53 protein-coding genes, 2 tRNA genes and 1 pseudogene (1 of these 56 running past the window's edge) are annotated in these 56893 nt (G+C 69.5%); 26 read left to right on the forward strand and 30 right to left on the reverse strand.

Features of this window, described 5'->3' with window-relative positions:
• Positions 1–356, reverse strand: partial view of a protein kinase gene (locus tag ACF08M_RS22155; protein ID WP_392186971.1) — the 5' portion only. 1273 nt of this gene lie to the left of the window's left edge; 356 of the gene's 1629 nt are visible here — the first part of the coding sequence; its start codon is at positions 354–356; its stop codon lies off the left edge, out of view.
• A gap of 295 nt (positions 357–651) precedes the next feature.
• Here ACF08M_RS22155 and ACF08M_RS22160 point away from each other — a divergent pair, with 295 nt between their 5' ends.
• From ACF08M_RS22160 to ACF08M_RS22185, 6 genes are all read left to right on the forward strand, one after another.
• Positions 652–2295 (forward strand): protein kinase, encoded by a 1644-nt coding sequence (locus ACF08M_RS22160; RefSeq protein ID WP_392186972.1) that lies wholly within the window; start codon positions 652–654, stop codon positions 2293–2295.
• Between the two features lie 256 nt (positions 2296–2551).
• The gene (locus ACF08M_RS22165; protein WP_392186973.1) at positions 2552–3376 is read left to right on the forward strand and encodes a hypothetical protein; all 825 of its coding nucleotides are present in this window, start codon (positions 2552–2554) and stop codon (positions 3374–3376) included.
• 94 nt (positions 3377–3470) lie between these two features.
• On the forward strand, positions 3471–4100 hold the full coding sequence (locus ACF08M_RS22170) for a PadR family transcriptional regulator (protein ID WP_392186974.1): 630 nt from the start codon (positions 3471–3473) through the stop codon (positions 4098–4100).
• Between the two features lie 136 nt (positions 4101–4236).
• Positions 4237–5010 carry an ABC transporter ATP-binding protein gene (locus ACF08M_RS22175; RefSeq protein ID WP_392186975.1) on the forward strand — a complete coding sequence of 258 codons (774 nt, stop codon included), beginning with the start codon at positions 4237–4239 and terminating at the stop codon, positions 5008–5010.
• Positions 5007–7856, forward strand: a complete 2850-nt coding sequence (locus tag ACF08M_RS22180) for an FtsX-like permease family protein (protein ID WP_392186976.1) — start codon at positions 5007–5009, stop codon at positions 7854–7856. The genes ACF08M_RS22175 and ACF08M_RS22180 overlap by 4 nt, the downstream gene beginning before the upstream one ends.
• A 128-nt stretch (positions 7857–7984) precedes the next feature.
• Positions 7985–8533 carry a bacterial proteasome activator family protein gene (locus tag ACF08M_RS22185; protein WP_392186977.1) on the forward strand — a complete coding sequence of 183 codons (549 nt, stop codon included), beginning with the start codon at positions 7985–7987 and terminating at the stop codon, positions 8531–8533.
• Positions 8534–8677: 144 nt separating this feature from the next.
• Here the strand turns inward: ACF08M_RS22185 and ACF08M_RS22190 are convergent, their stop codons facing one another.
• From ACF08M_RS22190 to pdhA, 7 genes are all read right to left on the reverse strand, one after another.
• Entirely contained in the window at positions 8678–9664 is a 987-nt protein-coding gene (locus ACF08M_RS22190) for an NAD(P)H-quinone oxidoreductase (RefSeq protein WP_392186978.1), read from the reverse strand.
• Between the two features lie 270 nt (positions 9665–9934).
• Positions 9935–11071, reverse strand: a complete 1137-nt coding sequence (locus ACF08M_RS22195; RefSeq protein ID WP_392186979.1) for a potassium channel family protein — start codon at positions 11069–11071, stop codon at positions 9935–9937.
• Complete coding sequence (locus ACF08M_RS22200) at positions 11029–12684, reverse strand: molybdopterin molybdotransferase MoeA (RefSeq protein WP_392187026.1); 1656 nt, start codon at positions 12682–12684, stop codon at positions 11029–11031. The genes ACF08M_RS22195 and ACF08M_RS22200 overlap by 43 nt, the downstream gene beginning before the upstream one ends.
• A gap of 479 nt (positions 12685–13163) precedes the next feature.
• On the reverse strand, positions 13164–14012 hold the full coding sequence (locus tag ACF08M_RS22205; RefSeq protein WP_392186980.1) for an NTP transferase domain-containing protein: 849 nt from the start codon (positions 14010–14012) through the stop codon (positions 13164–13166).
• 101 nt (positions 14013–14113) lie between these two features.
• A complete protein-coding gene (locus ACF08M_RS22210; RefSeq protein WP_392186981.1) occupies positions 14114–15664 on the reverse strand; it encodes a dihydrolipoamide acetyltransferase family protein in 1551 nt (516 codons plus the stop codon).
• A complete protein-coding gene (locus tag ACF08M_RS22215; protein ID WP_392186982.1) occupies positions 15664–16695 on the reverse strand; it encodes an alpha-ketoacid dehydrogenase subunit beta in 1032 nt (343 codons plus the stop codon). The genes ACF08M_RS22210 and ACF08M_RS22215 overlap by 1 nt, the downstream gene beginning before the upstream one ends.
• Complete coding sequence (gene pdhA, locus ACF08M_RS22220) at positions 16692–17852, reverse strand: pyruvate dehydrogenase (acetyl-transferring) E1 component subunit alpha (protein ID WP_392186983.1); 1161 nt, start codon at positions 17850–17852, stop codon at positions 16692–16694. Before pdhA ends, ACF08M_RS22215 begins: the two co-directional genes overlap by 4 nt.
• Positions 17853–18114: 262 nt before the next feature.
• On the opposite strand from pdhA, the gene ACF08M_RS22225 reads away from it, so the two are divergent.
• On the forward strand, positions 18115–18621 hold the full coding sequence (locus ACF08M_RS22225) for an Lrp/AsnC family transcriptional regulator (protein WP_392187027.1): 507 nt from the start codon (positions 18115–18117) through the stop codon (positions 18619–18621).
• A 51-nt stretch (positions 18622–18672) separates the two neighbouring features.
• On the opposite strand, the gene ACF08M_RS22230 is transcribed toward ACF08M_RS22225, so the two are convergent.
• Positions 18673–19266: a TetR/AcrR family transcriptional regulator gene (locus ACF08M_RS22230; RefSeq protein WP_392186984.1), complete on the reverse strand. Its 594-nt coding sequence runs from the start codon at positions 19264–19266 to the stop codon at positions 18673–18675.
• A gap of 123 nt (positions 19267–19389) precedes the next feature.
• On the opposite strand from ACF08M_RS22230, the gene paaN reads away from it, so the two are divergent.
• Complete coding sequence (gene paaN / locus ACF08M_RS22235; protein ID WP_392186985.1) at positions 19390–21090, forward strand: phenylacetic acid degradation protein PaaN; 1701 nt, start codon at positions 19390–19392, stop codon at positions 21088–21090.
• 142 nt (positions 21091–21232) lie between these two features.
• Here paaN and ACF08M_RS22240 read toward each other — a convergent pair whose 3' ends face one another.
• The 3 genes from ACF08M_RS22240 to ACF08M_RS22250 all read right to left on the reverse strand — a co-directional run bounded on the left by ACF08M_RS22240 (position 21233) and on the right by ACF08M_RS22250 (position 24065).
• Positions 21233–21871, reverse strand: coding sequence for a TrmH family RNA methyltransferase (locus ACF08M_RS22240; RefSeq protein ID WP_392187028.1), 639 nt, complete (start codon positions 21869–21871; stop codon positions 21233–21235).
• A gap of 140 nt (positions 21872–22011) precedes the next feature.
• Positions 22012–23313 (reverse strand): HTTM domain-containing protein, encoded by a 1302-nt coding sequence (locus ACF08M_RS22245; protein WP_392186986.1) that lies wholly within the window; start codon positions 23311–23313, stop codon positions 22012–22014.
• Positions 23310–24065, reverse strand: a complete 756-nt coding sequence (locus tag ACF08M_RS22250) for a DUF5819 family protein (RefSeq protein WP_392186987.1) — start codon at positions 24063–24065, stop codon at positions 23310–23312. Before ACF08M_RS22250 ends, ACF08M_RS22245 begins: the two co-directional genes overlap by 4 nt.
• Positions 24066–24184: 119 nt before the next feature.
• On the opposite strand from ACF08M_RS22250, the gene paaA reads away from it, so the two are divergent.
• The 6 genes from paaA to ACF08M_RS22280 all read left to right on the forward strand — a co-directional run bounded on the left by paaA (position 24185) and on the right by ACF08M_RS22280 (position 29129).
• Positions 24185–25189: a 1,2-phenylacetyl-CoA epoxidase subunit PaaA gene (gene paaA, locus ACF08M_RS22255; RefSeq protein WP_392186988.1), complete on the forward strand. Its 1005-nt coding sequence runs from the start codon at positions 24185–24187 to the stop codon at positions 25187–25189.
• Complete coding sequence (gene paaB / locus ACF08M_RS22260; RefSeq protein ID WP_392186989.1) at positions 25186–25476, forward strand: 1,2-phenylacetyl-CoA epoxidase subunit PaaB; 291 nt, start codon at positions 25186–25188, stop codon at positions 25474–25476. The genes paaA and paaB overlap by 4 nt, the downstream gene beginning before the upstream one ends.
• Complete coding sequence (gene paaC, locus ACF08M_RS22265) at positions 25473–26174, forward strand: 1,2-phenylacetyl-CoA epoxidase subunit PaaC (protein ID WP_392186990.1); 702 nt, start codon at positions 25473–25475, stop codon at positions 26172–26174. Before paaB ends, paaC begins: the two co-directional genes overlap by 4 nt.
• Positions 26168–26674 (forward strand): 1,2-phenylacetyl-CoA epoxidase subunit PaaD, encoded by a 507-nt coding sequence (gene paaD, locus ACF08M_RS22270; protein WP_392186991.1) that lies wholly within the window; start codon positions 26168–26170, stop codon positions 26672–26674. Before paaC ends, paaD begins: the two co-directional genes overlap by 7 nt.
• Positions 26675–27733 (forward strand): 2Fe-2S iron-sulfur cluster-binding protein, encoded by a 1059-nt coding sequence (locus ACF08M_RS22275; RefSeq protein ID WP_392186992.1) that lies wholly within the window; start codon positions 26675–26677, stop codon positions 27731–27733.
• Positions 27734–27905: 172 nt separating this feature from the next.
• Entirely contained in the window at positions 27906–29129 is a 1224-nt protein-coding gene (locus ACF08M_RS22280) for an acyl-CoA dehydrogenase family protein (RefSeq protein ID WP_392186993.1), read from the forward strand.
• Positions 29130–29260: 131 nt separating this feature from the next.
• Here the strand turns inward: ACF08M_RS22280 and ACF08M_RS22285 are convergent, their stop codons facing one another.
• The 3 genes from ACF08M_RS22285 to ACF08M_RS22295 are packed head-to-tail and all read right to left on the reverse strand — an operon-like array spanning position 29261 to position 32145.
• Complete coding sequence (locus ACF08M_RS22285) at positions 29261–29605, reverse strand: rhodanese-like domain-containing protein (protein WP_392186994.1); 345 nt, start codon at positions 29603–29605, stop codon at positions 29261–29263.
• A gap of 46 nt (positions 29606–29651) precedes the next feature.
• Positions 29652–30614: a hypothetical protein gene (locus ACF08M_RS22290; protein WP_392186995.1), complete on the reverse strand. Its 963-nt coding sequence runs from the start codon at positions 30612–30614 to the stop codon at positions 29652–29654.
• A 58-nt stretch (positions 30615–30672) separates the two neighbouring features.
• Entirely contained in the window at positions 30673–32145 is a 1473-nt protein-coding gene (locus tag ACF08M_RS22295; protein WP_392186996.1) for a DUF2252 domain-containing protein, read from the reverse strand.
• A 179-nt stretch (positions 32146–32324) separates the two neighbouring features.
• On the opposite strand from ACF08M_RS22295, the gene ACF08M_RS22300 reads away from it, so the two are divergent.
• Positions 32325–32516: a hypothetical protein gene (locus ACF08M_RS22300; protein ID WP_392186997.1), complete on the forward strand. Its 192-nt coding sequence runs from the start codon at positions 32325–32327 to the stop codon at positions 32514–32516.
• A gap of 73 nt (positions 32517–32589) precedes the next feature.
• Positions 32590–33053: pseudogene (locus tag ACF08M_RS22305) on the forward strand (MarR family winged helix-turn-helix transcriptional regulator).
• A 132-nt stretch (positions 33054–33185) separates the two neighbouring features.
• Here ACF08M_RS22305 and ACF08M_RS22310 read toward each other — a convergent pair.
• From ACF08M_RS22310 to ACF08M_RS22325, 4 genes are all read right to left on the reverse strand, one after another.
• The gene (locus ACF08M_RS22310; protein WP_392186998.1) at positions 33186–33845 is read right to left on the reverse strand and encodes a response regulator; all 660 of its coding nucleotides are present in this window, start codon (positions 33843–33845) and stop codon (positions 33186–33188) included.
• Between the two features lie 28 nt (positions 33846–33873).
• Complete coding sequence (locus tag ACF08M_RS22315) at positions 33874–34131, reverse strand: hypothetical protein (protein WP_392186999.1); 258 nt, start codon at positions 34129–34131, stop codon at positions 33874–33876.
• Between the two features lie 42 nt (positions 34132–34173).
• The gene (locus ACF08M_RS22320; protein ID WP_392187000.1) at positions 34174–35595 is read right to left on the reverse strand and encodes a sensor histidine kinase; all 1422 of its coding nucleotides are present in this window, start codon (positions 35593–35595) and stop codon (positions 34174–34176) included.
• 240 nt (positions 35596–35835) lie between these two features.
• Positions 35836–35918, reverse strand: a tRNA-Leu gene (locus ACF08M_RS22325).
• A 315-nt stretch (positions 35919–36233) separates the two neighbouring features.
• On the opposite strand from ACF08M_RS22325, the gene ACF08M_RS22330 reads away from it, so the two are divergent.
• The 6 genes from ACF08M_RS22330 to pknB all read left to right on the forward strand — a co-directional run bounded on the left by ACF08M_RS22330 (position 36234) and on the right by pknB (position 44274).
• Positions 36234–37106, forward strand: a complete 873-nt coding sequence (locus ACF08M_RS22330) for an FhaA domain-containing protein (RefSeq protein WP_392187001.1) — start codon at positions 36234–36236, stop codon at positions 37104–37106.
• Positions 37107–37116: 10 nt separating this feature from the next.
• The gene (locus ACF08M_RS22335) at positions 37117–37635 is read left to right on the forward strand and encodes an FHA domain-containing protein (protein ID WP_392187002.1); all 519 of its coding nucleotides are present in this window, start codon (positions 37117–37119) and stop codon (positions 37633–37635) included.
• Between the two features lie 129 nt (positions 37636–37764).
• Entirely contained in the window at positions 37765–39255 is a 1491-nt protein-coding gene (locus tag ACF08M_RS22340; protein WP_392187003.1) for a PP2C family protein-serine/threonine phosphatase, read from the forward strand.
• Between the two features lie 23 nt (positions 39256–39278).
• Positions 39279–40691, forward strand: a complete 1413-nt coding sequence (locus ACF08M_RS22345; protein WP_392187004.1) for an FtsW/RodA/SpoVE family cell cycle protein — start codon at positions 39279–39281, stop codon at positions 40689–40691.
• Positions 40688–42145: a peptidoglycan D,D-transpeptidase FtsI family protein gene (locus tag ACF08M_RS22350; RefSeq protein WP_392187005.1), complete on the forward strand. Its 1458-nt coding sequence runs from the start codon at positions 40688–40690 to the stop codon at positions 42143–42145. Before ACF08M_RS22345 ends, ACF08M_RS22350 begins: the two co-directional genes overlap by 4 nt.
• Before the next feature lie 167 nt (positions 42146–42312).
• Complete coding sequence (gene pknB / locus ACF08M_RS22355; protein ID WP_392187006.1) at positions 42313–44274, forward strand: Stk1 family PASTA domain-containing Ser/Thr kinase; 1962 nt, start codon at positions 42313–42315, stop codon at positions 44272–44274.
• Positions 44275–44719: 445 nt separating this feature from the next.
• Here the strand turns inward: pknB and ACF08M_RS22360 are convergent, their stop codons facing one another.
• Genes ACF08M_RS22360 through ACF08M_RS22385 form a run of 6 tightly spaced genes read right to left on the reverse strand, consistent with a single transcriptional unit; the run spans position 44720 to position 49330 of the window.
• Positions 44720–45448: a class E sortase gene (locus tag ACF08M_RS22360; RefSeq protein WP_392187007.1), complete on the reverse strand. Its 729-nt coding sequence runs from the start codon at positions 45446–45448 to the stop codon at positions 44720–44722.
• Positions 45449–45475: 27 nt separating this feature from the next.
• Positions 45476–46966 carry a class E sortase gene (locus ACF08M_RS22365; protein ID WP_392187008.1) on the reverse strand — a complete coding sequence of 497 codons (1491 nt, stop codon included), beginning with the start codon at positions 46964–46966 and terminating at the stop codon, positions 45476–45478.
• Positions 46963–47601, reverse strand: coding sequence for an aminodeoxychorismate/anthranilate synthase component II (locus ACF08M_RS22370; RefSeq protein ID WP_392187009.1), 639 nt, complete (start codon positions 47599–47601; stop codon positions 46963–46965). The genes ACF08M_RS22365 and ACF08M_RS22370 overlap by 4 nt, the downstream gene beginning before the upstream one ends.
• On the reverse strand, positions 47598–47780 hold the full coding sequence (locus ACF08M_RS22375) for a hypothetical protein (protein ID WP_351072028.1): 183 nt from the start codon (positions 47778–47780) through the stop codon (positions 47598–47600). The genes ACF08M_RS22370 and ACF08M_RS22375 overlap by 4 nt, the downstream gene beginning before the upstream one ends.
• Positions 47781–47837: 57 nt before the next feature.
• Positions 47838–48536, reverse strand: a complete 699-nt coding sequence (locus ACF08M_RS22380) for a class E sortase (protein ID WP_392187010.1) — start codon at positions 48534–48536, stop codon at positions 47838–47840.
• A gap of 26 nt (positions 48537–48562) precedes the next feature.
• Complete coding sequence (locus tag ACF08M_RS22385; protein ID WP_392187011.1) at positions 48563–49330, reverse strand: DUF881 domain-containing protein; 768 nt, start codon at positions 49328–49330, stop codon at positions 48563–48565.
• 141 nt (positions 49331–49471) lie between these two features.
• Between ACF08M_RS22385 and crgA the strand changes: the two genes are divergently transcribed.
• A complete protein-coding gene (crgA, locus tag ACF08M_RS22390; RefSeq protein ID WP_392187012.1) occupies positions 49472–49726 on the forward strand; it encodes a cell division protein CrgA in 255 nt (84 codons plus the stop codon).
• A 407-nt stretch (positions 49727–50133) separates the two neighbouring features.
• On the opposite strand, the gene ACF08M_RS22395 is transcribed toward crgA, so the two are convergent.
• The gene (locus ACF08M_RS22395) at positions 50134–51033 is read right to left on the reverse strand and encodes a rhomboid family intramembrane serine protease (protein ID WP_392187029.1); all 900 of its coding nucleotides are present in this window, start codon (positions 51031–51033) and stop codon (positions 50134–50136) included.
• Between the two features lie 154 nt (positions 51034–51187).
• Positions 51188–51715 carry a peptidylprolyl isomerase gene (locus ACF08M_RS22400; RefSeq protein ID WP_392187013.1) on the reverse strand — a complete coding sequence of 176 codons (528 nt, stop codon included), beginning with the start codon at positions 51713–51715 and terminating at the stop codon, positions 51188–51190.
• A 448-nt stretch (positions 51716–52163) separates the two neighbouring features.
• Here ACF08M_RS22400 and ACF08M_RS22405 point away from each other — a divergent pair, with 448 nt between their 5' ends.
• Positions 52164–52898 (forward strand): DUF5324 family protein, encoded by a 735-nt coding sequence (locus ACF08M_RS22405; RefSeq protein WP_392187014.1) that lies wholly within the window; start codon positions 52164–52166, stop codon positions 52896–52898.
• Between the two features lie 69 nt (positions 52899–52967).
• Here the strand turns inward: ACF08M_RS22405 and ACF08M_RS22410 are convergent.
• Positions 52968–53040: transfer RNA gene (locus ACF08M_RS22410), tRNA-Ala, on the reverse strand.
• 170 nt (positions 53041–53210) lie between these two features.
• On the opposite strand from ACF08M_RS22410, the gene ACF08M_RS22415 reads away from it, so the two are divergent.
• Entirely contained in the window at positions 53211–53759 is a 549-nt protein-coding gene (locus ACF08M_RS22415) for a helix-turn-helix domain-containing protein (RefSeq protein WP_392187015.1), read from the forward strand.
• A gap of 80 nt (positions 53760–53839) precedes the next feature.
• Complete coding sequence (locus ACF08M_RS22420) at positions 53840–55171, forward strand: serine/threonine-protein kinase (RefSeq protein ID WP_392187016.1); 1332 nt, start codon at positions 53840–53842, stop codon at positions 55169–55171.
• A 48-nt stretch (positions 55172–55219) separates the two neighbouring features.
• Here ACF08M_RS22420 and ACF08M_RS22425 read toward each other — a convergent pair whose 3' ends face one another.
• Together ACF08M_RS22425 and ACF08M_RS22430 are read right to left on the reverse strand one after the other, a co-directional pair.
• On the reverse strand, positions 55220–56629 hold the full coding sequence (locus ACF08M_RS22425) for a hypothetical protein (protein WP_392187017.1): 1410 nt from the start codon (positions 56627–56629) through the stop codon (positions 55220–55222).
• Positions 56629–56817 carry a hypothetical protein gene (locus ACF08M_RS22430; RefSeq protein WP_392187018.1) on the reverse strand — a complete coding sequence of 63 codons (189 nt, stop codon included), beginning with the start codon at positions 56815–56817 and terminating at the stop codon, positions 56629–56631. The genes ACF08M_RS22425 and ACF08M_RS22430 overlap by 1 nt, the downstream gene beginning before the upstream one ends.
• Positions 56818–56893 lie beyond the last annotated feature (76 nt).

Genomic DNA, 56893 nt, shown 5'->3' on the forward strand with positions numbered 1-56893 from the left:
ATGGTGTGGCCCTCGACGAGCTCCATCACGATGTAGGGAACGGTCTGGCCGCCCACGATGTCCTCGCCGGAGTCGTACACGGCGACGATCGCGTGGTGGTTGAGGCCCGCGACCGACTGCGCCTCGCGCGTGAACCGGGCCTTGGAGACCGGGTCCTCCGCGAGGTCGGCACGCAGGAGCTTCACCGCGACCGTACGCCCCAGTCTGACGTCCTCGGCCGCGAAGACCTCCGCCATGCCGCCCCGGCCGAGCCGGTGGGTCATCCGGTAGCGTCCGTCACCGACGACACCATCGATGCCCCAGGAGTCGGTGCCATCCGAAACTCCGCCGCCGTTTGCTTCGGAATCGGGTGCCATCAGTCCTCGCCGTCGTATCTGTCCGCGCGTCCGCGGGTTCTCACGGTGTCTAGCTGCATTGCCACGTCACGCTACAGCCTCTGCCGGACCCCCCGTTTCCGAGAGGGACCGTTCGTCCCACCGCCCGGCGCGCCGGGCGGGCAGATTCCATGAGCTTCCTGTAACGCTTCCGAGACGCTTCCTGTGCGGAGGATCACGGAACGGGCACCTGGCTTGACGTGTCGTACCCCTCGGGCAGACTTGGCGCGTACACAGAGATCACCGCGTGAGTCGCGCGCCAAGGGGGAAACAAGCCATGAGCCAGGACGGCGCACACGGCGCACACAGCGCTCAGGGGCGCTACGCGGGCGGTTCGGTCGCCGGTGGCCGGTACCAGCTTCGCGACCTGCTCGGCGAAGGCGGGATGGCGTCCGTATATCTGGCGTACGACTCCGCCCTGGACCGCCAGGTCGCGATCAAGACACTGCACACGGAGCTGGGCCGCGAGCAGTCGTTCCGCGAGCGGTTCCGGCGCGAGGCGCAGGCCGTTGCCAAATTGCAGCACACCAACATCGTTTCCGTCTTCGACACCGGCGAGGACGAGCTCGGCGGCGCGCTGATGCCGTACATCGTCATGGAGTATGTGGAGGGGCAGCCGCTCGGCTCCGTGCTCCAGGCGGACATCCAGAGCCACGGCGCGATGCCGGCCGACAAGGCGCTCAAGGTGACGTCCGACGTGCTGGCCGCGCTGGACACCAGCCACGAGATGGGACTGGTCCACCGCGACATCAAGCCCGGCAACGTGATGGTGACCAGGCGCGGTGTCGTGAAGGTCATGGACTTCGGCATCGCCCGCGCCATGCAGTCGGGCGTCACCTCGATGACACAGACCGGCATGGTCGTCGGCACCCCTCAGTACCTCTCCCCCGAACAGGCCCTGGGCCGCGGAGTGGACGCGCGCTCCGACCTGTACTCGGTCGGCATCATGCTGTTCCAGTTGCTGACCGGACGCATCCCGTTCGACGCGGACTCGCCGCTCGCCATCGCGTACGCGCATGTCCAGGAGGAGCCGGTCGCGCCCTCCACCATCAACCGGTCGGTCACCCCGGCGATGGACGCGCTCGTCGCCCGCGCGCTGAAGAAGAACCCGAACGAGCGCTTCCCGAGCGCCGCGGCGATGCAGGACGAGATCGCGCGCGTGCTGAGCGCGGGCGGGCAGACGGGCGCCCCGGTGATCGTCGCGGGCGGCGGCGCACCGTCGAACAGCGGTTCGGGCGTCGGATCGGCGGTCTTCCCGCCGGTCGACCAGTCCACTCCGGCACCGCAGAACGTCCAGATGCCGTACCAGCCGGGCCCGTACCAGTCGGGCCCGTACGGCGCACCGACACCGGCGCCCACCCCGGCCCCGTCGTACGGCTATCCGCAGTCGGGCCCGGCGTACCAGGGCCAGGCGCCGATGTCCCCGATGCAGCAGCAGACCCCGCCGTACTCGATCGCGCCGCAGACGCAGGCCGGCTCCGGCGGGGGCGGCTCCAGGCGGAACATGCCGGTGATCGTCGGCTCGATCGTGGTCGCGCTGATCGCGGTCGGCGGGCTGATCACGGTGGTCTCGCTGAAGGACCGGGGTACGGTCGACGACCCCTCCGCGAACGGCTCGTCGACCGCGAGCGAGCACAAGGACCCGGAGCGGAACCGGACCATGAGGACCGAGGCCTGCACGGACGCCCTGGAGAACAACGACGACCCGAACAAGGTCGACGCACCGAGCTTCCTCTACAAGGACATCCTCTCGGCGAAGGCGTGCGCGGAAGCGGCGGGCTGGACCATCAAGGAGATCAAGGTCCCCGGGAACGCCTACGCGGAGGACCAGGTCATCGACCAGTTCCCGACCTCCGGAGCGGCCGTGGCCAAGACCGGCGCCCACTTCGAACTGCGCATCGCGACGGGCGACCCCGCCTGAGCGGACGCGCGGGCGGGCACGGAACGCGGGCGGGCGGCGTACGGATACGCGGGCAGGCACGGATACGCGGGCGCGCGGCGTACGGATACGCGGGCAGGCACGGATACGCGGGCGCGCGGCGTACGCGTAGAGGCGGCTCCCGGGGGCCGATCCAACCCTCAAGGGGTCCCTACACGCCCGAGATGCCGGACATATCGCCACATGTGACGCTTCCCTCATGGCTCCAGGACTTCTCCCTTCGCGATCCACGAGGTGCGTGGTCTGCCTCATACTCTCGGCGGGCGCGGCGATGGGTGCCGCGACGGGCGAGGCACACGCGGAACGGCGCACCTCCGGCGGGACACCGGAGGCGGTCAGCGTCCCGGTGACGCCGGCCTCGGCCACGTCGTCCGCACCTCCCGCCCACCCGTCCACCGCCCCCGGTGGAGAACCGCCGGACGAGGCTCCGGCCACCCCCTCGGCCACTCCTTCGGCCGAACCCCCGGCGATGCCCACGACCACTCCCCCGGACGGCACCTCGGCCACCCCCGCACCCGCGACGCCCTCGCCGCCCTCCTCCGCAGCACCCTCGCCATCCTCCACCGCGACACCCTCGCCATCCTCCGCTGCGGCGCCCTCGCCATCCTCCTCCGCGACACCCTCGCCGTCCTCCGCCGCAGCGCCCTCGCCGTCCTCCGCCGCGCCGGACGGCGCCCCTCCGGCCCCGCCCTCCACCGGCCCCTCCTCCACTGCTGCGGCCGACGGGTCACCGCCCCCCGAAACGCAGTCCCCGCTCGCCGGGCGCGAGGCCGGGGAGGGACGGCTGCGGCCCGGACGGCCGCTCTCACCGGGGGAGCTCACCCATGCGGACAGTTCCAGTTCCCTCGACGAGCTCGACGAGCGGCCCACGGCGACCGATCCGGGGCTTGTGCCCGCGGCGATACCGGCGACGAGCGCGTCCCCCGCGCCGGGCCGACCCGCACCACAGGCCCTCGGCGGGCCGTCCGTGGAGCGGATGCAGCGGGTGTCCCTGGGAGCGGGAATCGCGCTGATAGGAACGGGTCTGGGCTTCCTGGCATTCCGCATGCGCCGCCCGAACTGAGGCGGGCCACGACCCCACCATGCTCCTCCCCTCAACCCCCATACGCCCCGGACGGAACTTGCACCACGGAACATACTCGGTATACATACTCAGTATGTCGATCCGTCACGGGCTGCTGGCCCTGCTGGAGCGTGGGCCCAGATACGGCTCCCAGCTCCGTACCGAATTCGAGTCGCGCACCGGCTCCACCTGGCCGCTCAACGTCGGCCAGGTGTACACGACACTGAGCCGGCTGGAGCGCGACGGCCTGGTCGTCCAGGACGACGAGGACGACCAGGGGCACGCCCTCTACGCCATCACCGACGACGGCCGCACGGAACTGCGGAACTGGTTCGAGACCCCCGTCGACCGCAGCAGCCCGCCCCGCGACGAGCTGGCCATCAAACTCGCCATGGCGGTCGGCGCGCCCGGTGTGGACATCCGGGCCGTCATCCAGGCCCAGCGCCACCACACGGTGAAGGCGATGCAGGACTACACCCGGCTCAAGGCGCAGGCCCTCGCCGATGTCCCGGCCAACCGCGACGAGGTGGCCTGGCTGCTCGTACTCGAACAGCTGATCTTCCAGGCGGAGGCCGAGGCCCGCTGGCTGGACCACTGCGAGTCCCGGCTGGTCCGCCTCGCCGAGGCCGCCGCCACGGAGCCGGAGCCCGAGGTACGCAGGACCGGCCGCACCCCGGCCGCCGGCACTCCGGCCCGCGCCGCCCGCCCGCGCGGCCGGCGCTGACCACGGACCACCGCGCGTACGCATCCCGGCTTCCGCCACCACGACGCACCACCGCGTACGTGCCCTGTCCGACGTCGGACCGCCTCGGCGCCCCGGCGTCGGCCCCACAACCCGTTCCAAGGGGGGAACCACCACCATGTCCTCGCACGCCCCGTCCCGATCCGCGTCCGGCTCACCGCCGGCCGCGGACACACCGGTGCTCGAACTCCGGGCACTCACCCGTACCCACGGCACCGGCATCGCCGAGGTGCACGCCCTTCGCGGCATCGACCTCTCTGTCCACGCCGGTGAACTCGTCGCGGTGATGGGGCCCTCGGGCTCCGGAAAATCCACCCTGCTGACCATCGCGGGCGGTCTCGACACCGCGACCAGCGGCCAGGTCATGATCGAGGGGCAGGACATATCCGGTCTCGGCCGCAAGGGCGTCGCCGCCCTGCGCCGCCGAAGCGTCGGCTATGTCTTCCAGGACTACAACCTGATCCCGGCACTCACCGCCGCCGAGAACATCGCCCTGCCGCGCGAACTCGACGGGTTCTCCGTGCGCAAGGCCCGCAAGGAGGCGCGGGCGGCACTGGAGGAGTTGAAGCTCCTGGAGATCGCCGACCGGTTCCCGGACGAGATGTCCGGCGGCCAGCAGCAGCGCGTCGCGATCGCCCGTGCGCTGGTGGGGGACCGGCGCCTCGTGCTCGCCGACGAACCCACCGGGGCACTCGACTCCGAGACCGGCGAGGCCGTGCTCGCGCTGCTGCGCAACCGCTGCGACCAGGGCGCGGCCGGTGTGATGGTGACACACGAACCGCGGTACGCCGCCTGGGCGGACCGGGTCGTGTTCCTCCGGGACGGTTCGGTCGTCGACCAGGCACTCGCCATCGACGCCGACTCGCTGCTGGCCGCCGAGGACGCCAAGTGAGCGTCTTCACGGGCTGGCGCGCCTCCCTCCGCATAGCCAGGCGCGACGCCATGCGCGCCAAGGGCCGCAGCGCACTGGTGGTCGCGATGATCGCCGTGCCGGTACTCGGCGTCACGGCCCTCGATGTGACGTACCGCAGCATGACGCAGACCGTCGCCGAGCAGCTGACCAGCACGATGGGCTCCGCCGACGCACTGTTCAGCGACGAGATGATGGGGCCCATCGAGCAACTCCCCGATGGGGCGCTGAGCAACATCTACATGGGCCTGGACGACGCACCGCCCGTGGAGAACCGCGAACCGGTCGACATCAGAACGACGTTCCCCAAGGGTTCGCGGGCGATCAGCATCCAGTCCGTCCCGGCGAGTGTCACCACCCGGTACGGCGTCAGGAACACCGAAGTCGTCGAGTTCCGGACGTCGGACGCGATGGCCCGCGGCAAGATCGACCTCGTGCGCGGCGCCTACCCGCACGGCAACGGCGAGATGGCCGCCACCGAGCCGTTCCTGAAGGCGACCGGGCTGGACGTCGGCTCGACCACCACCGTGCGCAACTCCGGCCGGACGTACACCATCACCGGCGCGGTCGAGCTGCCCTTCGATCTGAAGGCCGAGGCCCTCTACGCCGATCCCGGTGCGGTCATCGCTCCGTGGAAGGCCGCGGCCGACCACGACAAGAAGGTGCTGCCGCCGAACTCCGGCTTCACGGAATGGCTGGTCAAAGGCCCCGCAGGGGTCGGCGTGACCTGGCCGCACATCATGGAGGCGAATAAGTCGGGCGTGCTCGTCACATCCCGGCAGGTCGCCCTCGACCCGCCGCCCGACTCCGAGGTCCCGCTGACCTCCAGGAACCCCCGCATCGCCGACCACGGCGGCTCCGGAGAGCTCAGCGCAGCACTCGTCACCGTGATCGCCATGGCGGTGCTGGAGATCGTGCTGCTCGCCGGTCCGGCCTTCGCGGTCGGTGCGCGCCGCTCCCGCCGCCAGCTCGGCCTTCTCGGCACCTGCGGCGGAGACAGGCGCCATGTCCGGGCCGTGGTGCTCGGTGGCGGTCTGGTGCTCGGTGGCATCGGAGCGGTGGCGGGTGTCGCGGTCGGCGTCGGGCTCACCGCGGCCCTCCGGCCCGTGCTGGAGAACTGGGCCGGACACCGGTTCGGATCGCTCTCGATGCCGCCGCTGGAATTGCTGCTCATCGCCGCGATAGGCCTGATCACCGGGCTGCTGGCGGCGTTCGCCCCGGCGATCGTGGCGAGTCGGCAGTCCGTACTGGAGTCGCTCACCGGACGACGCGGCGTCCGCCGCTCCTCACGGGTGCTGCCCGTCCTGGGCGCCTGCGTGCTGGCGCTCGGTGCCGCGGCCGCCTTCTACGGGGGCACCAGCGGGAATTCGGCACTGGTCGCCGGCGGCTCGATGGTCGCCGAACTCGGGCTGCTCGCCTGCGTCCCGATGATCGTCGGCTTCCTCGGGCGGCTCGGCACAAGGCTGCCCCTCTCCCCTCGGATGGCGCTGCGCGACGCGGCCCGCAACCGCGGGCGTACCGCTCCCGCCGTCGCCGCGGTGATGGCCGCGGTCGCGGGTTCGGTGGCCATCGCCACGTACATGTCCAGCCATTCCGCCGAGATCGAGTACAACCGCATCCCTTCGGTCGCCGAGGGGACCATCGTCGTCTCGTCCTTCGACGAGAAGGCGGCCGAGCGCCTCCCGTCGGCACGGACGGCGGTGGAGCGGAACATGGCCGTCACCAGCGGGCACGCGGACTTCCGACGGGTCTGGGCAGGAAGTGACTGCAACAACTACGAGGAGAACCACTGCGGCTCGCTGGAACTGGTCAAGCCCACCGGCAAGGCCCACAGCTGTCCGCTCACCCGCAAGGGAGCCAAGGAACTCGCCGCACGGCTCTCCGACGACGAGCACAAGAAGCTGATGCGTTCCCCCGCGTGCCTCACCGACGTGATGGCTTCGGGTCTCTTCAACAACGATGAGAGCAACATCGTCGTCGCGGACGCGGCCCTGCTCGCCACGTATGTGAAACTCGACGACCCCGCAGCCGCCAGGGCACTGGCCGCTGGCACACCGGTGCTGCTCAACCCGGTGTACGCGGAGAACGGCGAGGTCACCGTCAAGGCGGTCCACCGGTACAGCGAGAAGGACAAGAAGTACGGGAAGCAGCACCCGGGCAAGGCGCGGACCACCGTGGACAGGCTGAAGGTGTACGTGGCCCCGGCGAAGTACGCCGCCACCCCGGGAATCCGCATGATCCTTCCGGAGCGGACCGCGGAACGGCTCGGCCTGCACACCAGGGCGTCCGGGAGCGTGTATGCCGTCGCCCATGCGCCGACGGCCGCAGAGGACCAGCGGGTTTCCGGTGCCATCGAGCAGGCCGGCGGCGGCATCTGGGTGCAGTCCGATTACGGTCTCGGCCGGGAGCCGGACATCATCCTGCTGATCCTGACCCTGTTCGCCGGCGTGGTGACCCTGGGCGCGGCCGCGATCACCACGGGCCTGGCCAAGGCGGACGCGGAGGCCGATCTCAACACCCTCAGCGCGGTGGGCGCGCCTCCGGGCGTCCGGCGGAAGCTGTCCGGCTTCCAGTGCCTGGTGGTGGCGCTCACAGGTGTGGTGCTCGGCACACTGGCCGGCCTGGTGCCCGCGGTGGCGCTGCGCCTCGTCGACCTGCGGGAAGCCTTGGCGGCGATGCGGTCCGATCCCACACAGTCGGCGTACACGCCGATCGTGCTGCCCTGGGCGACCATCGGTCTGCTCGTCGTGTGCATTCCGCTGCTGGCCGGGCTGCTCGCGGCGGCGTTCACACGGTCGCGCCTGAAGCTGGCCCGGCGGGCCGGATGACGACGCGGTCGGTGCGGTCGGTGCGGTCAGTGGCCTGACCGGCTGAATTGGTGCCCCCGTCAACGGTGGATCAACCGTTGACGGGGGCACCACCGTGTTGGACGGCAGGTGTGCGAGACAATGACGCCATGGAGATGCCGAGGAATGAACGGTCGCAGGAGCACCCCCAAGTCCTCGTGGTGGGGCAGGACGGCATGGCGATCGGCGGCGGTGGCACTGACGACGAGTCGCGTGAGGTCCCGGTGACGGAGATGGTCGAACAGCCCGCGAAGGTCATGCGCATCGGCAGCATGATCAAGCAGCTCCTGGAGGAGGTCAGGGCTGCTCCTCTCGACGAGGCGAGCCGGGTCCGGCTCAAGGAGATCCACGCGAGCTCCGTGAAGGAGCTGGAGGACGGCCTCGCGCCGGAGCTGGTGGAGGAACTGGAGCGGCTCTCCCTGCCGTTCAACGAGGAGTCGGTGCCCTCGGAGGCAGAACTCCGGATCGCGCAGGCCCAGTTGGTGGGCTGGCTGGAGGGCCTCTTCCACGGCATCCAGACGGCGCTGTTCGCGCAGCAGATGGCGGCGCGGGCCCAGTTGGAGCAGATGCGTCGCGCCCTTCCGCCGGGAAGCGGACACGAGGACGAGGTCGGCAGCGGGGACCAGCACGGAGCCATCCGGTCGGGCCCGTACCTCTAGTCGGTACGCCCGTACCTCTAGTCGGTACGCCCCCTCCGGCCCGTGCCTCTCAAGGGCGGAGCAACACCACCAAGGCCCGGCGCACATGGTCGACGACCTGTGTGCCGGGCCCTGTGGTGTGTGGGTGCCGCTCGGGGGCGGGGGTCAGCCCGCGGGTGTCTGCAGAAGCACCTTCCCGATGTGCGCGCTGGACTCCAGTACCCGGTGGGCCTCGGCAGCTTCGGGCATCGGCAGCGTGCGGTCCACGACCGGCCGTACGATGCCGGCGGCGATCAGCGGCCAGACGTGTTCGCGTACGGCGGCGACGATGGCGGCCTTCTCGGCGAGCGGGCGGCCGCGCAGCGAAGTCGCGGTGATGGCGGCCCGCTTGTTCAGCAGGGCGCTCAGATTCAGCTCACCCTTGACGCCGCCCTGGAGGCCGATGACGGCCAGTCGGCCGTTGACGGCGAGCGCCTTCACGTTCCGGTCGAGGTACTTCGCGCCGACGATGTCGAGGATGACGTCCGCACCGGCCCCGTCCGTCGCCTTGCGCAGCTCCTCGACGAAGTCCTGCTCCCGGTAGTCGATCAGGATGTCGGCACCGAGCTCCGCGCAGCGCGCCAGCTTCTCCGGTCCGCCCGCGGTCACGGCGACCCGTGCGCCCACGGCCTTGGCGAGCTGGATCGCCATCGTGCCGATGCCACTGGACCCGCCGTGCACCAACAGCGTCTCGCCGGGGCGGAGATGGGCCACCATGAACACGTTCGACCAGACCGTGGCCGTCACCTCGGGCAGCGCCGCAGCCAGTGTCAGGTCGACTCCGTCCGGTACGGGCAGCAGCTGGCCGATGGGTACGGCGACCTTCTCCGCGTAGCCGCCTCCGGCGAGCAGCGCACACACCTCGTCACCGACCGACCAGCCGCTGACCCCGGGCCCGACCGCCGAGATACGGCCCGCGCACTCCAGACCCGGGTACGGGGACGCGCCGGGCGGCGGGTTGTAGAAGCCCTGCCGCTGGAGCACATCGGCACGATTGACCGCGCTGGACACGACATCGACGAGGACCTCGCCCTCGCCGACTACCGGATCGGGCACCTCGGCCCATACGAGCGCCTCGGGGCCACCGGGTTCGGGGATCGTGATCGCATACATGGCGGCGAGGCTACTCCGTGGCCCGACCCGGCCGGGGCCGTCGGACGCCCCGGACGATGCCGGGGCGCGGGCCGGACGATGCCGGGGCGCGGGCCGGACGATGCCGGGGCGCCAGCTGTACGACGGCATGGCGCGGTCCGTGCGACGAACGCGACGCGGCCCGTGCGACGAGTACGACGCGATCCGTGCGACGAGTACGACGCGGCCCGTGCGACGAGTGCGACGCCAGAACAGTGCCCGGCATCGAGCGCGACGCCAGAACGATGCCGGCTACAGGCGCGGCGTGCCCGTAGCCGGGTTGCTCAGCGGCGGTTCGTTCGAGACACGCACGATGGTGATCAAACGGTCCGTCAGCTGCAAAGGACTGGCCGCCGGATCGTCGTATCCGAGCAGTCGGTGCCCCCGCAGGACACTGACGACGAGATCCTCGGTCTCCCGGACGCTCTTGCCCACCTCGGCCTTTATCACCGGCCGTTCGACGAGGTCGAGGCCGCTGCCCTGCTGGATCAGGTCCTCCATCACCGTGCCCGCACTGGGGCTGAGAACGGAGAGACCGAGCAGTCGGCCCGCCGCGCTGGCGCTGGTGATCACGGCGTCGGCCCCGGACTGCCGGAGCAGCGGGGCGTTCTCCTCCTCGCGCACCGCGGCCACGATCTTCGCCCCGCGGTTGAGCTGCCGCGCCGTCAACGCCACCAGCACCGCCGTGTCGTCGCGCTGGGTGGCGATGATGACCTGCCGTGCCTTCTGGAGCTCGGCGCGCAGCAGCACCTCGCTGCGCGTCGCGTCTCCGACCACACCCACGAACCCTTCGGCGTTGGCGATCTCGATCACCTTGCTCGCCGGATCGACAATGACGATCTGCTCTTTTCTCAGGCCGGTGGCGCACAGGGTCTGGATGGCCGAACGGCCCTTCGTGCCGAAGCCGACGACAACGGTGTGGTCACGCAAGTTGGCTCTCCAACGCTTCAGCCGAAAGTCCTCCCGGGTCCGTTCCGTAAGGACCTCAAGAGTGGTGCCGACCAGGATGATCAGGAACAGCACCCGCAGTGGTGTCACCAGCAACACATTCGTGAGCCGGGCGGCGTCTCCGTACGGGGTGATGTCTCCGTAGCCGGTGGTGGAGAGGGTGACCGTCGCGTAGTACACGGAGTCGAGCAGGTCGACCTTGCCATCGGCTGCATCGTGATATCCACCACGGTCGAGCCAGACGATCAGCACGGTGACCGCAAGCACCAGCAACGCCATCATCAGCCGCTTGACGACCTGCCGCGCTGGTCCGTACACGACCCTGCGCGGGAGCTGCACCCGTGTGGGCACGACATGCTCGTCGGCGCGCCTGGCCATCGCATCGTGGCCGGGAAGTTTCACGTGAAACACCCTTCCGTCCACGGCATCGCCGAGGCCCACGGTAGACCGAGGATCTCCACCTCGGTGCCGGACCGTACCCCGCCCGGAGGTACGACGGCCAGCCCGTCAGCCGCGGCAATTCCTCGGAGCATCGCCGGACCGTTGTAATGCAGCGGTACGACGTGCTCGGCGCCGCCGCCGGTTCCCGTGGTGCCGAGGCTACGTGCGCTCCCGCCGGTGCTGCCGAGCTTGCGTGCGCTGCCGCCCGTGCTGCCGAGCTTGCGTGCGCTGCCGCCCGTGCTGCCGAGATTGCGTGCGCTGCCGCCGGTGCCACCCATGCGGTGGACGACGGGCACCAGACGGGTGTCGTGCGGGTGCCCGTGCACCTCGTCACGCACGACGACCCGGTACGGCGCCGCCGGCCCACGGCCGGCCAGCCCTCGGAGCAGTGGCTCGGCAAGCGTGAGGAGCCCGGAGACGGCGGCCAGCGGATTGCCGGGCAGCCCGACGAGATACGGGCCCGCCCCCGGGCCCTCCGGCTTGAGCCCGGCCAGCAGCATGGGGTGGCCGGGGCGGACGGCGACACCGTCCACCAGCAGCTCGGCCCCGATCTCGGCAAGGACCGGGTGGACGTGATCGACTGGCCCCGAGGCCGTACCGCCGGTGGTGATGACCAGATCGGCGTCGGAGGTGGTGAGGGCGTGCCGTAGGGCCGCGGCGTCGTCGCCGAGGCGCCGCGGTGCGGCGACCTCGGCGCCCAGCGCGCGCAGCCAGGGCCCGATCATCGGGCCGAGAGCGTCGCGGATCAGCCCGTCGTGCGGCAGTCCGCCGGTCAGCAGTTCGTCACCGAGGACGAGGACATCGACACGGGGGCGGGGGACGGCGATCAGCTCGTCGTACCCGGCGGCGGCGGCCAGACCGAGGACTGCGGGTGTCACCAGGGCCCCGGCAGGGAGGAGCTGATCTCCGGAACGGCATTCCTGACCGCGGGGCCTGATGTCCTGGCCGGGATGCACTTGGTACTTCGCGTGGAGCAGCCCTTTGGCCTCGTCCACGCGAGCGTGTTCGCTACGGATCACGGCGTTGGCGTCCGCCGGGATGCGTGCCCCGGTGGCGATCCGTACGGCATCGCCGTCGGGGAGCGCGGCGGGGACGCGGTGCCCGGCAAGGATGCCCAGTCCCCGGCTCGGGCGCGGGCCCGCGCCGGCGCCCCCGTCTCCGTCTCCGGAGCCCTCCTCGCTTCCGTTCCCCTCGACCTCGCGAATGGTCCATGGCCCCGGTCCGGTGACGACCCAGCCATCCATGGCGGAGGTGTCGAAGGACGGCAGATCGGTGAGCGCGACGAGCGGTTCGGCGAGTACGTGTCCGAGCGCCCGGTCGAGGGGGAGCCGCCGGGTACGGACGGGAACGTCACGGCCCGAGCGCGCGGCGAGGGCACGCGCCTCCCGCCAGGAGAGCGCTCGGCCGGGCGCTCGGACACGCCCACGCGGCCGGACCGCGCCCTGGGGCGGGGGCGGGTTCGGAGGCACGGTCGGGTTTGGGTCCGGGGTCGGGTTCAGGGGCGCGGTCGGGTTCAGGGGCGCGGTCGGGTTTGGGTTCGAGGTCGGGTTCGGAGGCGCGGTCGGGTTCGAGGTCGGGTTCGGAGGCGGGGGTGAAGACGAGATTGGCGACAGGGCCGGGGGCCGGGATGCGGACGCGCGCTCTTCCGTGGGGCGGGCCCGGTCCGTGGAATTCGACGGTTCCGGGGAGCAGGAGCCCATGGAATGGGGCGGGTCCGCGGTATGGGGGCGATCCGCGGTGTGGGGGCGTCCCACGGAGTGCGGGCGATCGTCGGGCTGAGGCAGGTCCGCGGTGTGGGGCCGGTCCGCGTGCCGAGGCCGATATGACCGGTGGGGCTCACCCGAAGACCGGCGCCCGACCAGGGCGAGGGCCTGTTCAACTGCCCGGTCCTCCTCGGCGGCCAGCAGTTCCTCCCGGGTCGGTCCCCGGTCGCCCGACGACGGACGGTCACGCGCCGAGGGCCCGCCGTCCACCGGGACCCCCACACCCGCCGAGGGCCCGCCGTCCGTCGGCACAGTGCCCATCGACACGGCATCGCCCATCGACGCGGCATCGGCCGCCGGGGACGGGTCGGGCCCGCTGTGGCGGGCCGTCATTGCGTCTCGTTCTCGTCCGCCCACCGAAGGGCCAGCGCGGCAGCCTTGCGGGCGGCCTCGACCACCGCCTCCGGGCCGTCGCCGTCTCTGCTCGCCTTCGCCGCCGCGTACCCGACGAGGAACGTCGTCAGGGGCGCGGCGGGGCGGGCGACGCCGTGGGCGGCGTCACGGGCGAGATCGAGCAGGACGTCGGTGTCGACGTCGAGTTCGATACCCAGTTCGTTCTTGACTGCGGTGATCCATTCGTCCAGCACGGTGCCATGCTCTCTGATGCAGGCCCGGGCCGACACGATGTCCTCCCAGGTGTCGCAGTCGAAGGAAGCCAGGGGACCTGCCTCCACCCGGGCAAGATCGAGTTCATTTGTCAGCAACCGCAGGGGAAGCCCGGAGAGACCGCCGTGCTCGGTGGCGATCAGGGCGAGCTCGCGGCGCAGCGGTTCGCCACGGTAGACGGCAACGAGAGGCTGGTCGCGGCCGTCCTGATCGGTGCACAGGGCCCCTTCCCGCCCGCCGTCATGCGCGGCGGTCAGCAACGCTCCGACGGTGCTCTCCCCGAGGAACGGCAGATCGGCGGAGAGTACGAGAACCCATTCCTCGCCGGTACGCCGGAGCCCGGCGTCGAGCGCGGCCAACGGACCGCCGCCCAGCGGTTCTTCACGCGTCCAGGTCACGGCGCGCACGGTGGGCCGCCGCCCGCCCACCACCACGGTGGTCGAGGCGCCGGTGCAGGCCACGAGCACCCGGTCGAGCAGCGCACGGCCACCGACCCGGATCCCGGGCTTGTCGGCTCCGCCGAGCCGCCTGGCGGCTCCTCCGGCAAGGACGATGGCGTCGTACGCGGTCATGCCTCCGAGTATGCGGGTCACGGGCTCCCGTTGGTCCTCCCGGTCCTGGATCCGGCGGATCCAGGACCGGGAGGACCAACGGGAGCCCGCAGCCGAATCCGCTACAACGTGCGCAACAGCACCGCCGGTTGTTCCACGCAGTCCGCCACGTAACGCAGGAAGCCACCCGCCGTACCCCCGTCGCAGACCCGGTGGTCGAAGGTCAGCGAGAGCTGGACGACCTGGCGCACGGCCAGCTCGCCCTCGTGCACCCATGGCTTGGGCACGATCCGGCCGACGCCCAGCATCGCCGCCTCCGGGTGGTTGATGATCGGTGTCGAGCCGTCGACCCCGAACACCCCGTAGTTGTTCAGCGTGAACGTCCCGCCGGTCAGCTCCGCCGGGGTCAGCCTCCCGGTCCGGGCCGCCTCGGTCAGCCGGGCGATCTCGGCCCCGATCGACTCCGCGTTCCGGGCCTGCGCATCCCGTACGACGGGGACGACCAGGCCCCGCTCGGTCTGCGCCGCGAACCCGAGATGGACCTCCGGCAGCCGCACTATCTCCCGCGCCTCCGGATCCACCGTGGCGTTGAGCTCGGGGAACCGGGCCAGTGCGGCAGTGCAGATACGGGCCAGCAGGGCGAGCACCGACACCTTGGGCCCGGCGGCCGTACCACCGGCGCTGTTCATCGCCGATCTGGCCGCCATCAGCTCGGTGGCATCGGCATCGACCCAGCAGGTGGCATCGGGGATTTCCCGCCGGCTGCGCGCCAGCTTGTCGGCGACCGCTCCCCGTACACCGCGCAACGGAATGCGCTCCCCGGCCGGACCCGCGGCCCTCCGCCCGGCCGACGGCTGCACCGGGGGCAGCGCCGTCGCTGCGGGAACCGGTCCGGCCGCCGATACCGGCTCGGAGACCGAAACCGGCCCGGGCGTCGAAACCGGCTGCGGGACCGCGGCCGGCGAAGGAGTCGCCCTGCCTTCTGCCAGCGCCCTGATCGCGGACTCGACATCGGCACGCATGATCAGCCCCTCGGGTCCGGAGCCCGCCAGTTGCCGCAGATCGAGGTCATGCTGACGTGCCAGCTTCCGAACCAGCGGAGAGACGACGGCCACCGGGCCCTGCGTCCCCTGTGCCGCGTCCGGAACGGACGCGGGTTCCGCGGCCACCGCCATCACCGGTGCGACAGCAGGCGCCGCCACCGCCTCCGGACGGACCCGTCGACGACGCGCCACCGGCGCGCCCGTCCCATAGCCGACCAGCACATTGCCGGACGATTCCACCTCACCGGTACCCGAGCCGGAACCCGCCCCACGCGGACCGGACCCGGCCCCCCCGGCCGACGCCACCTCGCCGTTCCCCGCGCCGTTCCCCGACCTCGTCGTTCCGGCCGGCCCCGGGGATCCCGCCACCCCCGAGGTCCCCTCGGACCCCACAGCCACCGTCAACAACGGTGCCCCGACCGGAAGTTCCGTTCCTTCCTCACCGAACCGCGCGGTCACCACGCCCCCGTACGGGCACGGCACCTCCACCATCGCCTTGGCCGTCTCGACCTCGACGACCGGCTGGTCGACAGCGACGACATCGCCGACCTCCACCAGCCAGCGCACGATCTCCGCCTCGGTGAGCCCCTCACCGAGATCCGGGAGCTTGAATTCGAGTACCTGTGGCATCAGCTCTCCGCCTCCCACTGCAAGCGGGCGACCGCGTCGAGCACCCGGTCCACGCCCGGCAGGTGGTGCCGCTCCTGCATCGGCGGCGGATACGGAACATCGAACCCGGTGACCCGCAGCACCGGCGCCTCCAAGTGGTGGAAGCAGCGCTCGGTGACCCGTGCCGCTATCTCGCCGCCCGGACCGCCGAAACCGGAGGATTCATGGACGACGACCGCGCGCCCCGTACGCCGCACGGAAGCGGCGACGGTCTCGTCGTCGAACGGCACCAGTGAGCGCAGATCGACGACTTCGAGGTCCCACCCCTCTTCGACGGCGGCTTCCGCGGCCTCCATGCAGACCGGAAGCGACGGCCCGTACGTGATCAGCGTCGCGCTGCGCCCGGTCCGGCGGATGACAGCCCGTCCGATCGGTTCCACGGCCACCGGTGCCTCGGGAGACCAGTCCGCCTTCGACCAGTAGAGCCGCTTGGGCTCCAGGAAGACCACCGGATCGTCGGAAGCGATCGAGGCCCTCAGCAACCCGTACGCGTCCTCGACGGTGGCCGGCGTGACGACGTGGAGGCCGGGCGTCGCCATGTAGTACGCCTCCGAGGAGTCGCTGTGGTGCTCGACGCCGCCGATCCCGCCGCCGTACGGCACCCGGACCGTGATCGGCAACGGCATGGCGCCGGCCGTCCTGTTCCGCATCTTGGCAACATGGCTGATGAGCTGCTCGAACGCCGGATAGGCGAAGGCGTCGAACTGCATCTCCACCACGGGCCGCAGCCCGTACATCGCCATACCGACGGCCGTGCCGAGGATGCCCGCCTCGGCCAGCGGGGTGTCCGTACAACGGGCCTCGCCGAACTCCTTGGCCAGGCCGTCGGTGATCCGGAAGACCCCGCCGAGCGTGCCGACGTCCTCGCCGAGGACGTGCACCGTCGGATCCTGGGCCATCGAGTCGCGCAGCGCTCGCCCGAGCGCCTGCGCCATGGTGGCGGGTTTGGCCTTCGCCGTCCGCTCTCCGGCCGGCGCCGCTGCGATGGTCATCGCCCTTCCTCCATGTCGTTGCCGTGCTGGTCCTGCCCGGCCTCCAGCTCGACATGCAACCGGGCGGCCTGCTCCCGCAGTTGCGTGGTCTGTTCCGCGTACACATGGGCGAAGAGATCCATCGGGTCGAGCACCGGGTCGGTGTTCATGCGCTCGCGCAGAGCTGCCGCCATCCGCTCCGCGGCCACGCGCGCCTCCTCGATCCCGTCGTCCCCGAGCAGCCCCCGCCCGGTCAGCTCCCGCTCCAGGAGCTGGATCGGATCGTGCGCACGCCACGCCTCCACTTCGCTTTCACCGCGATAGCGCGTGGCGTCGTCGGCGTTCGTATGGGCGTCCATGCGGTACGTCACCGCTTCGACGAGCGTCGGACCGCCACCGCTCCGGGCCCGTGCCACCGCCTCGCCGAGGACCTGATGCACGGCGGCTGCATCATTGCCGTCCACCAGCCGGCCCGGCATCCCGTACCCCACGGCCTTGTGCGCCAGGGACGGAGCGGCGGTCTGCTTCGCCAGCGGCACGGAGATCGCGAAGCCGTTGTTCTGCACGAAGAAGACGACCGGGGCCCGCCAGACGGCCGCGAAATTCAGTGCCTCGTGGAAGTCGCCCTCGCTGGTCCCTCCGTCACCGACCATGGCCAGCGCCACCACGTCGTCGCCCTTGAGGCGCGCCGCGTGTGCCAGGCCCACGGCGTGCGGCAGCTGGGTGGCAAGGGGGGTGCAGAGAGGCGCGATGCGGTGTTCGCGCGGGTCGTAACCGGTGTGCCGGTCGCCGCGCAGCAGCGTCAGTGCCTCGACCGGGTCCAGGCCGCGCGCCACGGCCGCCAGCGTGTCGCGGTAGCTGGGAAAGAGCCAGTCGTGCTCCTCCAGCACCAGCGCGGCCGCTATCTCGCAGGCTTCCTGCCCCGTGCTCGACGGATAGACGGCGAGCCGGCCCTGCTTCGTGAGAGCGGTGGCCTGCGCGTTGTACCGCCGGCCGCGGACCAGCTCCTTGTAGAGCCGCAGCAGCAGCCCGGGATCGACATCGGCCACGGCGTCCGTACCGAGCACCCGGTACGGCTCGGGGTCCGGGAGCAGCGGCGCGGGATCGGTGAGCGGCTTCCAGGCCGGGGGCGGCGTGGGCCGGTAAGCGGCCGCGCCGGGCAGCTCTTGGACCGTCATGACAAGCACCTCCTGGCATTGAGGGGTTTCGAGCGGCATCTGCCGGCATCGGGGTCGTCCGATGCCGAGGGGCGTCGAAATACATCGAAATGTCGAGCACTGTCCGAGGCGCCGATGTGGCGTGCCTCACCTACCGATTGTTCGGTCGCGAGCGCATTTTGGCTACAGGCGCCTTCAGCCTGTGGACAAACGGTTTTCCACAGCCTGGGATAGGGGCAGGTCGTCCAGGACAGGGAGGCGCGGGCACATGTCAGCTGAACAAATGGCCGAGGGGGGCGAGGGCCCCGGCCAGATTCCGCCCGCGCGCCCGCTGGACGCCGTCGACCGCGACATTCTGCGATTGCTCCAGACGGACGGCCGGGCCTCGATACGGTCGGTGGCCGATCGCGCCCATGTGTCCCGGGCCAACGCGTACGCCCGGATCAACCGGCTCATCGACGACGGCGTGATCCGCGGTTTCGGCGCGCGCGTGAACCATGAGCGGGCGGGGCAGGGCGCCTCCGCGTACATCACGCTCAAGATCGTCCAGAATTCCTGGCGCACCGTGCGCGAGCAGCTCCAGGCGCTGCCTGGGGCCACTCACATCGCGCTCGTCAGCGGCGACTTCGATGTCCTGCTGCTGGTGCACACCCCGGACAACCGGTCGCTGCGCGAACTGGTCCTGACCCGGATCCAGTCCATTCCGGAGGTGCTCTCGACCCGCACGCTCCTGGTCTTCGAGGAGACGGACCTGGCCCCGGGCCCGGCCGGACCCGCCGAGCTCACGTAACGGGACCCGGCTGCCGGACACCAGAACGGTTCGGCCCGATGGCCGGACCGTTCAACGGCTGGACCGCATCCCCTCGAAGGCCACCAGAACGAGCGTGTCCGCCAGCCGCTCACCGTCGACGCCGCCGTCCGGCTGCGGCCGGTACCACTCCACCAGAGAGTTGACCATCCCGAAGAGCAGTCGCGTCACCAGTCGTATGTCCACGTCGGAGCGGAGATCACCGTCCGCGACCGCGGCTCCGAGGAGGTCGGTCACCCGGTGGTCGAACTCGCGCCTCCGCTCCATGGCCCACCGCTCGGTCTTCGTGTTGCCCCGCACGCGCAGCAGCAGCGTGACGTAGGGGAGCTCGGCTATCAGCACGTCGACGGTGCGGCGGGTGACGTACTCGACCCGCTCGATCGCACGCCCCTGCGTCGCCCCCCGTTCGTCGAGGATGCCGAAGAGCCCGTCCAGCGCCCGGCTCACCGCACGGCGAAGCAGCTCCTCCTTGCCGGCGACATGGTGATAGATGGACGACTTGGAGATGCCCGCAGCCCTGGAGAGGTGCTCCATGGACGTGCCGTCGTAGCCGCGCTCGTTGAAGACACGGACGGCGACGGTGAGCAGGGTCTCCGGGGTGTACGTGTCCCGCTTGGCCGTGGTCATGTCCGCGATCCTCCCCTACGAGTTGTCCACAGGTTTGGCGGGCCCCCTTGTCCCGACCGATCGTTCGGTTACTCTAACTCTGTCCGCCCGTCCCTGCCCAGCTCGCTGAGGAGTTGGTCCGTCATGGCCGCCGATCTCTCCCCGAACCTGTTGTCCGAGAAGCACCGCCCCACGCTCGACCAGGCCCTCGACGCGATCCGTACGCGCGCCTACTGGTCCCCGCATCCCGAGCATCCGAAGGCATACGGCGAGGGCGGCGCTCCCGGCAGCCTGAGCGCCGCCGAGGGCAAGGCCGCCTTCGACGCCGTGCTGCATACCCGGCTGGATCTCGGTCAGCCGGGCACCGACGGCTGGACGAGCGGGGAGATCTCTCCGTACGGGCCGGAGCTGGGGGTCGAATATCCGCACTCCGACCTGGACGTCCTGCTGCCGGCGATGCGTGCGGGGATGGCCGCCTGGCGTGCGGCGGGTCCCGAGACCAGGGCCCTGGTCTGTCTGGAGATCCTCGCGCGGATCAGCGCCCGGACCCATGAATTCGGCCACGCGGTGATGCACACCAGCGGCCAGGCCTTCATGATGGCCTTCCAGGCGGGCGGCCCGCACGCCCAGGACCGCGGCCTGGAAGCGGTGGCGTATGCGTACGAGGAACAGATCCGCACCCCGCGGAGCGCCGACTGGTCCAAGCCCCAGGGCAAGCGCGACCCGCTGGAGCTGCACAAGTCGTTCACCGCGGCGCCCCGTGGCATCTCGCTCCTGATCGGCTGCAACACGTTCCCCACGTGGAACGGCTATCCGGGCCTCTTCGCCTCCCTGGCCACCGGCAATCCCGTCCTGGTCAAGCCGCACCCGCGCGCCGTGCTTCCGCTCGCGCTCACGGTGCAGCTGGCCCGCGAGGTGCTCGTCGAGGCAGGCTTCGATGCCAACCTCGTCGCCCTGGCCGCCGAACGGCCGGGCGAGGGCATCGCGAAGACTCTCGCGGTGCGCCCCGAGATCAAGATCATCGACTACACCGGATCGACCGCCTTCGGCGACTGGCTGGAGACCAACGCCCGCCAGGCCCAGGTCTACACGGAGAAGGCCGGAGTCAACACGATCGTCCTCGACTCCACCGATGACTACCGGGGGATGCTCGCCAACCTGGCGTTCTCCCTCTCGCTGTACAGCGGCCAGATGTGCACCACCCCGCAGAACCTGCTGATCCCGCGGGACGGCATCACGACCGACGACGGCGGCAAGTCGTACGACGAAGTCGTCGCCGACATCGCCGCCGGGGTGAACGGACTGCTGGGCGACGACGCCCGGGCGAACGCGCTGCTCGGTGCGCTGGTCAACCCCGATGTGAAGGACCGCCTGGAAGCCGCCGCGGCACTGGGTGAGGTCGCCCTGCCCTCCCGCGAGGTGGCCAACCCGGAATTCCCCGACGCGGTGGTCCGCACCCCCGTCGTCGTCAAACTGGACAGCACCAAGCCGGACGACGAGGAGCACTTCCTGTCGGAGTGCTTCGGACCGGTCTCCTTCGCTGTGGCGGTCGACTCGACATCCGACGCCGTGGAGCTGCTCCGCCGCACGATCCGCGACAAGGGCGCGATGACGGTCGGCGCGTACACCACCTCGCCGGAGGTGGAGCGCGCGCTGGAGGACGTCTGCCTGGACGAGTCGGCCCAGCTCTCGCTGAATCTGACCGGCGGGGTGTACGTCAACCAGACCGCGGCGTTCTCCGACTTCCACGGCTCGGGCGGCAACCCTGCGGCGAACGCGGCCCTGTGCGACGGAGCATTCGTGGCAAACCGCTTCCGCACGGTGGAAGTCCGCCGCCAGGCGTAACCCCCGCACCGCTCTCCCGGACCTCTCTCCAGCCCCTCGGGCGGTCGAGGAGCAGAGGTCCGGGGGACGGAGCCTTCGGTTGCCGAAAGGGGAGGGCAGGGAGACGAGCCCGCCGCAGACGCCCGCCCCATGCCTGCCCCGGCTAGGGCGCTGTCCCCGGAATCTCCGCGTACCGCTGCACCCACGCATGCATGGCGATCGCGGCCGCGGCTCCCGCGTTGATCGACCGCGTCGATCCGAACTGCGCGATGGAGCACACCATCGCCGCGTGTTCGCGGGCCTCTTCCGTCAGCCCGGGCCCTTCCTGCCCGAAGAGCAGCACGCACCGCCGCGGCAGCTCGGTACGCTCCAGCGGAACCGCCCCCGGCAGGTTGTCGATCCCGATGATCGGCAGGCCCTCCGCCGCCGCCCACGCGGTCAGCGACTCCGTGTCGGGGTGGTGCCGCACATGCTGGTACCGATCGGTGACCATCGCACCGCGCCGGTTCCAGCGCCGCCGCCCCACGATGTGGATCTCCTTGGCGAGGAAGGCGTTCGCGGTTCGCACCACGGAGCCGATATTGAAGTCGTGGCCCCAGTTCTCGACCGCCACGTGGAAGTCGTGCCGTCGCAGATCAAGATCGGCGACGATCGCCTCCCGGGTCCAGTACCGGTAGGCGTCGCCAACGTTGCGCCGGTCGCCGTGGGCAAGCAGCTCGGGGTCGTACCGCTCGTCCACGGGCCAGGGCAGCGGGTGCGGCCCGACGCCGATCTCCGTTCCGAACCCGTCGTCGTACTGCATCGGTTCCGTGGCCGGGCCAGGTGCCGCCGCAGGTACGGATGCGACGGACGGTTCATGTCCCGGGGACTCCTCGATCAGCGGTTTCCCGCCGGTACTGCCAGTGCCGCCCATGCCGCCGGTGCTGCTGCCGCTCTCACTACTCACCCGACGAGCGTATGGCCCCCGTCGCCGCTGTGCTGCGGGACCTCCTCGTCATCGACGGCACGCCGCTGCCCCGGCACCTTGCCCCTGCGCGAAAACAGCAGCTCCCGCCCGAGGGTCACACGGCCACCGAGCCAGACCAGGAAGACAGTCGGCAGGAAGACGGAGTCGGCGGCGATCATCGCCATCGAGAAGAACGGCAGCCCGAGCAGCAGAGCAATGCCGACGTGCTCGCACATCATGACGACGAGCAGGACGTTCTTGACCCGCCGGTTGAACAGGGTGAAGGGGAAGGCGACCTGAACAATGACCGTGCCGTACGTCAGCAGCATCACCATCACACCGCTGGACGCGAGAATGTCCGACAGCCCGGGCCAGGGCGTGAAGTAGTCGAGATTGAGCGGGTAGTACAGCGCCGTGCCGTCCTGCCACCGCGATCCCTGGATCTTGTACCACCCCGCCGTCGCGTAGATCACGCAGACCTCGGCCGCGATCACGACCAGGGTCGCGTTGTGGGCGAGATTGGCGATGACGTCGAGCAGGGTGCGCGCTTCGCTGTCCGGCGCACGACGGTTCACGACCCACCAGGCGCCCTGACCGGCCCAGAGAAGCCAGAAGAGAGCCGGCAGCCACGTGGTGCCGCCGAGCCCGTCGGTCACGGTGGCCGCGATCAGAACCAGGCCGAGCACCACCCAGAGAATCGGACCGGCCACGTCCCGCCGCCCCGAACGCCGAAGGCCGGCGATATCCGCATCCGTATCCGCATCAGCCGGCAGCCCCGGTGTGCGGCCCGCACGCCCCGCCCCGGCCGCACGGTCCGCACGACCTGCGCGCCGGGCATCCAACGACCAGACCTGCCCGCAGCGCGTCAGCACGAGGTAGATCGCCATGAGATGGATGACGTTGTCGCCACCGTCGCCCATGAAGATGCTGCGGTTCTGCAGAGAGAGCACACCGACCATGAAGAGGACCGACATGGCGCGGGTGTGCCAGCCGACCATGAGCAGTGCGGCGGAGAGCAGAGCCACCGCGTACACGATCTCGAACCAGACGGTGCTGTCCGACCACATGAGCGCGGTGAAGGCTTGATTGCCCGATATGAGCTGCTGCGCCATGTCCCAGCGCCATGTGGCGTCGGGGCCGTACATCTCATGGCGGTGCGGCAGTTCGCGCAGCAGGAAGAGCAGGTAGGTGGCGGAGAAACCGATCCGGATGACGGCGCTCTGGTACGGGCCGAGGGCCGAGGAGGTGACGCGCTGGATGCCGCGGGCAAGCTTGCGATCGAAGGTTGACGTACTCACTTGTCCGCCCCCTTGGCGTTCTCGGGGAGGTCGGCCGGGGTAATGGTCCACCACGGCAGCACCCGGTAGGACGGCTTCGTACTGATCTTCTCCTCGCTCCAGCCGGGCGCCGCGATGGACCGCACTTCGGAACGGATCTGGATGCGCTCGACAGTGCCGCCGTAGTCGTGCTCACTGAGGCGCCGCATGGCGATGCGGCGGATGTAGCGCTCGGAGAGCTCACCGCGCAGGCCGTTCGCCCGGTTCTCGTTGTCGTGCGAATTGATGTAGAAGTCCCAGCCCCGGCGCAGCTCGTTCTGATGGATGTGGCTGGGGAGAAGATTGCCGCGTATCGCCTTCCCGTCCTCACCGGAGAGGCTCATCCAGGAGGTGGTGCGGCGGCCGTCGGTGCCGGCTATCTCGGCTCGGACGTGAACGGCCACGTTCTGCTGGAGCGGGTTCGGGGCAAAGAGCTTCCAGTTCTGTTCGAACTCGGGATAGATCCAGTCGTCGACAGCTTTGCCGTGCTGCTTGGTCAGGGTGTTGGAGGGCGCGACATGCAGAAACACCATGGCCAGCTGTCCACACGCGATCAGCCCGATGACGGACAGCGCGATCGCGGCAACGATCTGGTACGGAAGCGACAGGGCGGCGATGCCGCCGCGGGGAGACGAACCCGGCTCCGGACCGGGGCCGGGCGATGTGTCCTCGCCCGGCCCAGGCCCCGGCCTGGTGCTCCCGCTCCCGACACCCCTGTCGTCGTACGAATCCATCCCGCCCCGATCCCCGTCGATCCCCGGTCAGTTATCCACAGGGTTGACACCCTACGGGCCACCGACTCACCATTGAAGACATTGAACCGAACGATCGGTCGGTCGGTAGGGAGTCCGGGATGACGGCAGTGACTGCGGACCAAGCGGCGCAGGCGGGACCAGCCAGGCCCGAGGGGGCGGACGAGGCCTTGAAGGCGACCTTCGACGCCGCGGTGGCCGCGGACGAGCGCATCGAGCCGCGCGACTGGATGCCTGATGCGTACCGCGCCTCGCTGGTCAGGCAAATGGCCCAGCATGCCCACTCCGAGATCATCGGCATGCAGCCGGAGGCCAACTGGATCTCGCGCGCGCCCTCGCTGCGCCGCAAGGCGATCCTGATGGCCAAGGTGCAGGACGAGGCCGGGCACGGGCTCTATCTGTACAGCGCCGCGGAGACCCTCGGCACCGGCCGCGAGGAGTTGCTCGACAAGCTCCACGCGGGCCGCCAGAGGTATTCGTCGATCTTCAATTACCCGACGCTGACCTGGGCGGACGTAGGAGCGATCGGCTGGCTCGTAGACGGCGCCGCGATCACCAACCAGGTACCGCTCTGCCGCTGCTCCTACGGCCCGTACGCCCGGGCGATGGTCCGCATCTGCAAGGAGGAGTCCTTCCACCAGCGTCAGGGATACGAGCTGCTGCTCACCCTCAGCCGCGGCACCCCGGCGCAGCACGAGATGGCCCAGGACGCGGTGAACCGCTGGTGGTGGCCGTCCCTGATGATGTTCGGCCCGCCGGACGACGCATCGGCCCACTCGGCACAGTCAATGGCCTGGAAGATCAAACGGCACTCCAACGACGAGCTGCGGCAACGCTTCGTGGACATCTGTGTCCCCCAGGCCGAAGCGCTGGGGCTCACCCTTCCGGACCCGGATCTCCGGTGGAACGAAGAGCGTGGGCACCACGACTTCGGGGCGATCGACTGGAAGGAGTTCCAGGAAGTCCTCAAGGGCAACGGCCCGTGCAACGAGCAGCGCCTCACCCAGCGCCGCCGGGCGCACGAGGAGGGCTCCTGGGTCCGGGACGCGGCAGTCGCGTACGCGGAGAAACACACAGCAGTATCCGACGGGGAGGCGACAGCATGAACAGCTCGACCGAATGGCCGCTGTGGGAAGTGTTCGTGCGTTCGCGCCGCGGGCTGTCCCACACCCACGCGGGCAGCCTGCACGCCCCGGACGCGGAGATGGCCCTGCGCAACGCGCGCGATCTGTACACACGCCGTTCCGAGGGCATCTCCATCTGGGTGGTCCCGTCCGCCCAGGTCACGGCCTCCTCTCCGGACGAGAAGGACTCCTTCTTCGAGCCGGCCGGTGACAAGCCGTACCGGCACCCGACGTTCTATGAGATCCCGGAAGGGGTGAAGCACCTGTGACCGCGGCCCTCGCCCTGGGCGACGACGCGCTGGTGCTCTCGCACCGGCTGGGGGAGTGGGCCGGCCACGCCCCCGTGCTGGAAGAAGAAGTGGCCCTGGCCAACATCGCGCTGGACCTGTTGGGGCAGGCCCGGGTACTGCTCTCCCTCGTCGGGGACGAGGACGAGCTGGCATATCTGCGCGAGGAACGCGCCTTCCGCAACGTCCAGCTGGTCGAGCAGCCGAACGGCGACTTCGCCCACACCGTCGCCCGCCAGCTCTACTTCTCCACCTACCAGCGACTGCTGTACGAGCAGCTGGCCGCCGATGAGAGCCCGTTCGCCGGGCTGGCGGCGAAGGCGGTCAAGGAAGTCGCGTACCACCAGGACCACGCGGAACACTGGGCGCTGCGGCTCGGCGACGGCACAGCCGAGAGCCATGAGCGGATGCAGCGAGGGGTCGACGCCCTGTGGCGGTTCACCGGTGAGCTGTTCCAGCCCGTGGAGGGCGTGGAGATCGACTGGCAGTCGCTGCACAGCGGCTGGCTGGAGTCCGTCACCGCGGTACTGGAGCGGGCCACGCTGACCGTGCCGACCGGTCCGCAGTCCGGAGCATGGACTGCGGGTGCGGGCCGCCAGGGCATCCACACCGAACCCTTCGGCCGGATGATCGCCGAGATGCAGCATCTGCATCGCAGCCACCCGGGGGCGTCATGGTGACCGGGACTCTCCTGGAGGAGGAGCTGTATCGGCTGGCAGGGTCCGTGCCCGATCCCGAACTGCCCGTACTGACCCTGAACGAGCTGGGAGTGCTCCGGGGCGTGGACATCGTCGCGCCGGGCAGAGTCACCGTGCGTCTCACCCCGACCTACACCGGCTGCCCGGCAATCGCGGCCATGTCTTCCGACATCGAGCGGGTGCTTCATGACCACGGCATACCGGAGGTCTCCGTGGTCACCGTGCTCTCACCCGCCTGGTCGACCGACGACATCAGCGCGGAAGGGAGGCGCAAGCTGGCCGAGTTCGGCATCGCGCCCCCGCGCCCGCACGACGCCACGGCGCCCTCGGGCGGCCCGGTGCCGCTCACGCTCTCGGTGCGCTGCCCGCACTGCGGCTCGACCGATACGGAGTTGCTGAGCCGGTTCTCCTCCACCGCCTGCAAGGCGCTGCGCCGGTGTGTGACATGTCGCGAACCGTTCGACCACTTCAAGGAGTTGTAGATGTTCCATCCGCTCCGGGTCCGCGCGATCGAACGGCTCACGGACGATTCGGTGGCCGTCACCCTCGCCGTGCCGCCCGAGCTGCGCAAGACCTTCCACCACAAACCCGGTCAGCACCTCAACGTGCGCTACACCGTCGATGGCGAGGAGATCCGCCGCTCGTACTCGATCTGCTCCCCGGCCACGGAGGAACCGGCCGACCCGGTGTTGCGTGTGGGCATTCGGCTCGTCGACGGCGGCGTGTTCTCCACGTACGCGCTGAAGGAACTCGCCGTCGGTGACCTGGTCGAGGCGATGCCTCCCATGGGCCGCTTCGTGCTCACGCCCCGCGCCGGACACTTCGCGGCGATCGTCGGGGGCAGCGGGATCACCCCGGTGCTGTCGATCGCGGCAACACTGCTGGCGAGGGAGCCCGACGCCAGTTTCTGCTTGATCCGCAGTGACCGGACAGCGCTCTCGACGATGTTCCTCGACGAAGTCGCCGACCTCAAGGACCGCTACCCGGACCGGTTCCAGCTGATCACGGTGCTCTCCCGGGAGGAACAGCAGGCAGGTCTCCCGTCCGGGCGGCTGGACCGGGACCGGCTCATCGAGTTGCTGCCCGCGCTCCTTCCGGTCGCGGAGGTGGCCGGCTGGTACCTGTGCGGGCCGTTCGGACTGGTGCAGGCGGCCGAAGGCGCGCTGCACGACCTGGGCATCGACCGGACCCGCATCCACCAGGAAATCTTCCATGTGGACGACGGCCCGAACGCTCCCGCCCGCACCCCGGCTGAAACGCCCGCCCACAGCAGGCTCACGGCGACCCTGGACGGCCGTTCCGGAACCTGGCCCGTGCAGGATGGCGAATCACTGCTGGAGACAGTGCTGCGCAGCCGCTCCGACGCCCCGTACGCCTGCAAGGGCGGCGTGTGCGGGACCTGCCGGGCCTTCCTGGTCTCGGGAGAGGTGCGGATGGACCGCAACTTCGCTCTGGAGCCCGAAGAAACGGACGCCGGCTATGTGCTGGCATGCCAATCGCATCCGGCCACACCGGAGGTGGAACTCGACTTCGACCGCTGAACGTCGGCGTCCGGCCGCCGACCGCCGGCCGGACCCCATTTCGCCCACCCCGTCACCCCACGCATCCACGCATCCACGCCTCCCCTCCTGTTCCCTTCTCATAGAACGTGTTCTATCTTGACGCTCCGTCAGATCCGGGTACGGGAGCAACGGTTCGCGGGAGGCCAGGGCAGTGGACTTCACCTTCACCGAGGAACAGCAGGCAGCCGCCGAGGCGGCTGGAGCGATCTTCTCCGACGTCGCACCCGACGGGGTTCCCAGCCCCGCTCTCGTGCCGGGCGCGGTGGCCGAGGACATCGACCGGTCCCTGTGGGCCGGGCTCGCCGCAGGCGACTTGCTGAGCCTGACGCTGTCGCCGGAGCACGGCGGGGCGGGGCTGGATCTCGTCGCGCTCTGTCTGGTGCTTCGCGAGTCCGCCAAGGTGCTTGCGCGGGTGCCGCTGCTGGAGACGTGCGGGGTCGCGATGGCCCTCCAGCGCTACGGCGACCCGGGGCTGGCCGCCGAATTGCTCCCCCGGGTCGGCCGGGGCGAGCTGGTCCTCACCGTTGGGGCCAACGGGCGTTCCGGCCACGATCCGGCCGAGCTCGCCGTCACGGCCCGCCGTGAAGCTCCCACGGGGAACGACCGGTCGGGTGCAGAAACTGGCGAAGGTCCCGAGAAAGGTCCTGGCATCGCGACCGCGGACACCGACGGTGATGCCACCGGCTGGGTGCTCGACGGAGTGCAGTCGGGGGTGCCGTGGGCGCAGGCTGCGGACTGGATCGCGGTTCCCGCCCACACAGGCGAGGGCCGGGCCGTTCTGGCACTGGTCCGGCCCGCCCACGAAGGCGTCACTCTGGCCGAGCAGGTCTCCACCAGTGGTGAGCTGTTCGCAGAGGTCCGGCTGGACTCGGTGAGGATCGACAGCCGCGCGCTGATCGGCACCGCCGGAGCCTGGGAGTGGCTGCGCGCCCTGCTCACCACCGGAACCTGCGCGCTCGCGCTCGGGCTGGGCGAGGCCGTGCTCGCCATGACGAGTGAATACACCGGCAAGCGTGAGCAGTTCGGCTTTCCGGTAGCGACCTTCCAGTCCGTCGCAGTACAGGCCGCGGACCGCTACATCGACCTGCGGGCCATGGAAGTGACACTCTGGCAAGCGGCCTGGCGGATCTCCACGGGGGCCGGCGGCGCGATGCCCGTCGAGGGCGACATCGCCGTGGCGAAGATCTGGGCGTCGGACGGTGTCCGCCGGGTCGTACAGACGGCCCAGCATCTGCACGGCGGCTTCGGTGCGGACACCGACTACTCGCTGCACCGCTTCCACGCCTGGGCGAAGCAGATCGAACTGTCCCTCGGCCCGGCGGCGGCGCACGAGGAGGCACTGGGCGACCTTCTGGCCGCGCATCCGCTCGGCTGATTCCCTACCAGGCCCTCAACCGACGCCGGCCCGAGCAGCTGAGCAGCCATGCGGCGCGGCGGCCAGGCAGGCAGCCTCGCTGCCCGGCGCCCCGGCCGCCCTGCGACCGGGCGACCGGACTGCCACCCGGCTCAGAGCACGAGAGCCGGGTTGCCGTTGTCGGTGATCATCGGACGCCCGGCACCGTCCCAGGCGAGCATCCCGCCGTCGATGTTCACGGCGTCGATGCCCTGCTGCACCAGGTACTGGGTGACCTGGGCAGACCTGCCACCGACCCGGCACATCACATGCACGCGCCGCCCGTCCTCGGCCGCTTCGGTGAGCTCACCGAAGCGGCCCACGAAGTCACTCATCGGAATGTGCAGGGCGCCTTCGACGTGCCCGGCCGCCCATTCGTCGTCCTCCCGGACGTCCAGCACGAAGCCGTCCGACGGAACCGCCGCGGCATCCACCGAGGGCAGCGGGGCGAAATTCATGGGGCATGCCTTCTCTCATACGTACGCTCCAGAGTCACCAGGAACGCTACTGCACCAGACCGGCCAGCTCCGCCTCACGCTGAGCGACCTCGCCCAGCAGCTGATCGGCGATCTCGTCGAGCAGTCGGTCCGGATCGTCCGGCGCCATCCGCAGCATGGCCCCGATCGCGCTCTCCTCAAGCTCCTGAGCGAGCACCGTCAGAAGTTCCTTGCGCTGGGTCAGCCAGTTCAGCCGGACATAGAGCTCCTCGCTCTCACTGAGTTCCGTCTCCGGCACCACCGGCCCCGCCGCCCACTCCTGCGCCAGCTCCGTCAGCAGCGCCTCGTCACCACGCCCGTACGCGGCGTTGACACGGGTGATGAACTCGTCGCGGCGGGCCCGTTCCGTCTCGTCCTGCGCCAGGTCCGGGTGGGCCTTGCGCGCCAGTTCGCGGTAGAGCTTGCGCGCCTCCTCGGTCGGCCGGACCCGCTTGGGCGGCCGGACCGGCTGCTCGGTCAGCATCGCCGCCGCCTCGGGGGACAGCCCGTCGGAGTCGATCCAGTCGTGGAACAGCTCGTCGACGCCCGGCATCGGCATCACGATCGACCGGGCCTCCTGGGCCTTGCGGAGGTCTTCGGGATCACCGGTCCTGGCGGCCAGGGCCTCCGCGATCTGCGCATCGAGCTCATCGAGGCGGGCGTACATCGGCCCGAGCTTCTGGTGATGCAGCCGGGAGAAGTTCTCGACCTCGACCCGGAAGGTCTCCACCGCGATCTCGAACTCGATCAGTGCCTGCTCCGCCACCCGTACCGCCTTGGCGAGCCGAGCCTCGGGACGAGCATCCTCCGGGTTCCCTTCGGCAGCCCCGCCAGCCCCCTCAGCGGCACCGGCCCCCGAACCGGCACCATCGCCGGCACCGGCTGACCGGCCGTCCTGCGCATCCGGGGCGTGCTGCTCGTGCTGCCGGTCGTTGTCCTGCCGGTCATCGTCGTTCCGGGAGGTCGGCACCCCGGCGGCTTCGTGGCTCACCCATCCAGCGTATGGCCACCTTCGACGCCCCGATCACGCGCGGTCGACGGACTGTCCCTCACACGCCCCATTCGGCGGCTATTCGCCCCGCGCCTATGGCCCGTACCAGCTCTGCGTGGTCCGCCTCCGTACGGTCCGCGTACGTCACCGCGAATGCCGCCACCGCCTCGTCCAGCTCGTCGTTCTTGCCGCAGTACCCCGCGATCAGTCGCGGATCGACGCTGTGCGCATGGGCCCGCGCCAGCAGCGCACCGGTCATCCGGCCGTAGTCGTCGACCTGGTCGGCTGCCAGGGCCGCCGGGTCCACGCTGCCCTTGCGGTTCCTGAACTGCCGCACCTGGAAGGGGCGCCCGGCCACGCTGGCCCACCCCAGCAGGATGTCGCTGACAACCTGCATCCGCTTCTGCCCGAGCACCACCCGGCGCCCCTCGTGCGCCACCTCAGGCACATCGAACCCGGCAGCCGGCAGATACGGCGCCAGTACGGAGGGTCGCGCCTCCTTCACCTGCAGCACCAGGGGCTCGCCACGGTGATCGAGCAGGAGCACCACGTACGACCGGGTGCCGACGCTCCCCGTGCCGACCACTCGGAACGCCACGTCGTGGATCGCGTACCTGGCGAGGAGCGGCACCCGGTCCTCCGAGATCGTGCCCAGATAGTCGCCGAGCCCCGTCGCCACCGCGGCGGCCTCCTCGTCCGGCACCCGCCGCAGCACCGGCGGCGCGTCGACGAAGCGACGTCCGCCGTCCCCGGAAACCTCCGTGGACTTGGCCGCGAAACGGGCGCTGGTGTTGTTGCGGGCCTTCTCCGAGACCCGCTCCAGGGTGCCGAGCAGATCCCGCGCATCCGCGTGCGAGACCAATTCCTCGTCCGCGATGGCGTTCCAGGCATCGAGTGCGGGCAGCTTGGCCAGCAGCCGCATCGTCCGCCGGTAGGCGCCCACCGTGTCGTATGCGCCCTGACGGCAGGTCTCCTCGTCCGCACCGGCCTCCCGGCCGGCGAGCACCAGCGAAGTGGTGAGGCGCTTGAGATCCCATTCCCAGGGACCGAACACGGTCTCGTCGAAATCATTCAGATCGATGACCAGGCTGCCGCGCGCATCGCCGTACAACCCGAAATTGGCTGCATGCGCATCGCCGCAGAGCTGGGCACCCACGCCGCTGACGGGCGTACCCACCAGGTCATGGGCCATCAGCCCGGCCGAGCCGCGCAGAAAGGCGAACGGCGTGGCCGCCATTCGCCCCACCCGGATCGGGGCGAGAGCGGACACCCTGCCGCGACTCGACTCCTCGACCGCCTGCACGGCGTCGGGCCGTCCGGCCGGAAGCTCCAGCAAGGAGTGAGAGGCCCTGGACACCCTCTCCCGCAGGGCCTTGCCCGCCTCCTTGGGCGACTGCGGCGCACTGCCGCCGGCCCCAGCTTCTCCACTTGTCCGCCGAGTTGTCCGCCGAGCGAATCCGGGCACGACCGGAATGCGCGGATTCCCGGTCACAGCCCGTTGCACCGGCACTGTCGCTTCGATTTCGCCCATGGCGCACAGCCTCCCCCGCCCTCGTCCTGCGCTCCTGGCCCGACGCCCCGTCGCAGATCAATTGCGACGAAGGTACCGCCGTCCGCCGAAGGCCGTCCGCCCCTGTGGAAAACTCATCTTCCAACCTGTGGACAACCGCCTGTGGCACCGCTCTGTCCTGGTCAGACGCCAATGGCCTCTTGCAGCTCCTCTTCCAGCTCCTCTTCCAGCTCTTCCTCGCCGTCCGCCTCGGTCCGGGCTTCGGCCCCGACGTGCCGCCCGGTCCGCGGACCGCCCCGGCCTCCACGGGTCCGCGGACCGCCCCGGCCGGAGCCGTCGCCACGGCGGCCTTCCGCCGCCTCGCCTCGGCCGGCCCTGCCATAAATCAATAGTTGGCTTTTGCAACTATCAACCCGTTGTCCTATACAACTGAATCCCGAGAGGGGCGAGACGGAGGGCGGATCAGTGCCGGACAACCCCGGAGAACGCGAAGAATCGCTGGATGTCATCCAGCGCGAGCTGACCGCCTTCGCGCGTCGCGCGCGGGCCGCGGCAGCTCGCCTCCATCCGGAGCTCCCCCTGGTCTCGTACACGCTTCTGGCACACATCGACGACCAGCACGGCTGCCGCGCGACAGATCTTGCCGCGCACTACATGCTGGACAAATCGACAGTCAGCCGGCAGATCGGCACTCTGGAAAACTCGGACTGGTCGAGCGCCAACGGGACCCGGACGACCACCGCATCCAGGTGCTGCACCCCACCGGGGCCGGGACCCAGGCGCTCGCCTCGACGCAGGCCAGCCGCCGCGCCGCATACCAGGAACGCCTCGCCGACTGGGCGGCGGACGACCTCGCCAGGTTCGCCGAGTGCCTGCTGCGCTACAACTCGGCGGGAGACGCGGGCGTGACCACCCCGCAGGCGCCCTGACCCGCACCCCACAGGCCACCCTGCCCCGTAAAAGCAGCCACGGACGGGCTGCGACCAGGCGGCTCCCGCAGGCATTGGCAACCCTCTCCGAGCCCACCGGCAGCTGGCAGCTGCCAGCTGATATGCCAACCTCTACAGGCCCGCGTCCCTCGCCAACAACGCGGCTTGCACTCGGTTCTCGCATCCCAGCTTCGCCAGGATCCGGCTCACATACGTCTTCACCGTCGCCTCGCTCATGTGCAATCGCCTGCCCGCGTCCGCGTTGGACAGCCCCTCCCCGAGCAGTGCCAGCACCTCGCGCTCCCGCTCGCTGAGCGCGACCATCCGCTGCCGCGCCGCCTCGCCCCGGACCGCTGTGCGGCCCAGGGTCAGCTGATCCACCACATGCCGGGTGGCGCCGGGTGAGAGATAGGCGTCTCCGGCCGCCGCTGCCCGCACCGCCTGGATCAGTTCGGACGGAGCCGTGTCCTTGAGCAGGAAGCCGGCACCCCCCTGCTCCAGCGCACGCAGCACATTCGCCCGCTCACCGAACGTCGTGAGCACGATCACCCGCGCCGCCGGAGCCGCCGTTCGCAGCTCCGCCAGCGCCGTGAGCCCGTCCATCACCGGCATCTGGATGTCGAGCAGCACCACATCCACGGAGTGGGCGCGGACCAGCTCGATGGCCTCTCGACCGTTCGCCGCCTCCGCGACGACCTCGATGGAACGGTCCGAGGTGAGGATCATCCGTATCCCGGCGCGAATGAGGGGCTCATCATCAGCGATGACAACCCTGATCAACCGACCCGTCACTCATACCCCCGCACTCGTCCCGGGCGCCTCATCTACTGGCGACCTCGTAGGACTTCTTCTCGATCAGCTTGCCGTCCCGGAAGCAGAACCGGAACACCGGCTCGATGTCCAAGTCGTCGCCGATCTCGGAGGACATCAGGACCAGACACCTCGCCCCGGCCGGCTTCTCGGGCCCCCCACCGTCCAGTCCGGCCGTCATGAATGTATCCCCGGCAGGCAGCTTCTCCCGCACCTCGTCCTCCGCCGTGCCGATCTCGATCGACCGGTACTGACGCGGATCAATCATCCCCTTGTCCGCCTCCGCCACCAGGAAGTACAGCCCGAAGCCTCAGGCCAGCACCAGCAGCACCAAGGCCCCTGCCCCTATCCCGCAGCCCAGTGCGATCCCGCTGCCCGTACTCTTTCCGCTGCCGCTCATCGCCAACTCCCGCTCGGAAACCGTCCAGTCCATGACCGGACCACCGTTCCCCCGCGGGGCCATCCGGGACTGCTGCCGGAAGTCGTCCTCTGCAGCAACCATCGGCGCGCCCGCCGCCCCGCCGGCCACGCCTTCGGCGCCGTACGGAAGCACCCCGGCCACCCGGAAGCCGCCGTCCTCGGTCCGGCTGGTGTGCACCATGCCGCCGACCAGCCGGGCACGCTCATGCAGACCGGGCAGCCCCTGCCCGCCGCTGACCACCTCACCCGCGGGCCGCGCATGCCGCTGCGGACCATTGACGATCTCGACGACGAACGAATCCGGCTCGTAGCGCAACTCGACCGTGATCGCCGCACCCGGCGCATGCTTGTATGCATTCGTCAGCGCTTCCTGGACGATGCGGTACGCCGCATGGTCCGAGGCCGCCACGAGCGTCCGGATACTTCCCGTACGGCGAAGCTCCACAGCGCTTCCGGCCGCCCGTGCCGCCGCCGTCAGCTCCTCGATGCCGGCGGTGCCCCGTGCCGCCAGCTGCCCGCCCTCGCCGCCCTGCACCGGCCCCTCGACGCCGTCCCGGAGGATGCCGACGACCTCACGCAGCTCGTGCATCGCGTGGACCGAGGCGTCTCGCAGCACCCCTACCACTTCCCGCTGCCGTGCCGTCAGCTCACGGTCGACCTCCAGCGCTCCCGTATGGACAGAGATGAGCGCCAGCCGGTGCCCCAGGCTGTCGTGCATGTCCTGGGCGATCCGCTGGCGCTCCATGAGCCGTGCCTGTCCCACGATCATGGCCCGCTCCCGGACGAGCTGCGCATTGCGCTCCTGCAGGGCGTGCAACAGGGTCCGGCGCTGGGTCCAGTACCGGCTGGCGAGGCCGGGCACGAGGGTCGTCGCAAAAAAATACAGGGTGGTGAACAGCACCTCGGTCAGCGGCCGCGACGCCGGCCAACTCACCGCCATGGTCAGACCCACATAGAACGCGTACGAAGCGGTGAAGGCCCCCAGAGCTCGTCCCGCCCCGGCGATCCGGCGCCCGGAACTCCACGCCACCACCATCAGCAGCAGCGCGAATCCGCCGGACAGCCCGGCCAGGGCGGCCGAGACCACGAGCACGGTCACCGGCAGCCGGCGCCTCATCAAGGACAGCACCACGACCGCGGCCGACACCGTCCACAGACGCAGCTCCCCGCTGCGCAACAGCTCTTCCACGCCGGCCGCGAGCAACCCGAGCACCAGGGCCAGCACGGCCTCTCCGGCCGTCCTGCGCCGGGACCACAGCTCAGGCGCCGCACACCACTGCCAACCGGCCCTGAGCTTCGATATCGCGTACACGCCCCGCACCCTAGGCGGGCCCTCATGGGCATGACGCCCCACTTTCGTCGCACCCTCCCGCAACGAAAGTCGCCCACACCCCGCTCCGCCCGTCGACCACACCGAACCCCGAACGAGAAACACGGCAGACATGGCGGACATAACAGGTATGACGGGCATGACAGGACAATGGCAAACATTGACGAGCGCCAGGGAACGAAGAAGCCCCACAGACCGTTGGCCTGTGAGGCTTCTCTCTTGTGCGCGAGGGGGGATTTGAACCCCCACGTCCCAAAGGACACTGGCACCTGAAGCCAGCGCGTCTGCCGTTCCGCCACTCGCGCAAGAGTGGTGTTTTCAGACTCTCTCACCGTTTGGTGCGAGCGCCTGGCGACATCCGGAAGATTAGCACGCTGGACAGGGTGGATTCACATCCGTTGTTTCACCGAACGCCTGGCGGGAACGGGGAACGCCCAACGGCCGCCCCCACTCCTCCTCAGTACACCCCTGGTGCGGGACACTGTCAGGAGGCCGCCTCTACGATCCGTGTGAGAGGTGACACTCATCCACAGGGCAGACAAGGGGAACCAGCCGATTTCCCGACGCGTGGATACGATCAGTAAGCAGTACAGGGACGACTACAACGGAGGAGGTGCCCCATGGGAGTCATGAAGCGTTTCGAGCAGCGTCTCGAAGGTCTGGTCAACGGCACCTTCGCCAAGGTCTTCAAGTCCGAGGTCCAGCCGGTCGAGATCGCGGGAGCCCTCCAGCGCGAGTGCGACAACAACGCGACGATCTGGAACCGTGAGCGGACCGTCGTCCCCAACGACTTCATCGTCGAGCTCAGCACCCCCGACTACGAGCGACTCAGCCCGTACTCCGGTCAGTTGGGCGACGAACTCTCCGGTCTGGTCCGCGACTACGCCAAGCAGCAGCGGTACACCTTCATGGGCCCGATCAAGGTGCATCTGGAGAAGGCCGACGACCTCGACACCGGGCTCTACCGGGTGCGCAGCCGCACCCTGGCGTCGAGTTCGTCACAGCAGCAGGACCACCAGGACCGGCCAGGACCGCACGGGCAGCCTCCCCACCCGGGCCCGGGGCGTCCCTCGCAGCCCACCAGCGGCTCCGGCTACCCGCCCAGCTCCGCCCCGCCCATGCCCGCGGCCCCGCCGCCGGGCGCGGGCAGGCCCGGAAGCCCCAGTGCCGACCGGCACACGTCGGCCGGGCCCAGCCCCCTGCCGAACGCGCAAGTGCGGCGCTGGATCGAGATCAACGGCACCCGCCATCAGATCTCCCGCCCGACACTGGTGCTGGGGCGCAGCACCGACGCCGATGTGCGGATCGACGACCCCGGCGTATCGCGTCGGCACTGTGAGATCCGGACCGGAACGCCCTCGACGATCCAGGATCTCGGGTCCACCAACGGCATCGTGGTGGACGGGCAGCACACAACCCGCGCTACGCTCCGCGACGGCTCGCGGATCGTCGTGGGCAGCACCACCATCGTTTACCGGCAAGCCGAAGGGTGAAGCGGGGGCAATGTCAGAGCTGACCCTGACGGTCATGCGGCTAGGTTTCCTGGCCGTTCTGTGGCTGTTCGTAATCGTGGCCGTCCAGGTCATCCGCAGCGACCTGTTCGGAACGCGCGTCACGCAGCGCGGCTCACGCCGCACCGCAACCGACGCGCGACCGCCACAGGCACGCCAGAATGCTGCTGCGCCGCCGCAGCAGCAGCGCCAACAGCCCGGCCGCCAGCGCCGGGGGGCACCCACAAAGCTGGTCGTCTCCGAGGGCACCCTCACCGGCACCACGGTGGCGCTCCAGGGGCAGACCATCACGCTGGGCCGGGCCCACGATTCAACGATCGTCCTGGACGACGACTACGCGTCCAGCAGGCATGCCAGGATCTACCCCGACCGTGACGGCCAGTGGATCGTCGAGGATCTCGGGTCCACCAACGGCACATATCTCGACCGGACCCGACTCACCACCCCGACGCCTGTTCCGCTGGGCGCGCCGATCCGGATCGGCAAGACCGTCATCGAGCTGCGGAAGTAGTACGACAATGAGCGAGCGGAGCGAGCGAGCCGCGGCGGCCCGGGCAACGGACCCGGCCCGGCTCCCGACCGGAGGGTGGGCAGTGTGGCTCGAGACCGGCTGTACCCCGAGCCGACGGGCGAGGTGCGCATGAGTCTTTCCCTGCGCTTCGCCGCCGGATCGCACAAGGGCATGATCCGGGAGGGCAACGAGGACTCCGGCTACGCCGGTCCGCGCCTTCTCGCCATCGCCGACGGCATGGGCGGCCAGGCGGCCGGCGAGGTCGCCAGCTCCGAGGTGATCTCCACGCTCGTCCAGCTCGACGACGACGTCCCGGGCTCGGACATCCTCACTTCGCTCGGCATGGCGGTCCAGCGGGCCAACGACCAACTGCGCATGATGGTCGAGGAGGACCCCCAGCTGGAGGGCATGGGCACCACGCTCACCGCCCTGCTCTGGACCGGCCAGCGCCTCGGCCTCGTCCACGTCGGCGACTCCCGCGCCTACCTGCTGCGCGACGGCGTGCTCACCCAGATCACCCAGGATCACACCTGGGTGCAGCGGCTGGTCGACGAGGGCCGGATCACCGAGGAAGAAGCGACCACCCACCCCCAGCGCGCCCTTCTGATGCGTGCGCTCGGCAGTGGCGATCACGTCGAACCCGATCTCTCCATTCGCGAGGTCCGGATCGGCGACCGCTATCTGATCTGCTCCGACGGACTCTCCGGCGTCGTCTCGCACCAGACGATGGAAGAGACCCTCGCCAGCTACCAGGGCCCCCAGGAGACCATCCAGGAGTTGATCCAGCTCGCCCTGCGCGGCGGCGGCCCGGACAACATCACCTGCATCGTCGCCGACGTCCTCGACGTCGACAGCAACGACACCCTCGCCGCACAGCTCAACGACACCCCGGTCGTCGTCGGCGCGGTCGCCGAGAACCAGGCCGCCCAGCAGAACGACGGCGGCGCCATGCAGACCCCCGCCGGCCGAGCGGCCGGCCTCGGCCGTCCCGTCCCGCCGCCCGCGGGCGGCTTCGGCCCGCCCGGGAGCGGCGACGACGACGCGGGCTACGGCGGAATGCCGGACAGCTCCTTCGACGCGTACACCGACGACGACTTCGTCAAGCCCGGCGGCGGCCGCAAGTGGTTCATGAGGTCCCTCTACACCGTGCTCGTGCTCGCCGTCATCGGCGGCGGTCTCTACGGTGGCTACCGCTGGACACAGAACCAGTTCTACGTCGGCGCGAAGGACGAACACGTCGCACTGTTCCGGGGCATCAGCCAGGACCTGGCGTGGGTCTCGCTCTCGAAGGTCGAGAAGGACCACCCCGAGATCGAACTCAAGTACCTCCCGCCCTACCAGCGCAAGCAGGTCGAGGCGACCATCGCCGAGGGCGACCTCAGCGCCGCACGCGAGAAGGTCAGCGAACTCGCGGTCCAGGCATCCGCCTGCCAGAAGGACGCCCAGCGGCGCGCGGCCGCGAAGATCAGCTCCGACGAGGGCCAAGCCAGTGGTACGGACTCGGACGCCGCCAAGACCTCCGATCCCACCAAGACCAAGCCGACCGCAGCGACTCCCACTCCTGGTCCCAGCCTCTCGGAGGAAGAGAAAAAGCTGGTCCCGCAGTGCGGTAAGCAGTAAAGCCGTAGGGGGCCTTCAGCACCATGAGCGTTGTCACCAATACGACCACGATCGGCGCGATCGACGCACCGAGCCGTCGCAACACCGAACTGATGATGATGGTCTTCGCCGTCGCCATCTCGGTGTTCGCCTACGCCAACGTCGGGCTCGCCATGGACGGCAAGCTCCCGTCCGGCATGTTCGGATACGGAGGCGGGCTCATCCTGCTCGGCGGCGTCGCCCACCTCATGGTGCGCAAGTTCGCGCCCTATGCGGATCCGCTGCTGCTCCCGCTCGCCACCCTGCTCAACGGCCTGGGGCTGGTGCTGATCTGGCGACTGGACCAGTCGCCGAGGCTGATCCAGCGTGCGGAGACCCTGTACGGGGCGTACAGCCCGGATGCCCCGAAGCAGCTGTTGTACTCGGCGATCGGCGTCGCCCTCTTCGTCGCCGTGCTGATGATCCTCAAGGACCATCGCATCCTCCAGCGCTACACCTACATCTCGATGGTCGCGGCGCTGATCCTGCTGATCCTGCCGATGTTCTTCCCCGCGGTGAACGGCGCGAAGATCTGGATCAGCCTCGGCCCGTTCACGATCCAGCCGGGAGAGTTCGCCAAGATCCTGATCGCGGTGTTCTTCTCCGGCTACCTCATGGTGAAGCGTGATGCGCTGGCGCTGGCCAGCCGCCGCTTCATGGGGCTGTACCTGCCGCGCGGACGCGACCTCGGACCGATCATCACGATCTGGGCCCTGTCGATCCTGATCCTGGTCTTCGAGACGGACCTCGGCACCTCGCTGCTGTTCTTCGGCCTCTTCGTCGTGATGCTGTACGTCGCCACCGAGCGAACCAGCTGGATCGTCTTCGGTCTGCTGATGTCCGCGGTGGGCGCGGTGGGTGTGGCGTCCTTCGAGTCTCATGTGCAGGCCCGTGTGACCGCCTGGCAGGACCCGTTCGCCTGCTTCGAGACCAATGGAGCCTGCGAGCAGATCTCGAACGCCATCATGTCGTTCGGTTCGGGCGGCACACTGGGAACCGGCTGGGGGCAGGGGCACTCCGACCTGATCGGCTTCGCCGCCAACGCCGACTTCATCCTCTCCACCGTCGGCGAGGAGCTGGGCCTGGCCGGGATGATGGCCGTCCTGCTGATCTACGGCCTGATCATCGAGCGGGGCGTCCGCACCGCGCTCGCCGCCCGTGACCCCTTCGGCAAGCTGCTCGCCATCGGGCTGTCCGGGGCCTTCGCCATCCAGGTCTTCGTGGTCGCCGGCGGTGTCATGGGGCTCATCCCGCTCAGCGGTATGACCATGCCGTTCCTCGCGTACGGCGGCTCGTCCGTGCTGGCCAACTGGGCACTGATCGCCATCCTGATCAGGATCAGCGACACCGCTCGACGCCCCGCGCCGGCCCCCGCACCGTCGCCCGACGCCGAGATGACCCAGGTGGTCCGACCGTGAACAAGCCTCTGCGCCGGATCGCGATCTTCTGCGGAGTCCTCATCCTGGCTCTCCTGGTGCGGACCAACTACCTCCAGTACGTCCGCGCCGACGAGCTGAACAGCCGCGACGAGAACCGCCGCGTCCGCATCGAGCGTTACGCACACGAGCGCGGCAACATCATCGTCGACGGCAACCCCGTGACGGGGTCGGTCGAGACCAAGGTGGGCGACTTCAAGTACAAGCGCGTCTGGAAGAACGGCCCCATGTGGGCACCCGTCACCGGGTACTCCTCGCAGGCCTTCGACGCCAACTTCCTCGAAAAGATCGAGGACGGCATCCTCACCGGCAACGACGACCAGCTCTTCTTCAACCGGACCCTGTCGATGTTCACCGGTGAGAAGAAGCAGGGCGGCAACGTCGTCACCACCCTCAACGGCGCCGCCCAGAAGGCCGCCTTCAAGGGGCTCGGCGACAAGAAGGGCGCCGTCGCCGCGCTCGACCCGCAGACCGGCGCCATCCTGGCCCTCGTCAGCACCCCGTCGTACGACCCCTCCACCTTCGCGGGCAACTCCGACGCCGACTCCAAGGCCTGGCAGAAGCTCTCCAAGGACAAGGACAAGCCGATGCTCAACAGGGCATTGCGCGAGACCTACCCGCCCGGCTCGACCTTCAAGGTCGTCACCGCCGCCGCAGCCCTGGAGAACGGGCTGTACAAGGGCATCGACGACAAGACGAACTCCCCGCTGCCCTGGCGGCTCCCGCTGACCACCGGCAACCTCGACAACGAGGGCAACATCCCGTGCGAGAACGCCTCGCTCCGGGAAGCGCTGCGGTGGTCCTGCAACACCGTCTTCGGCAAGATCAGTGACGATCTCGGCAACCAGAAGATGATCGACGAGGCCAAAAAGTTCGGCTTCAACAAGGAGATCTTCACCCCGGTCCGCGCCGACGCCAGCGTCTACCCCAAGGACAACCGCCCGCAGAACGCCATGGCCGGCATCGGCCAGGCGTCCAACCGCGCCACCCCGCTGCAGATGGCGATGGTCGCCGCCGCGGTCGCCAACGACGGCAAGCTGATGCAGCCGTACATGGTCGCCGAGCGCCAGGCCCCCAACCTGGACGCGATCTACACCCACGAGAAGGAGCAGCTCAGCCAGCCCCTCTCGGGTGAGAACGCCCAGAAGCTCCAGCAGATGATGGAGACTGTCGTCGAGAACGGCACGGGAACGAAAGCCAAGATCCCCGGCGTCACCGTCGGTGGCAAGACGGGTACGGCCCAGCACGGCCTCAACAACAGCGAGAAGCCGTACGCCTGGTTCATCTCGTACGCCAAGACCGACAAGGGCTCCCCGGTCGCCGTCGCCGTGGTCGTCGAGGACAGCCAGGCCAACCGCGACGACGTATCCGGTGGCGGTCTGGCCGCCCCGATCGCACGGGATGTGATGAAGGCGGTCATCGACAGCAGAAGGTGATGCCCATCACATCGGGTGCCATACCTGCACATTGGGATACCGGTCAGATATCAGGTCCGGACTCCGGGCCGATCAGATGGTGCGCGGCCGGTAGCGTATGCGCGAGCAGCACACCGCCGGACCGCACACCGGTGCGGTCGGGACTGACGGAGAGGGCTGGAACAGTTATGGAAGAGCCGCGTCGCCTCGGCGGCCGGTACGAGCTGGGCTCGGTGCTCGGCCGTGGTGGCATGGCCGAGGTCTACCTCGCACACGACACCCGGCTCGGCCGCACCGTAGCGGTGAAGACACTGCGGGCCGATCTGGCCCGCGATCCGTCCTTCCAGGCCCGGTTCCGCCGTGAGGCCCAGTCCGCCGCCTCGCTCAACCACCCGGCGATCGTCGCTGTCTACGACACCGGTGAGGACTACGTCGACGGGGTCTCCATCCCGTACATCGTCATGGAGTACGTCGACGGGTCGACGCTCAGAGAACTTCTGCACTCCGGCCGCAAGCTGCTGCCCGAGCGCACCCTGGAGATGACCGTCGGCATCCTCCAGGCGCTGGAGTACTCGCACCGCGCGGGCATCGTCCACCGCGACATCAAGCCGGCGAACGTCATGCTGACGCGCACCGGCCAGGTCAAGGTCATGGACTTCGGCATCGCCCGCGCCATGGGCGACTCCGGTATGACGATGACCCAGACCTCGGCCGTCATCGGCACCGCCCAGTACCTCTCCCCGGAGCAGGCCAAGGGCGAGCAGGTCGACGCACGCTCCGACCTGTACTCGACCGGCTGCCTGCTCTACGAGCTGTTGACGGTCCGGCCGCCGTTCATCGGGGATTCGCCCGTCGCGGTTGCCTACCAGCACGTACGGGAAGAGCCGCAGAAGCCCAGCAACTTCGATCCCGAGATCACGCCCGAGATGGACGCGATCGTGTTGAAGGCCCTGGTCAAGGACCCCGACTACCGCTACCAGTCGGCCGACGAGATGCGCGCCGACATCGAGGCCTGCCTCGACGGCCAGCCGGTCGCCGCCACTGCGGCGATGGGTGCGCCCGGTTACGGCGGCTACGACGGATACGGCAACGACCAGCCCACCACCGCGCTGCACGCCGCCGATCAGAATGGCGCGCCCACGTCCATGCTGCCCCCGGTCAACCCGGACGACGGCGGCTACGACGACCGATCGGGCCGTCGGCGCCAGAGGAAGAGCAACACCTCGACGATCCTGCTGATCGTCGCGGGTGTCCTGGTGCTGATCGGCGCGATCCTGATCGGCCGGTCGGTGTTCAGTGACACCAACAGCAACAGCAACAGCGTCGATGTACCGAACATGGTCGGCTTGACCGTGCCGAAGGCGGAGAACCTCGCGAAGAACGCCGAAGTCGTCCTCAAGGTCGGCTCGCACGAACCGTGCGAGGACCAGGCCAAGGGCAAGATCTGCAGCCAGACCCCGACCGCCGACGGCAAGATGGCGGAGAAGGAGGTTGTCACGGTCGTCGTCTCCACCGGCGCGCCGAAGGTCGAGGTGCCGGACGTCACGGAGAAGTCCGAGGAGAACGCCCGCAAGAACCTTGTGGAGAAGGGCTTCACGGTGAATGTCACCACCGTCGAGTCCGGCAAGCCCGCAGGTACGGTCATCACCCAGAATCCCGAGGGCGGCGCGAAGGCCGAGAAGAACTCCGAGGTCACGATCACGGTCGCCAAGCAGGCCACCCAGAAAGTGCCGAACGTGACCGACCGGGACTACGACGCCGCGGTGGCCCAGCTCAACGGCCTGGGCTTCAAGAACGTCTCCAGGACCGATGTGGATTCGGAGAAGACCGCGAACCAGGTGATCAGTCAGACCCCGCCGCCCGACTCGGCGCAGCCGCTGACCGCTCAGATCGTCCTGACGGTCTCGAAGGGCCCGCAGCAGCCCGAGAAGGCCTCGGTTCCCGACCTGCAGGGCAAGACCCTTGGCGAGGCGAAGGCCCTGCTCGCCGGGGCGGGGCTGCAGCTCGGCCAGGTGCAGGGACCGAATGACGACAACGCGAAGGTCATCACCTACCAGCCCGGTGCCGGCCAGCAGGTCGACAAGAACAGCGCGGTCAACGTGTGGACCCTGCCGAGCGGTGGCGGCGGAAACGGCAACTTCTTCGACTGACCGTCCGGCTCACGACGGCACTGACCCCGAGCCGCACCGAATGCCAAAGGGCCCCGGCACCGCAACGGTGCCGGGGCCCTTTGCCGTGCCAGGCACGCCGACTCCGACCCGATGTACCGCACAGGCGACCGCGAACCGATCGTGTCTTCGCCCATCAGGAGCGTGATCGACGAGACCGCTCCGGTGGATCACAGGCTTCACGTCAGAGCCTCACCGGGCGGACGGCACTCGCCCCGGTGACACCGCTGTCCTTGTCGCCGGACGGTATGCACGTGACCACCGCCGGAGTCCGTGCCTGCTTCGAGGTGACGGCACCCATGCTGCTCCGGGAGGAGACGCGGGCGCGAAGCTGCGGATACTCGAGTAGACCCAGAACGGCAGAAGGCCCGAAGTCGCAAGGACCGGTTGCGACTTCGGGCCCGGCTCAGCGTATCGACGAGAGGCCTCAGCGAAGCTCCGCCGGCTTCGTACGGTCCTTGTCCACCTTCTCCGTACGCACCAGCTCGCCCCACACGATGTAGCGGTACTTCGAGGTGTAGACCGGTGTGCAGGTGGTCAGTGTGATGTAGCTGCCGGGCTTCTTCGCTCCCGAACCCTTGGGCACCGCCTGCAGGACGTCGACGTTGTACTTGGATGTCTCGGGAAGCTCCTTGAAGACCTTGTAGACGTACCAGGTGTCCCTGGTCTCGAAGACGACCGCGTCCCCCGTCTGCACCTTGTCGATGTTGTGGAACTTGGCACCGTGCCCGTCGCGGTGTGCCGCCAGGGTGAAGTTGCCCTTGTCGTCCCAGGGGAGAGCCGACTTCACCGGGTCCGTGTAGTAACCCGCGATACCGTCGTTGAGGTTCTCGGTGTCGGTGCCCTTCTTGACGAGCACTTCGCCGTTCTTCATCGACGGAACGTGCAGGAAGCCGATGCCGTCCTTGGTGTCCAGCGCGCCCGGCCCGCCCGCCCACCGGTCGCGGACGGTGTGGCCCTGTTTGGTGGCCTCGCGATCGGCGAGCACGTTCGTCCACCAGAGGGAGTAGACGACGAAGAGCCCCAGCACCAGGCCCGCGGTGATCAGCAGTTCACCGAAGATGCTGATCGTGGTCGCGACGGGATGGCGGACTCCGCGCCGCGGCGGGGGCGCGGACTCACCGATTTGCTCTTCGTGCTCGGTCCTCGCTGTCACCGCACCCGTCCCTGTCGTGATGATGTTTCAGCCCATGAGCGCGTCGGGCTTCCCCTTGCTGCGCGGTCGTTCGTCGACCATCTTGCCCCAGACGATCAAACGGTACGTACTCGTGAATTCCGGCGTACAGGTCGTCAGGGTGAGGTACCGGCCCGGCCCGGTGAACCCCGAACCGGGCGGCACCGCACCGATCACCGAGACATTGGACGGCGAAGTCTGCGGAAGGGTCTTCGTCGCCTCGTACGTGTAGTAGGCGTCCTGCGTCTCGACCACGATCAGGTCGCCGGGGCGCAGCCTGTTGATGTAACGGAACGGTTCGCCGTGCGTGTTGCGGTGGCCCGCCAGCGCGAAGTTGCCCTGCTTGGCGGACGGCATCGCGGTGCGCAGCGTGCCTTCGCTGTAGTGGCCGATCATGCCCCGGTCGAGGACCTTCTCCTTGCTGATGCCCTCGGCGATCGGAGCGACGACGTCCAGTTTCGGGATGTGGATGATGGCGAATCCCTGCCCCGCCTCGAACACTCCCGGGTCGCGGTCGCCCTTCGCCCAGTCGTCCTGGATCTTGTGCGTCTGCTTGCCGGCGTACTGGTCGGCGCGCACGTTCGTCCACCACAGCTGGTAGGTGACGAACAGCAGCATCAGCACACCGAGCGTGATGAACAGCTCTCCGACGACCCGGCTGGCGACAACGGCCGGGCTGTCCTTGGCCGCGCGCGCCGCGCGCCGGGCCTCGACACGCGACATCGGCTTCGTGGCCGACGGCACAGCCGTTGCCGTGGCCTCCGGCCGTGATCCGGTACGTCGGCGGCCGCGCCCCTTCGCCGCGCGTCGGCGCTCGGCGCGGCCTCCGGTACGCGGTTCCGGATCGGCCGCACCGGGCTCCGGGCCCCGTTCCGGCTCCGCTTCCGCTTCCGGTTCCGTGATGCCTTCCGCATCGCTCGTCGGCACCGGCACCCGTCCGAGTCCCGGCTCCGGCCCGGTATTCGGCTGCCGGTTCGTCACCGCCTGACCGACCGGGCGGCGGGTGTCCGCCGCCCGCAGCACGGCCGTCTGCTCGTTCACGGGAAGGGGCTTGGGGACGGGCTGCACCCGGGGTGCCGACGCGGGCGTCTGCTGCCCGTACCAGTCCCGTTCGAACCCCTCGGGGTCGTACCACTCCCGCGGGGTCCCCGCCGGGCCCTGCACTCCCTGCGACGCCGGTCCGGGTGCTTGTCCCGGTGTCTGCCCCGGTGCTTGTCCCGGTGTCTGCGCGTGCGTCCGCGTCTGCGGTTCCTGCGTCCCGGGATCCGGTGCCCGGTGCAGCCCCCGCCCGCGCCTCTGCTCCACACCCGGCTCCCCGGGCTCCTCCGGCAGGAGGCTGCCGGACCGGAACCACGGCGAGGCGTGCTGTCCCGGCAGCGGATCGTTCAACGGGTCCGCCAGCTGGTCAACCGCCGCCTCGAACACGCCTGCGGCCTCGTACGCTCCTTGCTCGTACGGGCCGTCCTCTCCGGCGTCGTGTTCGGGGCGGAGTGCCGTCACGCGGCGGCCTTGCCCACCACCGGCGCGAGCCCCACCGACCGCGCGACGGCTGCTGTGTCGCCGCACTGTGCCAGCCAGTTGGCCAGCATCAGATGGCCGTGCTCGGTCAGCACCGACTCCGGATGGAACTGCACGCCCTCCACCGCCAGTTCGCGGTGGCGCAGCCCCATGATGATGCCGTCGGTGGTGCGCGCCGTCACCTCCAGCTCCGGCGGGACGGTGTCGGGTTCGGCGGCGAGCGAGTGGTAGCGGGTCGCGGTGAAGGGGGACGGCAGGCCGGTGAAGACCCCGGTGCCCTCATGGGTCACCAGCGAGGTCTTGCCGTGCAGCAACTCCGGGGCGCGGTCCACCACACCTCCGTACGCCACCGCCATCGACTGCATCCCGAGGCAGACACCGAAGACCGGGACGCCCGTGTCCGCGCAGTGGCGGACCATGTCGACGCAGACACCTGCCTGCTCCGGGGTGCCGGGGCCGGGTGACAGGAGCACTCCGTCGAAGCCGTCCTGGGCGTGTGCCGTGGTCACCTCGTCGTTGCGCAGCACTTCGCACTCGGCACCGAGCTGGTAGAGGTACTGGACGAGGTTGAAGACAAAGCTGTCGTAGTTGTCCACGACAAGGATGCGGGCGCTCACTGTCCGGCCCCCGTCCCGGTCGAGCCGTCGACCGTCACATCACCGAACGGAAGCAGCGGCTCCGCCCAGGGGAAGACGTACTGGAAAAGTGCGTAGACGACGGCCAGCACCAGCACGAGCGAGATGAGCGCACGCACCCATGCGTTGCCCGGCAGATGCCGCCAGATCCAGCCGTACATGCTGTCCCCTCCCATTCGGTACGGGACCAGACTAAAGGGCGGGGGCGGGAGCGTGGGTCAGCTGTGGAAAGCTGCCGGCTTGCCGTCGGTCACGGGCTGGGTCGCATCGAGGTGCGCCCAGGCGATCAGCCGGTGGCTGCTGCCCCATTCGGGGTCGCACGTGGTCAGCGTCAGATAACGGCCCGGCCCGTCGAAGCCCGACTTGCGGGGTACGGGGTCGATGACCCCGATGTCGCCCGGCACCGTCCGGTAGGGCTTCTCGTCGATGCGGTACGTGAACCACGTCGTCCCGTCCGTCAGCAGGACCGCGTCGCCCGGGCGCAGCTTCGGGAAGTCCTTGAACGGGTCCCCGTACGTGCGGCGGTGCCCGGCCACCGCGAAGTTGCCCGTCGCGCCGAGCCGGGCGGTTCCCCGGTAGTGGCCGAGCCCCTTCTGCAAGGTCCTGACCTCGGTGTTCTCCAGGACGGGCCACTCCCAGCCCCTGCCGAAGCGGGGAATGTACAGCATCGCGAACGGCTTGCCGTCCCGGTATTCCGCGGGGGCGGGCGGCGCCGACGGTTTCGGGGATGTGTCCGGCGCGGGGGCGGACACCGTTCCCCGCGCCCACTGACTGCGCAGGGTGTCGATCTGTCCCTCGGTCGCGCCCGCGGCCTTCACTCCGGTCCAGAACAGCACGTACACCACGAAGAGCACGATCAGGGCACCGACGGTGATGCAGAGTTCACTGAACGTCCTCACGATCAGTCGCACCGACACCCCGTCGGCCTCCCCACAGATGCTCGCTACTTCGCCGGCTCCGCATAGTGGAGGTCCACTGTGCCCGAATAGCCGGGAAGAGTCACCGCCTCGTGCTCGTCGACTTTCCAGCCGAGACCGTACGCCTTCACGTACAGCAGGTAGTTGCTGATCGCCGGGGAGTTGTCGAGTCCCCGCTTCAGTTCGGCCGGGTCGCCGACTGCGGTGATCTTGTACGGCGGGGAGTAGACCCGGCCCTGGAGGATCAGGGTGTTGCCGACGCAGCGGACCGCGCTCGTGGAGATCAGCCGCTGGTCCATGACCTGGATGCCCTGGGCGCCGCCCTGCCAGAGGGCGTTGACGACCGCCTGCAGGTCTTGCTGGTGGATGACCAGGTCATTGGGTTGCGGGTCGGGGTAGCCGGGGTTGGCGGTGGCGTTGGGCGGGGCGTCGTCGAGGGTGACGGACACGGACCGGCCGGTGAGCTCTGTGGTGCCCGCGGCCCGCTCCAGCGCCTTCAGCCGGGTGTCCTCCGCCTCGGTGCTGCCGTCGTCGCGGCGTACGAGGGTGTCGATGTCCTCGCGCGCGGACGCGTTGGTCTCGTCCAGTTGGGCGTTCTTGCCGCTGCGCTGCTGGATGAGGTCGGAGAGCTTCAGCAGCGAGGAGTCGGTGCGGATGTTGGTGCCCTTGGCCGTGTTGGCACTGGTGACGAAGATCAGTCCGGCGAGAGCGAAGACGGCAGCGGTGAGCACCCGGACCGGGTGCCGGAAGGTACGCCGGACCGGTCCTCGGGGGGAGTCGGCAGAATTGCTCAACGTACCCTTATCTCCTTCGGAGCCACGGAAGCACTACGCTAACGGACGCCCCGGGGAGGCAGCATTCCCCCTCGCGCCCCGCCCCGGCGCCAGCCACAGTTCCCTGCGCGGTCACGCAGCGCATCGACAGGAGAGTTCCTCGTGCCGAAGTCACGTATCCGCAAGAAGGCCGACTTCACGCCCCCTCCGGCGAAGCAGGCAACCAACATAAAGCTGACCAGCCGCAGCTGGGTGGCGCCGGTGATGCTGGCGCTCTTCCTGATCGGTCTGGCCTGGATCGTCGTTTTCTACGTGACCGACGGCCAACTGCCGATCGATTCACTGGGGAACTGGAACATCGTCGTCGGCTTCGGCTTCATCGCCGGCGGCTTCGGCGTCTCCACGCAGTGGAAGTAGTGCCACAGGGCATCTGATCCCACAGCGGGACCCGGTCCCGCAACCCTTGCCCCGAGTTACCCACAGCGTTATCCACAGGCAGGGGAAAAGGTCAGACGATCTGTGGATAACTCTCTGGCTGTTGACGCCGATGTGACTGCAGTCTCCCTCGCCGAGGGATGGCGCGCCCCTTGTCCCTGCTGGAAAAACCCAGCTCAGCGACAAGGGGCACAGTTGTTCCCACAGAATGCACAAGTCTGGCACGCGCTGTGGACAACCGACGCTGTGGACGCCGGTCAAGGAAGAACCCCGGGGAGAACCGGGTCTGTGGCGGTGTCCGCTCGGGCAGGCGCGACTGTGCGCGGGCAGGGCAAGCGTTCTCAGGCAGGCGCGGCTGTTCCCGAGCAAGCGGTCTCAGGTGAGCGGTCTCAGGTGAGCGCGGCTGTTCTGGCCATGACGATGGCGACCACGGCCACCAGGACCAGGGCGCAGGTGCCGTACTGCACGAGTGCGCGCCGCTCACGGGGTGCGTGCACCATGCCGATCGCGATCAGGGTGCCCGCGATCAGGCCGCCGACATGCGCCTGCCAGGCGATTCCGCCCCAGGGGTTGAAGGTGATGACCAGGTTCACCGCGAGAAGCACGAAGACCGGGCGCATGTCGTAGTTGAGCCGGCGCATGAGCACGGCGGTGGCGCCCAGCAGGCCGAAGATCGCCCCGGAGGCACCGAGCGAGCCCTGTTCGGGCGCGGCGAGCCAGTAGGTGAGGGCGCCGCCCGCCAGGCCGGAGAGCATGTAGAGCGTGAGGTAACGGGCACGGCCGAGCGCCGCCTCCAGCGGCCCGCCGAGCCACCACAGCCCCAGCATGTTGAAGACGATGTGCCACACCTCCTGGTGCAGGAACATCGACGTGAACAGCCGGTACCACTGGCCCTCGGCGACACCTTCCAGCGGACCGCCGAAGTAGGTCGTGGCGCGGCCGAGCAGCAGCAGCTCGTTGACCAGCTCGCCGTTGGCCCGCACGGCGATGTACACGGCGACGTTGATGCCGAGGAGGATCTTGGTGATGAGGCGGGGGTCGGCCACGATGCTGCCGCCGGCGACGGTCCGGGGCTGTTGGGCGGCCGGGCCGTGTCCCGTGCCGGATCCCTGGCGGACGCAGTCCGGGCACTGGAAGCCGACCGAGGCGTTGACCATGCACTCGGGACAGATCGGGCGGTCGCAGCGGACGCAGCGGATATGCGTCGCACGGCCGGCGTGGCGGTAGCAGCTCACCGAGCCGTCCGCGGTGGCGGACCGGTCCTGCTCTCCCGGCGGCTGCTGGTCCATCGGCCCCATGGCTTCCCGGTCCTCTCGGTCCTCGTCGTAGCGGCGGTGCGCACAACGCCGCCCTGCTCGTCCGCTATGTAACAAGTACGGACGAGCAGGGCGGTTGGTTCCCGAGAGGGCAATCAGCCAGTGATCACCCGATGACCACTAGTGATCACCGGTTCTCGATGACGACCGACTCGATCACGACGTCCTTCAGCGGGCGGTCGGTACGGGGGTTGGTCTGGGCGGACGCGATGGCGTCCACGACCTTCTGGCCGGCGGGGTCGACGACCTCGCCGAAGATGGTGTGCTTGCCGGTCAGCCAGGCGGTCGGCGCAACCGTCACGAAGAACTGCGAACCGTTGGTGCCCGGGCCGGCGTTGGCCATGGCCAGCAGGTACGGCTTGTTGAAGCTGAGGTCGGGGTGGAACTCGTCACCGAACTCGTATCCCGGACCACCGGTGCCGTTGCCCAGCGGGTCGCCGCCCTGGATCATGAAGCCGCTGATGACGCGGTGGAAGACGGTGCCGTCGTACAGCCGGTCCGTGGACTTCTTGCCGGTCTCGGGATGCGTCCACTCACGCTCGCCCTGGGCGAGCTCGACGAAGTTCTTGACCGTCTTGGGTGCATGGTTCGGCAGAAGCCGGATCTCGATGTCACCCTGATTGGTCTTCAAGGTGGCGTAAAGCTGCTCAGCCACGATCTGCCTTCCGTGAGTCTTCGGTGACGTCACGTCCGCGGTGGGTGACGTCAGGTCTGCGATGACGTTCCACCGATCCTCGCACGGACCTTCCGCTCCGACGTCCGGCCGCCACCCCGAACGCACTCCGGTCACCTCCTTGCCCGATCGGGAGCCCGGTGCGACCGCGCCGTCTCCGCCCCGTTCGCCTGCGACTTCCCCGGAACCGCGTCCCTGCCGCTCCCCGCAGGAACAAATGCGGCCAAGTGCGTGACCAACCGGCGCGGGCTGAACCGAACCGTGGCATTGTCGTCGGCAAGCTCCCCTTGCACCGCATTGCCAGAAAACGTCAGCCATGACCTGAATGACCCGGATGCCTGTCCCGCATGCCGTGCAGGCCCAGGGCGGGCATGATCTCGAAATGGGTGGAAAGGCGGAGTACCTACCCGCCACCAAGGAGGAGGATCCCGTGACCCGCATCGACAGCGTGCGCGCCGCAACCGACTCGGCCAAGGACAGCGTGCAGCACGCCGCGGAAGTGGTGGCGCCCTATGCCGACTCGGCCAAGGACCAGGCCGCACATCTCGCATACGAGGCCCGCACACGGCTCGCGCCGAAGGTGTCGAAGGCAGCCCAGCAGGCGCGCGTCCAATACGACGCGCATCTCGCACCACGTATCGAACTGGCCCGTGCCCATGTGCCCCCCAAGGTCGACGAGGTGGCCCAGCGCGCCGCGCGCCGCACCCGCCGGGCCGCCCGCACCGCCGCGGACTACACCGTGCCACGTGTCGAGCATGCGATGGCCGTCGCCCAGCCCGTGGCCGAGGAGGCCTCGGCCCGCAGCGCCGCCGCGCTGGCCGCGCTCCGTGGGCAGGTCACCGCGAAGGAGATCAGGCAGCTGGCCAGGAAGCACGAGCGGCGGGCCAAGGCCGGCCGGCTCTTCAAGGTGTTCGCCGTGGCCGGCGTCGTGGCGGGCGGCGCCTACGCCGCCTGGAGGTGGTGGGACAGGCAGGCCAACCCGGACTGGCTGGTCGAACCGCCCGCTCCCACGGAGGTCTCCGACCGCGCACCGCTGACCTCCGTCGACGGCAGCGGCCCGACTTCGCTCGACCCGGAGGCCCAGGCCAAACAGGCCGATGCGGAGAACAAGGGGACGGACGGCCCCGAGGGTGTGGACGGCACCGATCTCGACGACCGCCGCTGAGCAGTCCCCGCACAACGGAACGGGCGTCGGAAGACCTTGTCTTCCGACGCCCGTTCTGTCTGTCGTATGTGGAGCCTAGGAGATTCGAACTCCTGACATCTGCCTTGCAAAGGCAGCGCTCTACCAACTGAGCTAAGGCCCCGAAAAAACGGACAGCACCAGACACTTCAGTGTCTCGGCGACCGCCGCAGACCAGAGTACCGGGTACCCCCCGGAATCTTGCAAAAAACAAGGACTCCCGGTCGGCGACCACTCTCCGTAAGATGCTCGACGAGGTTCGCAGCAGCGAAGCCGCAGCGAAGGGGAGACGCCATGGATGCCGCCCAGCAAGAAGCAACAGCAAGGGCCAGGGAGCTTCAGCGCAGTTGGTACGGAGAACCTCTCGGGGCACTTTTCCGTCGGCTGATCGATGATCTCGGCCTGAACCAGGCCCGGCTCGCCGCGGTGCTCGGGCTGTCCGCCCCCATGCTCTCCCAGCTGATGAGCGGCCAGCGGGCCAAGATCGGTAACCCCGCGGTCGTCCAGCGCGTCCAGGCGCTCCAGGAACTGGCCGGTCAGGTCTCCGACGGCAGCGTCAGCGCGGGAGAGGCCGCCGACCGCATGGAAGAGATCAAGAAGTCCCAGGGCGGCTCCGTCCTCACCGGAACCAGCCAGACCGCCCACACCGGCGGCGCCCCGACCGTCCGGCGCGTGGTGCGTGAGATCCAGTCGCTGCTGCGGTCGGTCTCGGCCGCCGGCGACATCATCGATGCCGCCGACTCCCTCGCCCTGACCCACCCGGAGCTGGCAGAGTTCCTCAAGGTGTACGGCGCGGGACGCACTGCGGACGCGGTGGCGCATTACGAGGGACACCAGAGCTAGGGCCTGTCCGACATGTCCTAGGGCACTACCCCGAGAGCCGGGCACGAGCCGAAACAGGAACTGGGAGCGGGCGCAGCGCAATGGGTGAGGTCTTCGCCGGTCGGTACGAACTGATCGATCCGATCGGACGTGGTGGGGTCGGCGCCGTCTGGCGTGCCTGGGACCACCGGCGCCGCCGCTATGTGGCGGCCAAGGTCCTCCAGCAGAGCGACGCACACACGCTGCTGCGCTTCGTCCGCGAGCAGGCGCTGCGGATCGAGCATCCGCATGTGCTGGCCCCGGCCAGCTGGGCCGCGGACGACGACAAGGTCCTGTTCACCATGGATCTGGTGAGCGGCGGTTCGCTGGCCCATGTCATCGGCGACTACGGGCCGCTGCCTCCTCGTTTCGTCTGCACGCTGCTCGACCAACTGCTGTCCGGGCTGTCGACGGTGCATGCGGAGGGCGTCGTGCACCGGGACATCAAACCCGCCAACATCCTGATGGAGGCCACCGGGACCGGCCGGCCGCATCTGCGGCTGTCCGACTTCGGTATCTCCATGCGCAAGGGCGAGCCGCGTCTCACCGAGACCAACTATGTGGTGGGAACGCCGGGTTATTTTGCGCCGGAGCAGATGATGGGCGCGGAACCCGATTTCCCCGCGGACCTGTTCGCGGTCGGCCTCGTGGCGCTGTATCTGCTGCAGGGGAAGAAGCCTGACGCGCAGGCCATCGTCGAGCACTTCGCCGCGTACGGGACTCCCGGCGCCCCGGAAGGGATTCCCGAGCCGCTGTGGCAGGTCCTCGCGGGGCTGCTGCAGCCGGATCCCCAGGCCAGGTTCCGCACGGCCACGGGTGCGCGCAAGGCGCTGACGGCCGCGGTGGACATGCTGCCCGAGCCCGGCGTCGACGACGAGCCGGTGGAGGTGTTCGACCAACTCGGGCCGCTGCCCGCCGGTTTCGGGCCTGACGGACCGGTCACGCCTCCCAGAACGGCCGTGCAGGACGCACAGGCCGTACCACCCGCACAGCAGAGCCAGGCGGCCCAGCAGCCCGTGCAGCAGCCCTACACCCAGCCGCCGGCCCCGATGTCGGAGACGGGCAGCTTCCACCTCCCGCCGCCTCCGCAGCAGCCCGCATCGCCGCTCCAGCCGTCGCAGACTGCCACACCTCCCGCTCCGCTCCCGGCACACACGGCCGCCCCGTTCGCCGCACCCGCACCGGATCCTTCGCAGGCTTCCACGGCCGGGGTGCACCACGAGCCGGCTCTCACCCGGGCCTACACCACCGGGCAGCCGCAGGTTCCCGCCACGGGGTACCCCGCGCACGCACCGCAGAAGCGTCCGGGACCGCCCCTGAAGGTGGCGGTCCCGGTCCTGCTGGTGGCGCTGCTCTGTTTCGCCGTGGGTGTCTGGGCGCTGACCCAGAGCTGAGTGCGTCGGCCGGATCCCCGAGCCGTACGCGGCAGCGGTTCCGGCCGGCTACCAGGTCTGCGGCGGGCCGCCGTAGGGCGGTTGCCCACCCCCGGCCGGGCTCCCCGCGGCGGGGTCGTTCGAACCGGGCGGGGCCGTCTGCCCCGGCAACGCCTCCGGGCCCGCCGGACCCGTCGGCGCGGTCACCGCGCGGCGCCGGGCCAGCAGCGTCCACACACCGAGCCCGAGCACCAGCACCGCACCCGCACCTATCCCGGCCACGCCGATCTTCCTCATGGTGGCGCTCCTGGCCGCCTCGGGGTCGCTCTTGCCGCTCTTGGCCATGTCCCGGTCGTCCTGCGTGACCACGAAGTCCCCGGCATTCCCCGCGTACGGCGACTTCCGCGCCGTCCCCTCGACCTTGATCCTGAGGTTCAGCGGGATGGCCTTGTCGCCGTACGACTTCGCGATCTTCGGGTTGAGCGTCACCGACAGGTAGTACCAGCCGGCGAACCGCATGGCGCTGACGCTGCTGGTGGAGTTGTAGCGGTTCTCGTACGCCACCGGGGGCAGCGGATCCAGCGATACGGATGCGGGCTTGCCGGAGTACGACAACGGTGTCGCGTCGTCGACATGGCCATGGGCCGGATTGTCCAGGGACACCGCGAGCGCGCTGCCGATGAATTCGTCCGAGGCGTTGTTGTTGCTCAGGTCGGCGGTGGCGAAGATCTGCTGGCCCCAGTCCACCGGCACCCGGTAGAAGCGGGTCTGCCCCGGCGCGATGTCGTCGTGCCACTCGCCGGTTTCCAGGCTGGTCGCGTCGTAGTAGCTGGTGCCGCCCGACCGCTTCTGCGGGGCGGTGGTGGGGGGCGCGGGGGAGGCCGACGGCCAGTTCTCCGGCGCCTCGGTCGGCATCGAACCGGGCGATTTCAGCTGCGGTTCCGACTTGTAACGCAGTTCCAGGTCCCATTCACCGGGTGAGGACGTGGCCTTGCTCTCCCGCTCGATCAGGACGTTGTACGTTCCGGCTTCCTGGCAGGTGCTGCTGTCCTTCGCCGTGATCCGGTACGCGTACGCCGCGATCGGACGTGGATATTCCGCCGACTCGAACCGGGCGCTCTCCGAGCTGCACTGCAGGTCCGTGCTGTCCCTGATGCTGACCGTGATGCCATCCCCGTAGGCGACCTGGCCGCCGCCCCTGGGCACGGCCACCGCCGAGACGTACGCGTTCGTCTTCGCGTCGAGGTTCAGGCGGTAGTAGAGCTTCTCGCCGGGCTTGATCGAGCTCTTGTAGACCGATCCGGATGTGAGCGCCGACGCCTCGGTGCTGACCTCTACGCCGCTGACCTGCTTCGCCCCGGGCTCGAAGGTGTACGCGGTGTCCTCCCCGGCCGCGTACGCCTCCCCCGGCAGCGCCGCCGCCGCGCACATCGCCGCGACGGCGGCCAGCGCCACCCGGCCCCTGTTGCGCTGCCTCATCACGCGCTTCCCCTCGTCGTCTGTGTGGCGCGCCTGCGACGCCCGCGTACGAACACGAGCTCCGCGATCACCACCGCCATGGCGCCCGCCCCGGCAGCGGCCGCCATGCCGGTCCATCCTGCCCCGCCCGTACCGCTGCTGTCTCCGACGCCGCTCGAATTGCCCTTCTTGTCTGGCTTCTTGACCATGACAGCGGCGTGCGTCCGGGAACCGTCGACGCCGTACGCGAGGCCGATGTGCAGTGCACCGAGCGCGCCGACGACC

The organism is Streptomyces sp. NPDC015032 (genome assembly GCF_043080425.1).
GTDB lineage: Bacteria > Actinomycetota > Actinomycetes > Streptomycetales > Streptomycetaceae > Streptomyces.

Bases quoted from the DNA above. Each gene is read 5' to 3' on its own strand.
- ACF08M_RS22160 (WP_392186972.1), top strand. From the start codon at position 652: ATGAGCCAGGACGGCGCACACGGCGCACACAGCGCTCAGGGGCGCTAC.
- ACF08M_RS22170 (WP_392186974.1), top strand. From the start codon at position 3,471: ATGTCGATCCGTCACGGGCTGCTGGCCCTGCTGGAGCGTGGGCCCAGA.
- ACF08M_RS22175 (WP_392186975.1), top strand. From the start codon at position 4,237: ATGTCCTCGCACGCCCCGTCCCGATCCGCGTCCGGCTCACCGCCGGCC.
- ACF08M_RS22185 (WP_392186977.1), top strand. From the start codon at position 7,985: ATGGAGATGCCGAGGAATGAACGGTCGCAGGAGCACCCCCAAGTCCTC.
- ACF08M_RS22190 (WP_392186978.1), bottom strand. From the start codon at position 9,664: ATGTATGCGATCACGATCCCCGAACCCGGTGGCCCCGAGGCGCTCGTA.
- ACF08M_RS22205 (WP_392186980.1), bottom strand. From the start codon at position 14,012: ATGACCGCGTACGACGCCATCGTCCTTGCCGGAGGAGCCGCCAGGCGG.
- ACF08M_RS22210 (WP_392186981.1), bottom strand. From the start codon at position 15,664: ATGCCACAGGTACTCGAATTCAAGCTCCCGGATCTCGGTGAGGGGCTC.
- ACF08M_RS22215 (WP_392186982.1), bottom strand. From the start codon at position 16,695: ATGACCATCGCAGCGGCGCCGGCCGGAGAGCGGACGGCGAAGGCCAAA.
- pdhA (WP_392186983.1), bottom strand. From the start codon at position 17,852: ATGACGGTCCAAGAGCTGCCCGGCGCGGCCGCTTACCGGCCCACGCCG.
- ACF08M_RS22225 (WP_392187027.1), top strand. From the start codon at position 18,115: ATGGCCGAGGGGGGCGAGGGCCCCGGCCAGATTCCGCCCGCGCGCCCG.
- ACF08M_RS22230 (WP_392186984.1), bottom strand. From the start codon at position 19,266: ATGACCACGGCCAAGCGGGACACGTACACCCCGGAGACCCTGCTCACC.
- paaN (WP_392186985.1), top strand. From the start codon at position 19,390: ATGGCCGCCGATCTCTCCCCGAACCTGTTGTCCGAGAAGCACCGCCCC.
- ACF08M_RS22240 (WP_392187028.1), bottom strand. From the start codon at position 21,871: ATGCAGTACGACGACGGGTTCGGAACGGAGATCGGCGTCGGGCCGCAC.
- ACF08M_RS22250 (WP_392186987.1), bottom strand. From the start codon at position 24,065: ATGGATTCGTACGACGACAGGGGTGTCGGGAGCGGGAGCACCAGGCCG.
- paaA (WP_392186988.1), top strand. From the start codon at position 24,185: ATGACGGCAGTGACTGCGGACCAAGCGGCGCAGGCGGGACCAGCCAGG.
- paaB (WP_392186989.1), top strand. From the start codon at position 25,186: ATGAACAGCTCGACCGAATGGCCGCTGTGGGAAGTGTTCGTGCGTTCG.
- paaD (WP_392186991.1), top strand. From the start codon at position 26,168: ATGGTGACCGGGACTCTCCTGGAGGAGGAGCTGTATCGGCTGGCAGGG.
- ACF08M_RS22275 (WP_392186992.1), top strand. From the start codon at position 26,675: ATGTTCCATCCGCTCCGGGTCCGCGCGATCGAACGGCTCACGGACGAT.
- ACF08M_RS22285 (WP_392186994.1), bottom strand. From the start codon at position 29,605: ATGAATTTCGCCCCGCTGCCCTCGGTGGATGCCGCGGCGGTTCCGTCG.
- ACF08M_RS22295 (WP_392186996.1), bottom strand. From the start codon at position 32,145: ATGGGCGAAATCGAAGCGACAGTGCCGGTGCAACGGGCTGTGACCGGG.
- ACF08M_RS22315 (WP_392186999.1), bottom strand. From the start codon at position 34,131: ATGATTGATCCGCGTCAGTACCGGTCGATCGAGATCGGCACGGCGGAG.
- ACF08M_RS22330 (WP_392187001.1), top strand. From the start codon at position 36,234: ATGGGAGTCATGAAGCGTTTCGAGCAGCGTCTCGAAGGTCTGGTCAAC.
- ACF08M_RS22335 (WP_392187002.1), top strand. From the start codon at position 37,117: ATGTCAGAGCTGACCCTGACGGTCATGCGGCTAGGTTTCCTGGCCGTT.
- ACF08M_RS22340 (WP_392187003.1), top strand. From the start codon at position 37,765: ATGAGTCTTTCCCTGCGCTTCGCCGCCGGATCGCACAAGGGCATGATC.
- ACF08M_RS22345 (WP_392187004.1), top strand. From the start codon at position 39,279: ATGAGCGTTGTCACCAATACGACCACGATCGGCGCGATCGACGCACCG.
- pknB (WP_392187006.1), top strand. From the start codon at position 42,313: ATGGAAGAGCCGCGTCGCCTCGGCGGCCGGTACGAGCTGGGCTCGGTG.
- ACF08M_RS22375 (WP_351072028.1), bottom strand. From the start codon at position 47,780: ATGTACGGCTGGATCTGGCGGCATCTGCCGGGCAACGCATGGGTGCGT.
- ACF08M_RS22395 (WP_392187029.1), bottom strand. From the start codon at position 51,033: ATGGACCAGCAGCCGCCGGGAGAGCAGGACCGGTCCGCCACCGCGGAC.
- ACF08M_RS22415 (WP_392187015.1), top strand. From the start codon at position 53,211: ATGGATGCCGCCCAGCAAGAAGCAACAGCAAGGGCCAGGGAGCTTCAG.
- ACF08M_RS22420 (WP_392187016.1), top strand. From the start codon at position 53,840: ATGGGTGAGGTCTTCGCCGGTCGGTACGAACTGATCGATCCGATCGGA.
- ACF08M_RS22425 (WP_392187017.1), bottom strand. From the start codon at position 56,629: ATGAGGCAGCGCAACAGGGGCCGGGTGGCGCTGGCCGCCGTCGCGGCG.
- ACF08M_RS22430 (WP_392187018.1), bottom strand. From the start codon at position 56,817: ATGGTCAAGAAGCCAGACAAGAAGGGCAATTCGAGCGGCGTCGGAGAC.